This is a genomic window from Amycolatopsis sp., from assembly GCF_036008905.1.
Taxonomy (GTDB): Bacteria; Actinomycetota; Actinomycetes; order Mycobacteriales; family Pseudonocardiaceae; genus Amycolatopsis.
In genome coordinates, this window is the sequence record NZ_DASYMU010000041.1 from 1 (window position 1) to 47133 (window position 47133).

A 47133-nucleotide genomic window follows, 5' to 3' on the forward strand; every position below is an offset into this window, starting at 1 on the left:
GCGGTGACCTGGGGAGTTAGCTGGACCTCGACGCAGTCGCTGTGATCGCCAGTGCCGCTGTAGCTGCTCTTGGTCCAGGCCGTCATCGCGGTTACTCCTCCATGCGGTCGTACTCGTTCGCCAGCTGGGCGAGCCATTGCCTCGATTCTGCCTCATTCAGGGCACCTTGTTGCAGGCGTGCACTGAGGGAGTAGTAGGCCTCCACCGCCATTCTGTCGTCGATGAAGAGCCCGGCAGCGTAGGTATCGGTATAGACCACAGCGGGATGGTCGGTGAATTCCATGATTCGGAACGGGCTGTTGAGCAGCGGCAGAGTGACTGTTGATTCGGGGATGACCCGGATCGAGCAGTGCCGCAGATTGCTCGACAGGACCAGATGCAGAAGTTGCTCTTGCATCACCTGTTTGCCGCCAAGCAGCGACCGCAAGGCTCGCTCGTGAATGAAAAACGCGCAGTGTGGGGGAATTCGGCGATCGAGCAGCTTCTGGCGTTCGATTCGGGCTTTGATCAGCACATCGATCTGCGTTTGTGAGTGGTCGCGGCCATCGAGTTCGAAGGCGGCGCGCATGTAGGCCTCGGTTTGCTGGAGGCCGGGGATGAACGTGGACTCGAACGTGAGGATCGATTCGGCCAGGCTTTCCTGGATGATCAGGGACTTCAGCGGATCGGTCAGCGCGTCGAAGTAGGGGCGGACCCAGTAGCTGTCGTCGCCGGCTTCGGCGAGCTTGAGCAAGCGTTTGCGATCTGCGGCACTGGCACCGCACGTCCCCAGGAAAGTCGCCACATCCACCACCGGCAGCGGCCGCACGCCGGTTTCCAAGCGCGAGATGTTGCTGGGCGGCCATTCCAGCCGCCGTCCCAGTGCGTGCCCGCTCATCCGCTGTCGCTTGCGGATATTTCTCAGCTCGCTGCCCAGTTCGCGGCGCCGGGCCGTCGATTCTTCGGTCATTCGCCGACACTAAGATGACAACAGTGGCGAGTGGCATAAGCCACGCGCGGGTTCACCTCAAGGGAGGCACCGGTGCAAGCCCGCACGGTCCGCGTAGTCCTACACTCGCTGGGTGACCGTCCAGCCCGATGCCTCGACCGTGGCCAGCGCCGGCGACGCGCTGTTCCGGCCGGTGCGCTCGGGCAACGCGTTCGAGGAGACCGTCGAGCGGCTGTTGCAGTCGATCCGGCTGGGTGTCGTCGGCGCAGGTGAGCGGCTTCCGCCCGAACGCGAGCTGTCCGAGCGGCTGGGGATCAGCCGGGTGACACTGCGCGAGGCGATCCGCGCGCTCGCCGACGCGGGGTACGTCGAGTCGCGGCGCGGACGGTACGGCGGCACGTTCGTCAACGAGAGCCTCCCCGCGCCGCCCGAGCATGCCGGCGACGGTCGCCGGATGGACGCCGCGGCGCTCGAAGACGCGTTGTGCCTGCGCTATGTGCTGGAGACCGGCGCGGCTGAGATGGCTGCCGCACGCTCCTTGACGCCTGCTGACAGGCAGCACCTGACGAGCACGCTCGCCGAAACCTCGGCCACCGATCTCACCGACTACCGCCGCAAGGATTCCCGGCTGCACCTGGCGATCGCCGAGGTCACCGCATCCGGTTCGCTCACCACGGCGATGGCCGACGTCCGCATGCGCGTCAACCAGTTGCTCGACGAGATCCCGTTGCTGGAGCCGAACCTCGAGCACTCGAACGCCCAGCACGAAGCGATCGTCGACGCCATTCTCGCCGGGGATCCCGCGGCGGCCCGGCGCGCGATGGCCGAGCATATCGAGGGCACGGCGTCGCTGTTACGCGCCTTTTTGAGCTAGAAACTTTCCAACTTTCCCCCGATCGGGTCAACCTTTCTGATCGCTCGCGCGTCTGGGGAGCGTGGAGAAACCTGCGGAAGCCACGACGGACACCCGGAAGCAAAAGATCTGGCGTCGGGCCAGACGCACGTTGTACGTCCTGGTCACGGTGGCCATTGTCGGTCCGCTCACCGCGTTCGCCGTCGCGTACTTCACGCTCGACGTCCGCAGCCCGCAAGACGTACTCGCGGACCTCGACAAGACCGTGGTTTTCGAATACTCCGACGGTTCCGAGATGATGAAGGTCGTTCCGACCGACGGCGACCGCGTGTACGTGCGCTACGCCGACGTCCCGCAGAAGCTTCGCGACGCGATCATCGCCGTCGAGGATCCGACGTTCTGGGATAACGAGGGCTTCGACCCGATGGGCATCGCCCGCGCGGCGATCACCGGCGTCGGCGGCGGGTCCGGGCTCACGCAGCAGTACATCAAGAACTCCACGGGCGAGGACGACGCCAGCGTGTTCCGGAAGTTCAAGGAACTCGTGCTGTCGACGAAGATCACCCAGCAGCAGAGCAAAGAGCAGATCTTCGAGAGCTACGTCAACATCATCTCGTTCGGCCGCACCACTTCCGGCCCGGCGTCGGCGATGAACGCGTACTTCGGCAAGAAGCTCGACAACTCCATCACGTGGAGCGAAGCGGCTTTCCTGGCCGGGATGATCCAGTCGCCGTCGGTGCACGATCCGGCCGCGTCGAGCCCAGAGCACGCGGCGAAGCGCTGGAAGTACGTCGCCGACAAGCTGATCTCGCGCGGTTACGTCCCGCAGTCCGAAGTCGCCTCGCTCGCGTACCCAGGGCAGTCGATCCTCGCGCCTTCGGAGACCCGGGCCGGGCGTGTCACTTACGGCGAGTTCCACGTCAAGCAGCAGGTGCTGGGCGAGTTGGAGCGGCTCGGTTTTCCGCTGAGCCGGTTGCGACAAGGGGAGATGCGGGTCCAGACGACCATCGACCGTCCCGCGCAGGAAGCCGCCGAGAAAGCCGTGACCGAGCGACTGGCTCGCGAACCTGAGCACTTCCGCGCCGCGCTTGTGGCTGTCGAACCGGAAACCGGTGCCGTCCGCGCTTACCAAGGTGGCCGGTGGAGCGTCCACGACTATGCCGCGACGCAGTACGCGACCGGCTCGGCGTTCCATCCCTTCACGCTCGCGGCCGGTCTGCGGCAGGGAGTCAGCCTCGACGACGCTTACCCGGCGCCGTTCAAAGTCGACTACGGCGGCGAGACGTTCAAGAACCAGATCGACTGTGCCAGCGAAGTACGTTGCCCGCTGCGCGAAGCGATTCGTGGCCCGGTGGACTCGCCTTTCGTTGAACTGACCAAGAAGCTTGGGCCGGACAAGGTCAGCGAGGCCGCCCGCGATGCCGGGATCCCGGCCGCGATCGACGGCAAGGCGACCCTGCGCGAGCCTGACAGCATCACGATCGGCGCGGGCATCGCCATCGGCCGCTATCCCTTGCGCCCCATGGACATGGCCGGTGCCTACGCGACTTTCGCGGGCGATGGCCAGCGCGTCACGCCGTACTTCGTCTCGAAGATCCAGACCGAAAAGGGCGATGTCGTCTGGGAACATCCGCCGTCGCGCGTGCCAGCTTTTGATCGCAGCGTCACCGCGGCCGTGAGCGACGCCCTGATCACGAAACTCTCCGACGGGCGCCCGGCGTCACTGATGGAAGGTTCGTTCCGCTTCACCGAAACCGGCGACAACGCCAACGGCTGGAGCGTCGGCTACACCCCGCAGCTCTCCACGGCCGTCTGGGTCGGCGCCGACGAGGAACGGCGGATGCGTGACTCCGCCAACGAAAAGCTGTCCGGCAAAACCGTGCCCGCCGACATCTGGCGCACTTTCATGACCGCCGCGCACACCGGCGTCCCCGACCCCATCCGCCCGCCACCCCCGCCCGTCGCGATCAGCCCGGCCCAGCTCAGCCCACCCCGCTAACCCTTCCGCCAGCTGTCGACAGATGGCGATCTCTTAGGAACTGAGAGACCGCGTTCTGTCGACAGATGGCGACGTCTTAAAGCGGTTGTTGTGGGTGAGGGGCGGTGACAGGATCGCGGACTATGCCTACCTTTTCCGCACCGGACGGGACTGAACTCGCTTATCGTGAGCTCGGATCCGGCGCTCCCGTGATCTGCCTGCCCGGCGGCCCGATGATGGCCGGCGAGTATCTCGGTGACCTGGGAGGCCTGGACGCGCATCGGCAGCTGGTCCTGCTGGATCTGCGCGGCACCGGCGACTCGGCCGAGCCGAAGGACACCGCCTCCTACCGCTGCGACCAGCAGGTCGACGACGTCGAGGCGCTGCGCGAGCACCTGGGCCTGGACCAGATCGACCTGCTCGGACACTCGGCCGGAGCCAGTCTCGCGATCGGCTACGCGGTCCGATATCCAGCGCGGGTCGGCAAGCTCGTGCTGGTCACGCCGAGCACGAGGTCCATCGGCTTGGAGGTGCCGGGGGAGGTCCGGCGAGAGATTTTGGACCTGCGCAAGGACGAACCGTGGTTCGCGACCGCGTCCGCGGCCTACGAGTCGATCGCCGCCGGCACGGGTACCGGCGAAGACTGGGCCGCCGTGGCACCGATGGCTTACGGCCGCTGGGACGCCGCGGCCGAAGCGCACCAGGCGGCCGAGGACGGCCGGCGGAACGATGTCGGCGCCCCGATCTTCAACTCCGAAGGCGCCTTCGACCCGCCGCGCGTCCGCGCCGCGTTGGCCACATTCACCGCGCCGGTACTCCTGACCGCCGGGGAAATCGACTGGATCACCAGCCCGGGCGCGGCCGCCGAGTTCGCCGGGCTGTTCCCGAACGCCGAACTCTTCGTCCAGGTCGGCGTCAGCCATCACCCCTGGCTGGACGACCCCGCGAATTTCGTGGCGGCGGTGGCGAAGTTCCTGGCGTGACATGAACGGACCTTTCATCTCAAGAATCGAGATGAAAGGTCCGTTCATGTCACTTTTGCGGTGAGGCTAGACGACTAGGGCGATGGTGAGGCCGTCGTGGCCCTTCGCGCCGACGGTCTGCAGCGAGGTCGCGTCGACGCGCGGCTCGGCGGCGATGAGCTCGTTCAGCGCGCGCACCCCGATCACCGCGGGATCGGTGCTCGACGGGTCGACCACGGCACCCTCGCGGATCACGTTGTCGATCACGATCAGGCTGCCGGGCTTGGTCAGCCGCAACGCCCACTCGAAGTAACGCGGGATGTTGACCTTGTCCGCGTCGATGAACACCATTTCGAACGGCCCCTCGACCGACGGCAGCGTGTCCAGCGCGGCGCCGACCCGCACCTCGACGACGTCGCCGAGTCCGGCGGCCGCGATGTTTCCCCGGGCGACTTCGGCGTGCTTCGGGTCGAATTCCAGCGTGATCAGGCGGCCGTCGGCGGGCAGCGCGCGGGCGAGCCAGATCGTGCTGTAGCCGCCCAGGGTGCCGATTTCGAGAATCGAGCGCGCGCCGGCGAGCCGGGCCAGCAGGTTGAGCAGCTTGCCCTGGTTCGGCGCGACGGCGATTTCCGGCAGCCCCGCGGCCTGCGAAGCCTTCACTGCGGCGTCGAGCGCCGGGTCGGCCGGGACGAATACTTCCCCGAGGTAGTCGTCTACCTGGGACCAAAGTTCCTGTGTCATGGCACCTCCGAAGCCAACTTACCCAGGTCTCCGTCGGCCAGACGCCAAATACAGGTTGCTCGACGTACTCGACCCTCGTCATGAGTACGTCGTGGAGCCCGGCTCAGCAGGTGAGCCGTGCGTCCGCCCAGTCGGCGTGGTCGTAACTGCCGCCGTCACCACCGTCGGTGACTCGCAACTGGACCTTGGTCGCCCCGGTGAGGTCGACGTCGACGGGGCTCGCCGGATCGGTGCCGGTCAACAGAGGGCTCTGCCACACCTGGTGGCCGTCCGCCCAGACTTCGAAGACGACACTGCCGCGCTCACCGACCTCCGCGTCCACGCCGACGGCGGCGGTGAGCCTGGAGCATTGCTTGCCGAGGTGGAGCCCGACGTCGGAGGTGGCGTGCATGCCGAGCCCCTTGGCATATGCGGTGGTGCCGATCGTGAGGGGGCCGCCGTCTCCGGCGCCTTGCTCACCGTTGCTTCGGTCGGGTTCGACGGGGCCCCAGCCATTGCTCTGGGAGGTGAACGTCAGATCGCTCACCCACGCCTGACCGTTCGGCGGGGTGGGTGGGGTTGCCACCGACACCGTCACTGGGTTGGAGCGGACCTGTTCGCCACCGATCGTGGCCCTGGCGGTGATGACGGCCCGCCCCTTGCCGACCCCCGTCACCACACCGTTGCTGTCGACGGTGGCGACGGAGGGTGCCGAGCTGGTGTAGGTGACTGTCACGGGTGTGCTGGTGAGGTTGTCTGCGTTCAGGGCGAGATCGTCACGGGTGACGGTGACCTCCGAGGCGGGCATGTTGGCCGTGTTGACGCGCTGGTTGAATCCCTTGTCGTAGCGGTTGTCGGCGAGGGTGATGTCGTCGGCACCGTCGAACGTGAACAGCGGCGCGGTGCTGGTCGCGGGTGGCGCATCCGTGGCGAGATTCGCGGTGCCCCCGACGTACACCGGTTGATCCGGCCCGCTCAAGTGCAGGTCTGAGTAGTGCTGAACCCGGTTGTCGCGGAAGGTCAGGTCACCCACGCTGCGACCCGAGACCACCGTCCCGGAGGTGAGGTTGAAGTCGTTGTCCTCGATGAGGACGTTGCGGTGCACCGGCTGTCCGGCGACGACATCCTGGTTGGTGGGGTCGAAGGAGATCACCGGGCTGGACGGACGGTCGAAGACGTTGCCGCGGATGACGACGTCCTGGACGGGGCCGGACTCGTACCAGGAGCGGGCATCGGAGGAGATGTAGATGCTGGACATGGTCATTCCGTCGAAGTGGTTGTCCTCGATCCGCACGGGCTTGCGCGTGGTGACGAGGATGCCTCGGGTGGGGACCGCTTCGAAGGTGTTGCCCTTGATCACGACGGACGGCGTGTAAGTGGTGTTCTCCGCGGCATAGTCGCTCGGAGCGGCGACAACCGCATCGGGCAGCTGCCGGTCGACGACCACGGTCATGGTGCGCAGGTACGTCGCCGGATCAGCGCCGGCCGGCACACTCTGTCCGGTGGGCCCGTCCACCGACACCACAGTGGCCGTCGTGCCGGGCACCGTCAGCATGGTGCGCTTGCTGACGAGTTCGATCACGTTTCCGGGATAGAACTGCGGAAATCCCGACGTCTCGTTGTGCATGTACTGCAGTTGCAGCTGCTTGCGCTGCGTGTCCGCGCCGGTCACCTGGAGATAGGTGCCGTGGACGTTGATGGGGTCGTCTTGCGGGTTGTCGAAGACGCAGTTGGTGATGCGAACGGTGCCTTTCACGCCGGACATCTGGATGTGGTCGGCGAAGCTGGACGTGACACGCCCGGTCCCGCGATCGGTCTTGAACACGACCGAGTCGATGGTGATGTCCTCGCTGAACTGGCCGACCAGGCCGAAACCATGGAGATAGCCGAGCCGCAGATGGTCGACGGAGATCCTGGCCGACTCCCAGAAAAGGGCGGCCGGGGTGTCCCGTGTGGTCTCGCGCATCGCGTAGACGTAGCCGTCGTCCGTCGGCGGGACGCCATTCCGGTAGACGATCTCCAGTCGGCGGTCGCCCAGGTCGGTGATCTTGGCGACGTTCTCGAAGACCGGGTTCGAGGTACGCCAGGTCCTGTTGGACGAAGGGTCGTGAACCTGCGCGTAGTTGAAGGAGTTCGTCCCCGTCCAGTACGGCTGCCCGGTCACCGGGCTCCGCTCTCCGGACCAGCGCACCGAGGTGCCCTCCACGGTGTAGTGGTAGGTCTGGGGCACTGAGATGACGCGATAGGCGCGTCCGTCCCTGACACCGGTCTCGGCCACCGTGATGTCGACCGTCTTCGGGGCGACCCAGTCCTGCTTGAAGTTGGTGAACCGCACGTCGGTGGAGCGGATCGCGGCGAACACGGTCTGGAACCCGTGGTTGAGGATGGTCGCGCCGCCGCCGTCGACCACGACATCGTGCATGTCCTCGACCAGAATGCCGATGTTCTTCGTCTTCCACGCCTGGTCTGCGCCAAGGGTGTTGCTGACGTAGAGCTCCCGCTTGGGGGTGCGCTCCGGGTAGATCTGGTACGTGCCGGGGGCGAAGTGAAGGGTCGCGGGTCGGTTGACGCGCTTCGCGTGCGCTATGGCCGCTGCGATCCCGGCCGCCGAGTCCGACTTTCCGGTGCGGTCCGCACCGAAGTCCGTGACCTCCACGACCGTACGTCCGGTGTTGTCGACCGAGGCTTGGCTCGACATAGGTCCGATGACTGACGTCTGCTGAACCTGGCCTGCGTTGTGCTCAGTGGCGAGGGCGGCGGGCATGAAGCACAGCGCCGCAACGCTGCAACCTGCGAAAACAGAGGCAAGTGCCTTGATGTTGCGGGAGGTATGGGCGGACCGCGGATACTTGGATCTCATGGCGTCCCCTCTCAGAACCGAGCTCGCGATCCGATGAATGCGATGCCAAGGAAGATAGAGCAGAACTCATCAGAAGGGCAAGGGAAACAACAAAAGCAAACACGGCGGCGATAGCGCCGACTGACGCACTTTCGCGAGAAAGTGCGTCAGCCCATCACCAGCCGACAACGACCCGTGCACACATCGCCGCCACGCGTACGGGAACGGGGGACACGGCTACCGGAACGGGAAACACCACCACACCACCGTGTCCCCCGTTCCCGCAGCCGTGTCCCCCGCCTGCGTACCTGTGTTTCCCGTTTGTGCGGGTGTGTTTCCCATCCACGTATTCGTCTTACCCATCAGTGGAACAGTTGTCGCCACTCACGAGCCCAACCGGGAGAGTGCTTTCGTCACTTCTTTGGCGTCGAAGGCCGCGGGATCGAAGTCGGCGGGGTCGTCCAGGCCGATCCAGTCGAGCCGTTCCTGATGTTCGGGGTGACGGGGATCGGCCAAGGCCGCGAGATGTTCGGCATAGCCCCACACACCGCCGCAATCGTCCGGCGGAGCTGCCCGGCGGCCACCGGTGCACCGCGGGTAGGTCGCGGTTTTGTCCCGGTCGAGCACTTTCTCCACGAGGATGTCGTGTTCCCAGTCGTCGCCGAAGTCGTAGGTGTAGAAGAACTTCTCCCCGGCACCGGGCGCGACCTGTTCCAGCGTCACCGGCTTCTCCGCGCGATGGCCGAGTTCGGCGTCGGCGATCCCGAACTTGCCGTAGTCGGTGTCGAAAACGTGCAGGTGACTGTCCTGCCAAGCGAACGCGATCTGGACGATCCGGTGCAGCCGAGCCAAGTCGATATCGGCCGGAACCTCCAGCCGCCGCCAGATCGGTGGCTTCGCCCCGCGCAGGCTGATCTTGAGCTGGTACACCGGCGCGGGACCGTCGGCCTTCTTCCGTTTGGCCGGGAGTTCGCGTTGTGGCAGCAGCGGGAGGGCGTAGGTGAGGTCGTTCAGGTCCGAGTGCGGTGCCGGCGGCTTTCCCGACAGGGGAAGAAAACGCAGTCGAGCGCGGGTCAGCACGGCCATCGCCTGGAATTCGGTGTTCGGGGAGAAGTCCCCGGCATCGTGCGTGGCCCGGATGGCCAAGGCGTTCTCGAGTTGCCACCGGAACTCGGCTGTCTCCAGCTTCTCGTGAGTGACGCGCAGACCACTGGATTTCGCCGCCGCTCGTGCCTTCTTGAACACCCTTGGCAGCTCGGCCGCATCCGCCCACTGCAGGCCGGTGGCGGCACCGCAGTCGAGATGGTCCACGGTCACCAGCAGGGCGTGCGAGCGTTCGGCCCGATGGAAAGTGCAGGCCAGCATCGACATGATTCCCTGGTCGTCCGCCAGCCGGGTGCATCCGCTGACCGTCACCGGATCACGCAGCTCGGCCGCCCACGCGGGGAGGGGGACGCCGGATTCGATGAGCTTGCCGGCGGCGAGATAACAGGCATCGGCCAGCCCGCCCGCGGTGATCGCCGCGGTGCCCATGAGGATCAGCAGCGCTTCGGTCGTGCCACGGGAGGCGATCTCCGAAAGGACCACGTTCTCCAGGTCATTCTCGAAGCGCTCTCGGTCAGGCTCCCCGATCGACAGCAGCGTCGCGCCCAGCATCTCGGCGTCCAGCGGATCGGCCGTGTAGCGCAAATCCGCGGCGTCGCTCGTCAAGGCGTCGACGAGTTCGCGAAGGCCCTCGAACTCCGGTGCCTGCTCGCCGACCACGACACGCGTCTTGGGCGGTTCGCCCGGAAAGCTGAGAAGTCCGGGTATGACGTCGTCTTCGACCGGCTTGGCGCGCCTCCGGCCACGGTTCCGAGGGGTCATCGCCCCATTTTGCCCCAGCCGTCGACCGTCGCTCAGGTCAGGCGCGCAGTTTGCGTTGTTCGGTCTCCGCCTGGCGCGCTTTCGGGATCACCAAAGGGGTTCCGGTCTCCGGGCAGGGCATCACGCGGCACGGGAGCTCGAAGATCGCCTCGACGTTCTCCGCGGTGACGACCTCCTCCGGCGGGCCCGTCGCGATGATCTCGCCGTCGCGCATGGCGATCATGTGCGTGGCGTACCGGGCGGAGTGGTTGAGATCGTGCAGCACGGCGACCAGCGTGCGGCCTTGCTCGGCGTGCAGTTGCGCGCAGAGGTCCAGAATATCCATCTGATGCGCGATGTCCAGATAGGTCGTCGGCTCGTCGAGCAGCAGCAGATCGGTTTCCTGCGCGAGCGCCATGGCCATCCAGACGCGCTGACGCTGCCCGCCGGACAGTTCGTCGACGAGCCGCTCGGCCAGATCCGAGATCCCGGTGGCGCGCATGGACTCCGACACCACGGCGGCGTCCTCTTTGGACCACTGCCGCAGCAGCCGCTGATGCGGGTACCGGCCGCGGGAGACGAGGTCGGCGACCGTGATGCCGTCCGGCGCGATCGAGCTCTGCGGAAGCAGCCCGAGGCGCCGTGCGACCTCTTTGGCCGGGTAGCTCGTGATGACCTGGCCGTCCAGGTACACCGAACCCCGGCGCGGCTTGAGCATCCGCGCCAGCGCCCGCAGCAACGTGGTCTTGCCACAGGCGTTCGGCCCGACGATCACCGTGAACGACTGGTCCGGAATGGACACCGCGAGATCCTCGGCGACCGTCCGGCCGTCGTAAGCGAGCGTGAGTTCTTCGGCGTGCAGCCGGGTCTCGGTGCTCGTCACGGGCTCGGCGATCGACTGCAGCTTCATGCAGGTAAGGCTAACCTATTGACGGACTTGCTGACCGGCCTGCTCGAGCACCTTGTCCATGGTCTCCATGATGGAAATGGTCTCGTCGAGCGGCATCAGCGGGCTTTCGAGCAGGCCTTCCCGCAGGCAGCGCGCCACTTCGTCGGCCTCGTGCCGGATGCCGTGCCCAACGCGCGGCTCGGCGTAGCGCGTCGGTTCCCCGTCGCGCGGGATGAGCGTGAACGACGTCGGCGCGTAGAAGTCGCCGTCGATCTCGATGCGGGCGTCGGTGCCGACGATGGCCGCGCGTACCGGGCTCGCCGCCGAAGAAGTGCAGCTCAGGATGGCCTGTGCGCCGCCCGCGTAGCCGAACAGCATCGACGTCTGGCCGTCGACACCGGTGAACGCCGCGTCCGACAGCGTCAGCACACGGTCCGGCGTGCCGAGGATCATCGAGGCGAACGACACCGGATAGACGCCGAGGTCGAGCAGCGCGCCGCCGCCGAGGTCCGGGGCGAACAGCCGGAACTCCGGGTCCTTGGCGAACCACTGGCCGTGGTCGGCGCTGACGCTGACGATGTCGCCGAGAACACCCTCCGCGATCAGGCGACGGATCTGCGCGATATGCGGCAGGAACCGCGTCCACATCGCTTCCATCAGGAACAGCCCCGCGGCGCGCGCTTTGGTGACGAGGTCGCGGGCCTCGCCGGCGTTCATCGTGAACGCCTTCTCGACCAGTACCGGCTTGCCGGCTTCGAACGCGAGCAGGGTGTTGGCGTGGTGCATCGGATGCGGCGTGGCGACGTAGACGACGTCGACCTCCGGATCGGCCACCAGCGCGTCGTAGCTGCCGTGGCGGTTCGGGATGTCGAACCGGTCGGCGAACTTGTCGGCGCTCTCCCGCGAGCGCGAGCCGATCGCCACGATGGTGCCGGAATCGGTGAGTTCGAGGTCCCGGGCGAAGGTCTCCGCGATGAAGCCGGAGCCGATCACTCCCCAGCGCAAGGGTTCGGTCATGCCGTCAACGTACTGCTATCGGCGCAGCAGCGCGGCGAGCAGGGTGACCGCGGGGACCACGGCGTTGTCGGCCAGGTTTCCGTAGCCGATGACCAGCGTGCTGCCCTCGGACGGCGACACCTCGTAGACGGCCAGGTCGGTCAGCCGGAGCCCGGCGTCAGCGGCTCTTCGGACGAGGTTTTCGGTGACGCCGTCGAGATGCAGCAGGAGATGCAAACCCGCTGCGACGCCGGAGATCCGGGCGTCCGGGAGGTGTTCGGCGAGCGCGGCGACGAGCGCGTCGCGCCGGGCTCGGTAGCGCAGCCGGACCGCGCGCAGCTGGCGGTCGTAGCCGCCACTCTCGATGTACGACGCGAGCGCGAGCTGGTCGGCGACCGGCGGGGCGCTCCCGGCGCGGACGAGGTCTGTCCAAACGGGCGGGAGGAGGTACCAGCCGATGCCGAGCGCGGGGCTCAGCGTCTTGCTCACCGAACCGAACAGCGCGGTGTGCGCGCGGTCCATGCCTTGCAGGGTGCCGACCGGGCGCCGGTCGTAACGGAATTCGGCGTCGTAGTCGTCTTCCAGGATCAGGCCGTCGACGTCCCGGGCCCATTCGACGAGCGCGGCGCGGCGGGCCGGGGCGAGCACGGTGCCGGTGGGGAACTGGTGGGCCGGCGTCACGATGACCGCGCGGAACCCGCTGAGCTGGTCGACGCGCAGGCCGTCTTCGTCGACAGGGATGGGCTGTACGGCTAGCCCGGCCGACGCCGCGGCGTGCCGGGTCCGGCCCCAGCTCGGGTCTTCCGCGGCGATGGTGGTGATGCCCGCGGCCTTGAGCGCGCGGCTGACCTGGGTCATGCCTTCGGTGACGCCGGAGCAGATGGTGATGTCGTCGGCCGACGCCAGCGCGCCGCGGCAGCGCCGGAGGTACTCGGCCAGCACCGCGCGCAGCCGTGGATGGCCACCGCGCGCCGGGACGCCGAATTCGGTGTGCGGCATGGTGGCGAGCGTGTCGCGCAGCGCCTCGGCCCAGCGGCGGCGGGGGAACGCCCGCAGGTCGGGGAGGCCGGGGGTGAGGTCGTAGCGCGCGGCGGGAGTGGGCGGGCGCGACGCGGTCGGTCGACGTCCGTCGCGATCCGGCGACCAGGCCACGCGCGTGGCCGAGCCGGTCTGCGCGGCCAGGTAGCCCTCGGCGACGAGCTGCGCGTACGCCTGCGTCACCAGCCAGCGGGAGCACGACAGGTCCGCGGCGAGCTTGCGGCTAGGCGGCAGCGCGGTGCCGACCGGGAGGACTTCGTCGCGGATCGCCGAGCGCAGGGCCCGCGCGAGCTGTTCGTGCTGCGGGCCGGTGCCCTGGACGGCCAGGTCGAGTAGCACGTCCCAGGCGAGATTGGTCTGTGATTCCGGCACGGAAAAGGACCGTAGCACCGAGCCGATCCGGGCTTAACGTTGTCGTCGTGATGAAGAGAGTTGAACTGGGACGCACCGGGACCACCGTCAGTCAGGTGGCACTGGGCTGCATGGTGATGGGCACGAAGACCGACGAAGAGACCTCGTACCGGATGCTCGACGCGTTCGTCGAAGCCGGAGGCGACTCCCTCGACACCGCGAACTGCTACGCCTGGTGGCACAAGGGTTCTGCGGGCGGCGAGAGCGAAGAGCTGCTCGGCCGCTGGCTGGCCAAACGCGGCAACCGGGACGACGTCTTCCTGGCGACGAAATTCAGCGCCGGGATGACCGACGTGTCGGCGGTGTGGCTGGGGAACGAGCCGGACCATTCGCTGGTCCCGAAGTACTACGAAGGCGCGGGCGCGGACGTCGTGCGCGGCGCGATCGACCTGAGCCTGCGAAGGCTGGGCACCGACCACCTGGATCTGTACTACGTCCACATCGACGACCGGGCGACGCCGTTGGAGGAGACGCTCGAAGCGCTCGACGGGATCGTCCGTGCTGGCAAGGTCCGGTACCTCGGCTGGAGCAACGTGCGGACTTGGCGGCTGGAGCGGATCCGGCAGCTCGCCGCGGAGCATGGCTGGGCGGCGCCGGTCGCCGTCCAGCAGCAGCACACCTACCTGCGTCCGGTGCCGAGCATCGACCGCGCGGGCATCGTCGACTACGAGCAGCTCGACTACCTCGCCGAGCACGAAGATCTGTCGCTGGTGGCGTATTCGCCGATCCTGCAAGGGATGTACGAGCCGGACCGCCGCGTGGGCCACTGGATGTCGCCGGTTTACGCGAGCGCGGATTCGGAGGCGCGGCTGGCGGCGGTCGACAAGGTCGCCGGTGAACTGGGGGTCACCGGCAGCCAAGTCGCCCTGGCGTGGCTGCTGCACCAGCGGGCGCCTCGCGCGATCCCGATCGTCGGGACGCGGACCTGGGAGCAGTTCGAGTCGTTCCTGCCCGCACTCGACGTCGTCCTGACCGACGAGCACCTCACTTTCCTCGCCGAGGCCGGTGCCTGAGCTTCCGAATATGTCGACAAGTTCTGAAGTTTCGAGCCCCAGGGGTCACTGGAGTCCCAGGAGCCTCAAAAACTCGGAAAGTGTCGACATATTCCGGAGCGCTCAGGCGGGGTGGGCGCGGAGTTCGGAGAGCTGGGCGGCGGGCCAGCCGGTGTTCGCGGTGAAGGTCAGCCGGAGGTAGCGGGTGGAGGCCGTGGCCGGGAGCGTGATCGTCGCCTGGTTTCCGGAGGACGGGTTGAACGAGTAGGAAGCCGCGGCGGCGAGCGTCGTGAACGTCGAGCCGTTGGTGCTGCCTTGCACGGCGACGGTCTGGGAGCGGGCGGCCCAGGCCGTCGCCGGGGGCAGCGTGAGCACCAGCCGTTTGACGCCGGTCGCGGCGCCGAGGTCGACTTGGACCCATTGCGGGAACGCGTTGTTCGCGCTTTCCCAGTAGCTGTCGGCGTTTCCGTCGGTCACGTTGCCGCTGCCGTAGTTCTGCGTGTGGCTGCTCTCCGACGTCGGCTTGCCGAGCGCGAGGTTCGTGTTCCCCGATGGCGCGTTCGTGGTCACGTTCACCGTGTTCGACGCGCCCGAGCTGTTGCCCGCAGCGTCGAGCGCGGTGACGGTGAAGCTGTACGCGGTCGACGCCGTCAGGCCGGTGACGGTGTACGACGTTTCCGAAGTGGTGCCGCCGTTGCTCACGCGGTAGCCGGTGACGCCGATGTTGTCCGTGGAAGCGTTCCACGCCAGCGAAACCGTGGTGTCGGTCTGCCCGGTCACGCGGAGGTTGCCTGGCGCGCTCGGCGGTTGGGTGTCGCCGCCGCCGGTCAAGGTCGGCCGCGTCGGGCGGACGGCCGTCAGCGCGAGCTGTCCCTTCAGCATCCGGCCGCCGTCCGCGGTGAGCCGCAGGTAGTAGTCGGACGAACAGGGCGTGCCGTCCTCGTCGAGCGCCAGCATGCCCGAGCCGACGGGCACGGTCGCCAGCGTTTCGGCGGTCTTGGCGATCTGGTTGCCCTCGTTGTATTCGTCGAACATGGAAATGTAGATGCCCTGCGCCCCGGCGCGGATCACGTTGTAGAACTGCCGCCACATGAAATCGCCGTGCGCGCGATGACGTCCTTTGACATCACCCGGCATCACACACGGCTGATAGTCGACGCCGCGTGCAGTGCAATCGGCCTGATCCGGCACGGTGAGCCGGTTGTAGAAATCGTCGGAACCGCCGACCGTGCTGATTCGCCCGACCATCCACGGCGACACCATGTCGAACGCCCGGTAGACGTCCCCGAAGCCCGGGCGGGAATCCTCGACGCCGGTGCGCCAGTACGTCGGCACCCCGCCGATCACGTAGCAGCCCTGGGCCTTGAACCAGTTGATCACCTCGAGGCACGGCGGCGGGGTGAACGGGCGGCTCGGCTCACTGAAGCCGAAACCCCAGATGCAGACCACCGGTTTGCCGTTCTGCTTGGCGTACGCGGGCGACGCCGTCATCGCCTTCATCTTGTTCAGCCAGTCGGTCTTGATCTCCGGCTGGAAGTTCAGCCAGTCCGTGACGTCGTACATGATGTAGAACTTGCGGTCGTGCGACTCCGCCGCCGCGCGCACCTTGACGGCCATCGCGTCGCGTGTCGCGCCCTCGCCGCCGTTCGGGTTGAACCGCTGCAGCGCGGCGGTGTCACAGCCGTTCTGCTGCATCCACAGGAAATGCGTGTCGACGGTCTGCTGGTCGTACGACGAGAACAGCGTCGCGGGCTGGCCGTTGCCGAGGTTCTGGTACGCCGTCGGATACGTGTGGGTGTACTCGCGCATGTCCGGCCAGGCAACGATGTTGGTGTTGCTCGGGGACGGCGGCTGGCCCCAGTTCTGGCTCCAGTGCCACCAGCCGTTGATCGGCGCGCCGTCGCCGGGGGCGGCGAACCAGCCCTGGTAACCGACGGTGATCTTGCCGACGACGTCTCCGGGCGGACTGGCCGCGGAGGCACGTGTGAATTCCGGGAAGCCCAATACTCCGAGCGCGGTTCCGGCCATTGCCGTGGACAGAAAAGCACGACGTGAAACCGCCATGGGGGAATCCCTTCGATCAGCATTGACCAAGAGCATGGGGAATTGATTGCCCGAAGCGTAACCAGGCGGCGATAAACAAGCAATGAAACCGGACTCAGTAAGTTTTTGCGCCGTATTTTGCGTGAACCGGCAATCCTTTCCTCTTTTGTGACGGAAGCGACCGGCAGGCCCGCGGCGGTCAGTCGGCCTGCAGGACGAAGAACAGGAAGCTCGGGAAGGTGTCGAGGATGTGGAAGTCGTCGGGGAACAGCTCGCGGGCGGCCGGCACGGGGTGGGGTTCGTTGATGACGGAGATCCGGAAGCCGGCCGCGGTGAAGGCGTCGGTCATCGCGTGCAGTGGCCGGTTCCAGAAGCTCATTTGGGCGGTCTGGCCGCCCATGGTCCATTCTTCGGTCCAGTTGTGCGTCTCGAAATAGTCGGGCCTGGGCCCGGCTTGGCGATGGATGAGGTTGATCATGAAGGGATGGTCGACCGAGACGATGAGCCGGCCACCGGTCCTCAGCACGCGCCGCAGCTCGGTGAGCGTCGGTCCCCAGTCTTGCAGGTAGTGCAGTACCAGGGACGCTATGACGTCGTCGAACGAGTCGTCGGGGAAGGGCAGCGGGTCGGCCAGGTCGGCGACCCGCAGGTCCGCGTCGGCGCCGAGCCGCCGCCGGGCCTGCTCCAGTATCCCGGCGCTTTTGTCGAACCCGGTCACGATGGCGCCCCGGTCGCGCAACGCCGCGAACAGGGGTCCCGAGCCGCAGCCGGCGTCGAGGATCCGCCGGCCGGTGACGTCCCCGGCGAGGGCCAGGGTCGCGGGCCGTTCGTAGTAGGCGTTCATGAGGCTGGTCTCGTTCTCGGCCGTATATGCCCCGGCGAGGCTGTCGTAGTCGTTCGCTTGGGTCGGATCAGCGGGCACTGCACGGTTTTCTGGTGCCGGAGTCATACGACCGATCCTGGCACAACCACGATCACGAGAGTCTGGCTAACATACATCCTTGTTGGTATGTTCTTGCCCATGGCGAACAGGACGTATGTGGTCGGCGTCGGGATGACGAAGTTCGAGAAGCCCGGGCGCCGGGAAGACTGGGACTACCCGCAGATGGCGAAGGAGTCCGGCACCAAGGCGTTGGAAGACGCCGGAATTGCCTACGCAGAGGTCGAACAGGCCTACGTCGGTTACGTCTACGGCGAGTCCACCGCCGGGCAGCGGGCCGTCTACGAACTGGGCCTGACCGGCATCCCGATCGTGAACGTCAACAACAACTGTTCCACCGGCTCGACCGCGCTTTACCTTGCCGCACAAGCGGTGCGAAGCGGTACCGCCGACTGCGCGCTCGCACTGGGCTTCGAGAAGATGAAGCCGGGTTCGCTCGGATCGACCTTCGAGGACCGCGAGCAGCCGCTGCTCAAGCACATGCTGGCACTCGGCGAACTCTACGACTTCGCGATGCCGGCCGCGCCCTGGATGTTCGGTGCGGCGGGCCGCGAGCACATGGACAAGTACGGCACCACGCCCGAGCAGTTCGCGAAGATCGGCGAGAAGAATCACCGCCACTCGGTCAACAACTCGTACGCCCAGTTCCAGGACGTCTACACGCTCCAGGAGATCCTGGATTCGCGCCTGGTCTACGAGCCACTGACCAAGCTCCAGTGCTCGCCGACGTCGGACGGCTCGGGTGCGGCGATCATCGCGAGCGAGGCGTTCGTCGAGCGCCACGACCTCGCCGGCCAGGCGATCGAGATCGTCGGGCAGGCCATGACGACCGACTTCGCGAGCACCTTCGAGGCCAAGACCGCGGCCGCGCTGGTCGGCTGCGAGATGAGCAAGGCCGCCGCGCTCAAGGTGTACGAACAGTCGGGTCTCGGACCTGACGACGTGCAAGTCATCGAGTTGCACGACTGCTTCTCCGTCAACGAACTGCTGACCTACGAAGCGCTCGGCCTCTGCGCCGAGGGCGAAGGCGGCAAGCTCGTCGACGCCAACGACACCACGTACGGCGGCCGCTGGGTCGTCAACCCGTCCGGTGGCCTGATCTCCAAGGGCCACCCGCTCGGCGCGACCGGGCTCGCGCAGTGTGCCGAACTCACCTGGCAGCTGCGCGGCACCGCGGGCAACCGGCAGGTCGACAACGTCACCGCCGCCCTGCAGCACAACATCGGTCTCGGCGGCGCCGCCGTCGTCACCGCCTACCAGCGCGCCAACCGCTAAGGAGTTTTCATGGGCCGCATCACCGCGTCGGTCGACCTGCCCGCCGCACCGGACAAGGTGTGGGCGGAGTTCTCCGACCCCGGCAACTTCGAGAAGTGGCTGACCATCCACACCAAGTGGAAGGGCGACGTGCCGACGGAGTTCGCCCGTGGCGCCAAGGTGGCCGAAGTGGTCACCATGCTGGGCATGCCGAACACCATCGAATGGACCGTCGACGAGTTCGACGCACCCACCAAACTGGTGATCTCGGGCACCGGGATGGCCGGGGTGAAGGTCGGGTTCGCGCTGTCGGTGCAGGCGTCCGACAGTGGTTCCGTCGCGACCATCGACGCCGAGTTCAGCGGCCAGATGATCGTCGGCGCGCTGGGCAAGGCCGTCGAGAAGGACGGCAAGAAGAACCTCGACGCCTCGCTCGCGAAGTTCGCCGAGCTGGTCGGATGAGCGGGCTCGTCTTCGACCACGCCGGCCTCGGCCGATGGACCGACGAGAGCCGGTTCGAGGTGACGCGTGAGCGCATCGCCGAGTACGCGCGCGCCACGAACGACCCGATCGAGGAGCATCTCGCCGGGGACATCGCGCCGCCGGTGTTCGCGATCGTGCCGGTGTTCGACTCGCTGCTCGAACCGGCCATCGAGACCATGCCGGTCGAGCTGATCCGGCGGGTCGTCCACGGGGAACAGGACTTCGTGTTCCACCGGACGATCCGCGCGGGCGACAAACTGGTGTCGCGCGCCAAGATGATCGGCTGGGAGGGCCTGCCCAACGGCACCCGCTCGGCGACCTACCTCGAGTGCCGGACCGAGGACGGCGAGCTGGTCAACGAGCAGTACGTGATCACGTTCGTGCGGAGTTTCGACGTCGGCGAGACCGTCGGTGAGCTCTCGCCGGGGCACAAGTTCGACGAGTCGCTGCGCGCGCACGCGCCGGTCGCGAAGGTCGTCCAGCACGTCGACGACGACCAGACCTTCCGGTATTCACCCGCGTCCGGTGATCCGATGCCGATCCACCTCGACGAGGAGATCGCGAAGCTGGCCGGGCTGCCCGGGATCATCGCGCATGGCTTGTGCACCTTGGCTTTCACGTCCTGGGCAGTGCTCACCGAGGTCGCCGATTCGCGCACCGAGCGACTCAAGCGGCTCGCGGTGCGCTTCTCGAATCCGGTACTCCCTGGCCAGGACATGAGCACCTGGATCTGGCGCTCGGGCGCCGGAACCTATGGGTACGAAACCAATGTGGGCGACGCTGTCGTCGTCAAAGACGGCCTGGCCGTCATCGCGGACTGAGGAGCGGCAATGGGTGCACTGGACGGGCGGATCGCCGTGATCACCGGCGCCGGGCGTGGCATCGGGCGTGAGCACGCGTCGCTCTTCGCGCGGGAAGGCGCCAGCGTGGTGGTCAACGACCTGGGCGGCGGCAACGACGGCAGCGGCGCGGACGAGGGGCTCGCGCAGGAAGTCGTCGACGAGATCATGGCCGCCGGCGGCAAGGCCGTCGCCAACACCGACAACGTGGCCGATTGGAAGGGCGCGGAGTCGCTCGTCGATCAGGCCGTCAGCGAGTTCGGCGGGCTCGACGTCCTGATCAACAACGCGGGCATCCTGCGGGACGGGTTCATCGCGAGCCTCGACGAAGCGCAGTGGGACTCGGTGATCGCGGTGCATCTCAAGGGGCACATGGCGACCATGCGGCACGCCGCCGGGTACTGGAAGTCGCGGGTCAAGGCGGGCGAGCAGGTCAGCGGCGCGATCGTGAACACCGCGTCGGCGTCGGGCACGTTCATGCCGAACGCCGGGCAGGTCAACTACGGCGCCGCCAAGGCGGGGATCGCGGCGATGACTTTGGTCGCCGCACAAGAGCTTGAGCGCTACGGCGTCCGCGCCAACGCTATCGCGCCGATCGCCCGCACGCGGCTCACCCTGGCGACTCCGGGCATGGGCGCGATCTTCGCGCAGGAGGTCGAGGAAGGCGAGTTCGACGCGTTCAGCCCGGCCAACATCTCGCCGCTCGTCGCGTACCTGGCGAGCGAGAAATGCCCGCACAACGGGAAGATGTTCGCCGTGCAGGGTGGCGCGATCTCGCTGCTGGAGGGCTGGCACGAGGTCAAGACGACCGAGACCGAGGGGCCCTGGACCTTGGAAAACGTGGGAGACCGTCTCAACGGATGGGCGTGAGTGATGATGACCATCGCACTGGTCGGTGCCCTCGTCCTCGGCCAGTTCGCCGAAGCCGCCGCGCCGGGGTCAGCCTCGGGCTGGTCGCGTCGATCGGGGTGAGTATCGGGCTGACGGCGTCGACCATCCTCAGTAAGGGCACGCTGGAACAGAAACAGCGCTGGCTGCCGGGTTTGGCGACCTTCGAGAAGATCGGCGCGTGGGCGATCACCGAGCCGGACTCCGGTTCGGACGCGTTCGGCGGGATGAAGTCGTACGTCCGGCGCGACGGGGACGACTATGTCCTCAATGGACAGAAGACGTTCATCACGAACGGGCCGTGCGCGGACACGATCGTCGTCTACGCGAAACTCGACGAGGGCGACGGCGTGGATCGGCGTGAGCGCAAGGTCCTCACGTTCGTGCTCGATTCGGGGATGGCTGGGCTGACGCAGTCGAAGCCGGTCAAGAAGATGGGCATGAACTCGTCGCCGACCGGGGAGCTGTTCTTCGACAACGTCCGCCTCGGCCCGGACAGGTTGCTCGGTGAGCAGAGCGACGGCAAGGACAGTGCGCGCGAAAGCTTTTCGTACGAGCGCATGGGTGTCGCGGCGCTTTCCTTGGGAATTATCAACGAATGCCACCGGCTGTGTGTCGATTACGCGAAGAACCGGACTTTGTGGGGCCAGGAAATTGGGCGCTTCCAGCTGATCCAGCTCAAACTGGCCAAGATGGAGGTCGCACCGAGGTGGCGATGGAAGCCGTGCAGTTGTTCGGTGGCAACGGTTACCTGGCCGAATACCGCGTCGAGCAGCTGGCGCGGGACGCCAAGTCGCTGATGATCTACGCGGGCAGCAATGAAATCCAGGTCACGCAGATCGCGAAAGCACTATTGCGCAACTGAGAGTGCGTCTAAGAGGCTTGACCGTTCGGGGATCACGATGCACCATAGAGCACTCTATGTTGCGGCGCCCGAAAGGACCTGCCATGCCTGACACCGACGTCCGGTCGCTCGGAGACATTCTCGACCGCTGGGCGGGTGAGAAGCCGGACCTCAACGCGATGACCTACCAGGACAGCGCGTGGACCTGGCTGGAGCTGCGGGACCACATCGCGAAACTGGCGGGCGCGCTGGCGGCGGACGGGATCGGCAAGGGCGACCGGGTCGCGTTCGTGGACAAGAACCACGCGGCCTGCCTGCAGACGACGTTCGCGGCGGCCGCCGTCGGTGCGGCGAACGCCGTGGTGAACTGGCGGCTGTCGCCCGAAGAGCTGATCTACGTCGTGAACGACAGTGGAGCGCGAATCCTGTTCGTCGGCCCGGAAGTACTGTCCACCATCGAAACCATCCGCGGTGAACTGTCCACTGTGGAGAAGGTGATCGTGGTCGCCGACGAGTTCGACGCCTGGGTGGCCGCCGCCGAACCGTTCGTGGGCACGTCCGAAGTCGATTCACGCGACGGCGTGCTGATCTTGTACACCTCAGGCACCACCGGGTTCCCCAAAGGCGCGGTGCTGACCCATCACGCGCTGCTCGCGCACAGCGAGGCCGCGCTGTCGGCGTTCCCGCACACGGACCGGTCGCGGCTGCTCGTCGCCATGCCGCTGTTCCATGTCGGCGGAAGTTGTTACGCCATCTCGGGTCTCTTCGGCGGGATCCCCATGACGATGACCCGGGAGCCGGACCCGGCGTCGCTGTTCGGCGCGCTGGCGGCCGGGGCGACCCACGCGTTCGTGGTGCCCGCGGTGGTGGCGGGCATCCTGCAGGGCGGCGAGAAGGCGATCAAGGCGTTCTCGGGGTTGCATTACATGGGTTACGGCGCTTCGCCGATGCCGCTGCCGGTGCTGCGGCGCGCGCTCGAAGTGTGGCCGGACACGAACTTCGTGCAGGTGTACGGCATGACGGAGATGTCGGGCATGGTCACCGCGCTGTCCCCGGAAGCGCATCTCGACGCCGAACACCCGGAGCGTCTGGCGTCGGCCGGTGTTCCGTTGCGGGGGATCGACATGCGGGTGGTCGACCCGGTGACCGGCGAAGACGTCGAGCCGGGCGTAGCGGGCGAACTCTGGTTCCGTACCGAGCAGCGGATGTCGGGCTACCTCGGCAAACCCGAGGCGACCGCGGAGACCATCACTCCTGGGGGCTGGCTGCGGACCGGTGACATCGGCCGGGTCGACGACGGCGGGTTCATCTTCATCGAAGACCGGTTGAAGGACATGATCATCACCGGCGGCGAGAACGTCTACGGGCCCGAGGTGGAACGCGTCATCGCCGAGTACCCGGGCCTGGCCGAGGTCGCCGTCATCGGGATACCGGACGAGAAGTGGGGCGAAACGGTGAAGGCCGTCGTGTCCCCGGCGCCGGGCGAGACCATCGACGCGGAGAAGCTGATCGAGTACTGCCGCGCGCGGCTCGCGCACTATAAGTGCCCGCAGACCGTCGACGTCGTCGATGCGTTGCCGCGCAACGCGACCGGCAAGATCCTGAAGCGTAGCCTGCGCAAGGAATACTGGCAGGACAAGAGCCGCAACGTGTGAGGATTCCGGTGCCGACGATCGTCAGCAGGGAGCAGTACTTTGACGCGGCGCTCGACGTGCTCGCCGAGTCCGGGTTCAAAGGGCTCAACATCGGCCGGATGTGCAAGCGCCTCGGTGTGACTAGCGGGTCGTTCTACCACTACTTCGGCAGCTGGCCGGCGTTCGTCGGTGCGCTGCTGGAGTTCTGGGAGAACCGGCAGGTGGTGCTCCTGCGTGAGCTGGACTGGGGTACTTCGGGGCCGGAAGCGGACTTCGAGGCGCTGATGAAGCTCACCCTGGGCCTGCGCCACGGCGCCGAAGCCGCGATCCGCGCGTGGGGCATGAACGACGAAACCGTGCGCTTCGCGCAAAAACGCGTCGACGCCGCGCGGACGAAAACGGTCGGCAAAGCGGTCCTCGGCATCATCGGGGACCGCTCCACCGCGAAAGTCGTCACTTCGCTGGGCCTCGCCATGCTCATCGGCTACCAGCAACTCGCCGCCTCCGGCGACCCCGTCGACCTCGCCGATCTCCTGGCCCAGTTCACCCGCCTCGTCCACTCCCACCCCTGACGCTCCCGGCTTCCGCATGTCCGAGTGCAGGCTGTGCACACTCGCGGGCAAGTTGTGCACAGGTGTGGGCAAGTGTGGGCAGTCCGAACTTCGCTGCTAGCCCCGGCGCCGCCACGCGAGTCGGGTGACTGCCGCGGCGACGGAGGCCAGTGGGGCTTGGCGGGGGAGCCCGCGTGCTTCCGGCGCGGACTCCGGCATCGCGCGGTAAGCCAGGTGCGCGACGAACCGGGCCAGGCGTGGCGCGGTGAGGGAGGCGAGTTCGGCGGCCGTGCCTTCGGGGAGGTTGAGGATCTCGGGCCGCTTTTCGAGCGCCTTGATGACCAACGCGGCCGCGCGTTCGGGGCTGCTGGACGGGATCGCCTCATAGGACGCGGCGGCGGGCGCGATCATGTCCGTGCGCACCAGCGGCATCCGAAGCGAGGTGAAGGTGATGCCGTCGGACAGCGTTTCGCGCCCCGCGGTGCGGCCGAACTCCTCAAGTGCGGCCTTCGACGCGAGGTACGCGGTGAAGCGCGGGGTGTCGGTCTGCAGGCCTTGCGTGGTGACGTTGACGATGTGGCCGAAGCGCCGCTCGGTCATCGACGGCAGCAGGCCGAGGATCAGCCGGACCGGGCCGAAATAGTTGACGGCCATCGTGCGCTCGTAGTCGTGGAACCGTTCCGTCGAAAGCTGGACGGACCGCCGGATCGAGCGGCCGGCGTTGTTGACCAGCATGTCGACCGCGCCGTGCTCGGCGAGGACGTCCTTGACCAGCGCGTCGATCGCGTCGCCGTCGGTCAGGTCGCAGGGGTACGAGTGGGCCTTGCCGCCGCCGTCGGCGATCTCCTGGCGGACCTGCTCGAGCTGGTCGGCGCGCCGGGCCACGAGGAGGACCTCGGCGCCGCGTCGGGCGGCGGCCAGCGCGGACGCCTTGCCGATGCCCGAGGACGCGCCAGTGATGAGAACAACCTTGCCGTGCAACGGTCCGCGTGGGTCCTGCCGCCGGCCGCGGTCGACGTCGAGGTGCTCCAGCCAGTAGCGGTAGATCGGGCCCGCGTACTCGCGCAGCGCGGGGAGTTCGATGTCGCTCCCGGCCAGCGCGGCCGTGGTGACGGCGGTGTCGAAGTCCACCGGCATGCTCAGATGCGGCAGGACTTCCAGCGGGACACCGAGTTCTGCCAACACACTTGCCCGGGCGGACCGGCCGCCGGGGATGCGGTCGACTCCGGCGGCGGCGAGTTTCGCGACCCGGCTACCGGCGTTTTTGATGATCGCGGACACGCCTGCGGGCAGTGTCGCGCCGATGCGCGGGGCCCCGGCGGCGCGGGCGAAGGCGTTGTAGACCTCGTTCAGCGGCTGCGGCCGCGGCGAAGCGAGGTGGTACGTGCTGCCCGACGGCGCTTCGGCGTGCATGAGATGTTCCATCGCCTCGACGACGTAGTCCACCGGGACGAGGTTCGTCGCGCCGAGATCCGGTCCGGCGAGCGGAAGCCGGGCGGGCAGCGCGGCGAGGCGGGAGATCGCGGGCAGGAAGTAGTACGGGCCGTCGATCTTGTCCATCTCGCCGGTCCGCGAGTCGCCGACCACCGCGGAGGGGCGATACACCCTGTACGGCACGGCAGTCTGCTCGCGCACGAGCTTCTCGGCTTGGAACTTCGTTGCGTGGTAAGGCGAAGCGAAGCTCTGGCCGAGGTCGAAGTCGGCTTCGGTGAACTTCCCGGCGTAGGTCCCGGCGACGGCGATGGACGACACGTGGTGCAGCCAGCCCGCTCCGGCCGCGGCGGCGAACGCGATCGTGTTGCGGGTGCCGTCGACGTTGGCGGCGCGGTTCGCGGCATCGCCGGCTGTCAGGTCGTAGATGGCGGCCAGGTGGACGACGTGGTCGACGCGTCCGAGGGCGGTGATGTCGACGCCCAGCGCGTCTTCGGTGAGGTCGCCGATGACGGGGACCAGTCGCTCGGAGTTCGGCCAGTGCTCGGCGAGCGCGGCCAGCTTGCCGCGGGAGGTCTCCCGGGCGAGTGTGTAGACGGTTTCCGTGTCGCGCCGGTTCAGTAGGCGCGCGACCAGGCGTTTTCCGAGGAAACCGGTTGCGCCTGTCACGAAATATGTCTTTTTCATGTCTTGATGATGCCACTACCTACCCGTCAGTAGGAAGGGGTGTCGGCTTCGTTCTCCGGAGTTCGTGCCACGACGACCACCGCGTCCCGCAAGGCCGCGCGCAGGCGCCCGACGTCGAGAGGACCCAGAACGGCGGCCTCTCCGGGGGGTACGACGAGCACGACCTTGTCACTGCTGACGAACACGGTCACGTCTCTGCGCCTGCCTGCCAGGTCGCGGCAAGAGATCGACCATTCGTCCCGAGTCGACACGGCCTTCGCCCTCCTTGATTCGTCCAGTTTTTCCGGTTCTTCTATGGCTGTGACGGGTGGGCCACGCGGTCGTGACGCGGAACTCCGTAAATTACTACCGACGGGTTCAGTGGGCTGCTCGAAGACGCCGACAGCGGTAGCGTCCGGGTGAAAACGCTTGCAATACCCGGGAGGTTCGATGTCTGACCCCAAGAGAATCGTGATCGTCGGCGCTGGTCTGGCGGGTGCGTCCGCCGCGGCGGGGCTGCGGGACCGTGGTTTCGCGGGCGAAATACTCCTTCTGGGCACCGAAAAACATCGCCCGTACGAGCTACCTCCGCTGTCCAAAGGTGTACTTCTCGGCGACAAGGACGAACCCGATTGGGTGCGCGACGAATCGTTCTACGAAGAGCACGCCATTACCCATCGGCAAGGCGTCACCGCGACGCGGGTCGAACTCGGCGCGCGGCTGGTGCTCGACGACACGGGCGGCGAACACAGCTTCGACAGGCTGCTGTTCGCGACCGGCTCGCGGCCGCGCTCGGTGCCGGTGCCCGGCGCGGACCTCCCCGGGCTGAAGACGTTGCGCACCATCGAGGACTCGCTCTCGCTGCGCTCGGCGTTCATCGACGCCGAACGGGTGGTGATCGTCGGCTCGGGCTGGATCGGCTCAGAAGCCGCCGCCGCTGCGCGTAAGCACGGTGCCGAAGTCACCGTCGTCAGCCGGAGTTCGGCGCCGCTCGTTTCGGTTCTCGGTGACGAGGTGGCCGCGGTCTTCCACGGTCTGCACACCGAACACGGTGTCAACTGGCGGTTCGGTGCGAAGGTCGCGGAGTTCACCGGCGGCCCGGACGGTGTCCGCGGTGTCCGGCTGGGCGACGGCGAAGAGCTCACCGCCGACGTCGTGCTGGTCGCCGTCGGCGCCGCGCCGCGGGTCGAACTCGCGCATGCGGCCGGGCTGGAGATCGCCGATGACGGCGGCGTTTGTGTCGACGCGGGTTTGCGCACGGCCGCGCCGGATGTCTACGCCGCCGGGGATATCGCGGCGCATTTCCATCCGCGGTACGGAAAGCGGGTCCGGGTGGAGCACTGGGCCAACGCGAAGAACCAGGGCACGCACGTGGCGGGGAACCTGATCGGCGAGAACGAGCCGTACCTGAACTCGCCTTATTTCTTCTCGGACCAATACGACCTTGGCTGCGAATACCGGGGCCTGGCGGATCTCGACACCGACGAGCTCGTTGTCCGCGGCGATCTGGCGTCCCGCGAATTCACCGCGTTCTGGGTGCGTGGCGGTGAGGTGAGCGCGGCGATGAACGTCAATATGTGGGACGACGGCGATGCGCTCAAGTCCCTTGTGGACGGTCGCATGAAGGTGACCGCGGCCCAACTCCGAGACGACGATCTCGCGAAACTCGCCGAGACGTCGTAAGCGAGTTACGTATCGCCATCTGTCGACAGATGGCGATACGTGCGCCTAGGCGGTGAGGGGGACGTCGGCGACGGGCAGGGGAGTCTTGGCGCGGGCGAGGGTGAAGAAGACGAGCAGGGCCAGGGTGGCGAACCCGGCCATGACGAGGGCCATCGGCACCGCGGTGTCCGGGCCGCCGAGGCTGACCAGCGGCGTCGCGAGGCCGCCGATGACGAACTGCAGCACCCCCAGCAGCGCGGACGCCGAGCCCGCGTTCCCGGCCTGGTCGGCCAGCGCCAGCGAACTCGCGTTCGGCATGACCAGCCCGATACTGGACACGAGCACGAACAGCGGCACCAGCAGCGCGACGAGCCCGAGGTGCAACGACGTCGCGAGCAGGACACCGACACCGCCCGCGAACGACGCCAGCAGGCCCGCGATCAGCAGGGTTCGTTCCGGGAGCCGCCCGACGATCAGGCCGTTGAGCTGCCCGACGAGGACGATCCCGATGCCGTTGAGGCCGAACGCCAGGCTGTATCCCTGGGGGCTGAGACCGTAGATGTCCTGAAGTACGAACGAAGACCCGGAGATGTAGGCGAACAGCCCGGCGAACATCAACCCGGACGCCAATGCGTAACCGACGAACGACTTGTCGCGCAGGATCCGCGCGTAGGTGCGCAGGATGCTCATCGGCCTGGCTGGTTTGCGCAGCTCGACGGGCAGCGGCTCGGGGAGCGAGACGGCGACCACCGCCAGCAGCAGCGTGCCGAACACGGTCAGCACGACGAACACCCCGCGCCACGACGTGAGCGTCAGGATCTGGCCGCCGACGATCGGGGCGAGGATCGGCGCGAGGCCGTTGACCAGCATCAGCGTCGAGAAGAATTTCGTCATCGCGGTACCCGAGAACAGGTCGCGGACGGTGGCCCTGGCGATCACGATGCCCGCCGACGCGCCGAGCGCCTGGATCACGCGGGCGACGATCAGCAGCTCCGCGCTCGGGCTGACCACACACAGGATCGAGCCGACGACGTAGAGCGCGAGCCCGGCCAGCAGCGGCTTGCGGCGGCCCATCGCGTCGGACAGCGGGCCGACCACGAGCTGGCCCAGCGCGATCCCGATGATGAACGCGGTCAGCGTCAGCTGCAGGACCGTGTCGGAGCTGTGAAGATCGTCGGTCATGGTCGGCAGCGCCGGCAGATACATGTCGATGGACAGCGGCCCGAACGCCGACAGTCCGCCGAGGATCAGCGCGTAGCGCGCCTTGCTGTGCTTCCTGATGCTTTGGTCCCGGACACGCTCAGCAGTACCCGCGCTCATCAATCTCCCGCCAGTGTCGAGTCAACCCCTGGACAGGAACTTGCTTCGGGTTGGTAAATATTCCGTGAGCGGACAACCATCCGATGAATATATGATACATAACCGGCATTGCTCTAGCCGTGATCACGACAGATGCGGTATACATCCGATGTCTGATCGTCCCGTTGTAAGGATCGAGTTGTTGGAAGGAACGCCCGTGCAGTTGCTGCGTCTCGGGGAACCGGGAAGTGAACGTCCCTTCGTGCGTGCCAGCGACGGTACGCTCCATGACCTCACTTCGCTGACCTCTGACATCGATGGCGGCTTCCTTGCCGCCGACGGGATCGCCAGAACCGCCGCCGCGCTCGAAAACGGCGCGTTGCCCGTGGTGGAGGAGTCATCCGATGTCCGCGTCGGGTCGCCGATCGCGCAGCCAGGCAAGGTCGTCTGCATCGGGCTGAACTACCGCCGCCACGCCGAGGAGACCGGCGCCGCCATCCCGGGCGAGCCCGTGGTCTTCATGAAGGCGCCGGACGTCGTCGTCGGCCCGGCCGACCCGCTGTTCATCCCGCGCACCTCGACGGCCACCGACTGGGAGGTGGAGCTCGGCGTGGTCATCGGCCGCACCGCGCGCTACCTCGACAGCCCGGCCGACGCGCTCGACCATGTCGCCGGGTACGTGCTGTCCCACGACGTCTCCGAGCGCGACTTCCAGATCGGCCGCGTCGGCGGCCAGTGGGACAAGGGCAAGTCGTGTGAGAACTTCAACCCGCTCGGCCCGTGGCTGCTCCCGGCGAGCCAGGTCGCCGATCCGCAGGACCTGGGCCTGCGGCTGTGGGTCAACGGCAAGCAGTGGCAGAACTCGTCGACGAGCGACATGATCTTCACCGTGGCCGAGATCATCCACCACCTCAGCCAGTTCATGGTGCTGCGCCCGGGTGACCTCATCAACACCGGCACGCCCGAGGGTGTCGCGCTCGGCCAGCCCGAGCCCAAGCCGTATCTGCGCGACGGCGACGTCGTCGAGCTGGAGATCGACGGGCTCGGCCGGCAGAAGCAGACGGCGAGGCAAGCCTGACATGGCGAGGATCACCGGGATGGAGGTCCTCGACGTCCGGTTCCCCACTTCGCGAGAGCTGGACGGCTCGGACGCGATGAACCCGGACCCCGACTACTCGGCGGCGTACGTCGTCCTGCACACCGACGGCGGCCCGGACGGCTACGGCCTCACCTTCACCATCGGGCGCGGCAACGACGTGCAGGCCGCCGCGATCAAGGCGCTCGAGCACCACGTGATCGGCAAAGAGGTGCCGGAGGACGCGGCCGCGCTGGCCAAGTTGTCCGCCGAACTGGTCGGTGACTCGCAGTTCCGCTGGCTGGGCCCGGAAAAGGGCGTGGCGCACATGGCGATCGGGGCCGTGGTCAACGCGGCCTGGGATCTCGCCGCGCGCCGGGCCGACCGTCCACTGTGGAAGTTCCTGTCCGAGATGACGCCCGAGGAGCTCGTCGGGCTCGTCGACTTCCGCTACCTCAGTGACGCGCTCACCGAACAGGAAGCGCTGGACATCCTGCGCGCGGCCGTGCCGGGCCGTCAGGAGCGCACGGAAAAGCTGCTGCGCAACGGTTATCGCGCGTACAGCACGTCACCGGGCTGGCTCGGTTACTCCGACGCGAAGCTTGTGCGGCTAGCCGAACAGGCCGTCGCGGACGGCTTCGACATGATCAAGCTGAAGGTCGGCGGTGACCTCGACGACGACATCCGCCGGATGAAACTCGCCAGGGAGACCGTCGGTTCCGGCATCCGCATCGCGGTGGACGCCAACCAGCGCTGGGACGTCGCCCCGGCCATCGCGTGGATGGAGGCGCTCGCGCCGTACGACCCGTACTGGATCGAGGAGCCGACCTCACCCGACGACGTCCTCGGGCACGCGGCCATCGCCAAGGCGGTCAGCCCGATCAAGGTCGCCACCGGTGAGCACGTCCAGAACCGCGTGATCTTCAAGCAGCTCTTGCAGGCCGACGCGCTGTCGGTGTTGCAGCTGGACGCCTGCCGCGTCGGCGGGATCAACGAGAACGTGGCGATCCTGTTGCTGGCGGCCAAGTTCGGCGTCCCGGTGTGCCCGCACGCCGGCGGGGTCGGGCTGTGCGAGATGGTGCGGCACCTGTCGATGTTCGACTTCGTGGCGGTGTCCGGGACCGATACCGACCGCTCCATCGAATGGGTCGACAACCTGCACGAACACTTCACCGACCCGGCGGTCGTGCGCGACGGGCGTTACCTCGCCCCGACCGTCCCCGGGTTCTCCGCCCGTATGCACGACGCCACCCTGCGGCGGTTCCTGTTCCCCGACGGTCCTGAATGGACGGAGAGTGCCTCGTGACTGACTTCGAAGGCCTGGTCGCCGTGGTGACCGGTGGCGCGTCCGGAATCGGCCTCGCCACCGCCGAACTGCTCGCCTCCCGCGGCGCGACGGTGGCCGTGCTCGACCTGAAGCCCGACAACCTGCCGGGCGAGCTCACCGGGTTCCGCGCCGACGTCAGCTCGAACGACGAGGTCGTGGCGGCCATTGATACTGTCGTAAATCGGTTCGGCCGGATCGACGTCGTCGTGAACAACGCCGGAATCGGTGCGCAGGGCGACGTTTCGGCCAACGACGACGACGAATGGCACCGCGTGCTGGACATCAACGTCGTCGGCATGGCGCGGGTGAGCCGGGCGGCGCTGCCGCATCTGCGGAAGTCGCCGTCGGCGGCGATCATCAACACCTGTTCGATCGCGGCCTGGGCCGGATTGCAGGCGCGGGCGCTGTATTCGGCCAGCAAGGGCGCGGTGCTCTCGCTGACTCTCGCGATGGCCACCGATCACCTCGCCGACCACATCCGGGTCAACTGCGTGTGCCCGGGAACGGCCGACACCCCGTGGGTCGGCAGACTGCTCGACACCGCTTCCGACCCGGAGGCCGAGCGGGCCGCGCTCGCCGCGCGTCAGCCGATGGGCAGGCTGGTCTCGGCGGACGAGGTCGCGAACGCGATCGTCTACTTGGCGAGCCCGCTGTCAGCTTCCACCACCGGCACAGCGTTGGCTGTGGATGGTGGGATGTACGGTCTTCGTCCTCGTGGGCCCGTTCAAAAGTAGTTCCGGTAATTCAAGCTTCGCCTGTCATCAAGGAGGATGCGGTGCGTAATTCGCTGATCAAGGTGGCCGCCGCGACGGCCGTGCTCGGGCTCGCCCTGAGTGCCTGTGGATCCACAAAGGACGCGGGCCCCGCCCCGGGCGGCCAGGCGGAGGGTGGCAAGGTCGGCGCGACCGTGCCGCTGCTGACCTCGCCGTTCTGGCAGGCCTACAACAACTATGTGCCCACCATGGCGAAGCAGTTCGGCGTCGAGACGCTGCCGACGGTCAACGCCGACAGCGACCCGACCAAGCTCATCACCGATATCAACAACCTGCTCAACCAGGGCATCCGCGGCCTGGTCGTCACCCCGCTCGACTCCGCCGCGATCGTCGCCGGGCTGAAGCAGGCGGAGAACAAGGGCGTCCCGGTGGTCGCAGTGGACGTCGCGCCGGAGAGCGGCAAGGTGGCGATGGTCGTCCGCGCCGACAACAAGGCGTACGGCACCAAGGCTTGCGAGGCCATCGGCGCGCGCGTGCCGCAGGGCAAGGTCGTGCAGATCATGGGTGACCTGGCCTCGGTCAACGGCCGTGAGCGCTCGGAAGCGTTCCGCGCGTGCGTGCAGACCAAGTTCCCGGCGCTGCAGGTGCTGGAAATCCCCGCGGAGTGGAAGGCCGACAAGGCCGCGTCCGGCCTCGAAGGCCTGCTCACCGCGAACCCGGACATCAAGGCCGTCTACATGCAGGCCGGTGGCGTCTACCTCGCACCGACGCTGGCGGCGTTGAAGCGCAAGAACATGTCCTTCCCGGTCGGCGACCCGAAGCACGTCGTGCTGGTCAGCAACGACGGCATCCCGCAGGAGCTCGACGCGATCCGCAAGGGTGAGCTCGACGCGACGGTCTCGCAGCCTGCGGACGACTACGCGAAGTACGGCATGTACTGGATCAAGAAGGCCATGGCGGGTGAGACCTTCAAGCCCGGCCCGACCGACCACGGCAGCACCATCGTCGAGACCCATCCGGGAATCCTCGAGGACCAGCTGCCCGCGCCGGTCGTGACCAAGGACAACGTCGATGACAAGGCCTTGTGGGGCAACAACCTATGACGGAGCTGCCCACCGGGGCCACCGCTTCGGTGGTCAGCGCGAAAGGGGTCGGCAGGCGCTACGGGCCGACCGTGGCCCTGCACGACGTCAGTTTGACCGTCCGGCCCGGCGAGTCGCACGCACTCGTCGGCCGGAACGGCGCCGGGAAGTCGACGCTGGTCTCGCTGATCACCGGACTGTCCAAACCGGACACCGGGACGATCGAGTTCGGCGGTGAGCCCGCGCCGCCGATCAGTCAGCGCGAGGCCTGGCGAAGCCGGGTCGCCTGCGTTTACCAGTACTCCACGGTGATCCCGCATCTCACGGTCGCGGAGAACCTGTTCCTCAACCGGCAGTCCGGTGGCAAGTTCGCCATCAGCTGGAAGAAGCTGCGCAGCCAGTCGCGTGAGCTGCTGGACTCCTGGGGGGTCGAGGTCGACGTCGACACCCCGGCCGGTGAGCTTTCGGTGGAGGACCGGCAGTTCGTCGAGATCGCGCGTGCGTTGTCCTATGGGGCCAGGTTCATCGTGCTCGACGAGCCGACGGCCCAGCTGGACCGGCAGGCGATCGAGCGGCTGTTCGTGCGGATGCGGGACCTGCAGGCCGCCGGGGTCACCTTCCTGTTCATTTCCCATCACCTGCACGAGGTTTACGACGTCTGCCAGGCCGTGACCGTGCTGCGCGACGCGCGGCACGTCGTCACCGCGCCGGTTTCCGAGCTGAGCCGGGCCGAGCTGGTGGACGCCATGACCGGCGAACAGGGCGGCTTGATCGTGGCCGACGCTGCTTCGCGGGAGAAACTCGCCGAGGATTCCGCGGCCGCGGTGACCGTGGATTCGCTGTCGGGCGATTCGTTCGAGAACGTGTCGTTCCAGCTGCGCCGCGGTGAGGTGCTCGGGTTCGCGGGCAGCAACGCCAGCGGCAAGCACCAGCTGGCCGAAACGGTGTACGGACTGCGAAAGCCGTCCGCGGGCACTGTTTCCGTCGGCGGCAAGACGCTCGAACCGGGTGACGTGCTCGCCGCGATGCGGGCCGGGATCGGTTGTGTGCCAAGGGACCGGCATCACCAAGGGCTCGTTTTAGGACTGTCCATCGCGGACAACGCGACCATGTCGATCCTCGATCGGCTGGGCCCGGGCGGGATCGCGTCCCCCGCCGCGCGGACGAAGGTGGCCACCAAAGCCGTCGCGGACTACGGCATCGTGACCGCCGGGCCGAACGAGCCGGTTTCCTCGCTCTCGGGCGGAAACCAGCAGAAGGTCGTGCTCGCGCGGTCGCTGGCCAGTGATCCGAACGTGCTGGTGCTGATCAACCCGACCGCGGGCGTGGACGTCAAGTCGAAGCAGGCGCTGCTCGCCGTCGTCGATCGCGTGCGGGCCGAAGGCAAAGCGGTAGTGATCGTCAGTGACGAGCTGGACGACTTGCGCCTCAGTGACCGGGTCCTGGTCATGCGGGCGGGCGAAGTCGTCGCGGAACATCAGGCCGGATGGTCGGACGGCGACCTCGTGGCCGACATCGAAGGGGTAGAGCTCCATGACTGACGTGCTCGTGGCTTCGCCTGTCCGGGCGAAGCGGACCGGGTGGCTGCGGGAGCTCGCGCTGCTGCCCGCCCTCGTCGTGCTGATCCTGATCGGCGGGCTGGTCAACGACAGCTTCCTGAGCTTCGACAACCTCATCAGCGTGCTCGGCGCGTCCGCCGCGCTGGCGCTGGTCGTGCTCGGCGAGTCGCTCGTGCTGATCACCGGCAAGTTCGACCTGTCGCTGGAATCGACAGTGGGCATCGCGCCGGCGCTCGGGGCGATGCTGGTGATCCCGGCGCTGTCGGCGGGCTTCGGCACCGAACTGCCGACTTTCGCGGGCCTGGTCGCGATTCTGGTCGTCGGCGCGCTCGTCGGGGTGGTCAACGCGTTCCTGATCATCAAGCTGCAGTTGAACGCGTTCATCGTCACGCTGGCGATGCAGATCGTGCTGCGCGGGCTGCTTGTCGGCGCTACCAACGGGAAGACGCTGTTCGACCTGCCCGAGTCGTTCACGAACCTCAGCACCACGACGTTCCTGTCGCTGCCGATGTCGGTGTGGCTGGCCGCGATCGCGTTCGCCATCGCCGGGTGGATCCTGCGCTACCACCGGATCGGCCGCGCGCTGTACGCGATCGGCGGGAACCGGGAAGCCGCCAGGGCCGCCGGTATCCGCGTCGACCGGATCTCGATGATGGTGTTCGTCGTCGCCGGTGTGCTCGCCGCGCTCGGTGGTCTGGTGCTGACCGGTTACGTCGGCGCGCTCAACGCCGGGCAGGGCAGCGGGATGGTCTTCACCGTCTTCGCCGCCGCGGTCATCGGCGGGATCTCGCTCGACGGCGGGCGCGGCACGATGTTCGGCGCGCTCACCGGCGTCCTGCTCATCGGCGTGGTGCAGAACCTGCTGACGCTCTCGCAGGTTCCGGCGTTCTGGATCCAGTCGGTCTACGGCGGCATCATCCTGGTGGCGTTGATCATCTCCCGCTTCGCCAGCGGCAAGTCGCAGCTTTAAGAGGGGGTGACCGTGGTGTCGGGCTCATCAGCCGAACCGAGGGCGTTGCGCAGCCACTGCTCGACGCCGTTGACGTGCACCGTCGCCCAGGAACGCGCCAGCTCGGGCTCGCGCGCGGCGATCGCTTCGTAAATGGCGGTGTGCTGCTCACGGGTCTTCGCCACGGCGCCTTCCTGGGTGAGGCCACGCCAGATCCTGGCGCGCGCCGTCGGCCCGGAAAGGCTGTCCAGCAACGAACACAGCACGGGATTGCCGGAACCGTCGGCGATCTTGCGGTGGAACTCGAGGTCGTTGGCGACCAGCGCTTCAACGGTCGGGGTGTCGTCCAGGGTGTCGAGATGCTCGCGCAGCTCGGCGATGTCCGCGTCGCTCATGTGCATCGCGGCGAGCGCTGTCGCGGCGGGCTCGAGAATCCGGCGCACCGCGAGGAAGTCGAGCACGGTGTCGTCGCGGTGGAAGTCGATGACGAAGGTCATCGCGTCGAGCAGCAGATGCGGTTCGAGGCTGGTCACGTACGTGCCGTCGCCCTGGCGGACGTCGAGCACCCGGATCAGGCACAGCGCTTTGACGGCCTCGCGCAGGGAACTGCGCGACAGCCCGAGGCGCTGGGCGAGCTCGGCTTCCTTGGGCAGCCTGTCTCCCGGGGCGAGCTCGCCGGTGATGATCATGTTTTTGATCTTGTCGATCGCGACGTCGGTGACCGGCATGGTGACCGCCCTCCCCGAAGACCTCGGATGTTTACCTGGTTCTGGACAGAGTGCCATGTCTTGGCAGAAGGAGGAGCGGTGACCCAGCGTGTCGCGTTACACACTCGCTTGAAGCCGGGCAAGGAATCCGCGTACGACACCATCCACGCGACGATCCCGCCCGAGCTCGACGTCGCCATGCGGGAGGCGGGAGTCAAGGCGTGGCGGATCTGGCGGGACGGGTTGGACCTGTTCCACGTTGTCGAGGTGGACGACTACGCGGCCATGCGCGCCGCGCTGCGTGACCACTCGGCCAATATTCCTTGGCAGGCCAGGATGGCCGAGCTGCTGGACGTCGAGGACGACTACTCGGGCAACGACTCGGGACTCGCACAGGTTTGGGAGCTGCCTTGAACATCGACGTCACCCCGCTCGGCCTCGGCTGCGCGCCGCTCGGGAACCTGTACCAGGCGATCTCCGACGAGACGGCCACCGAGACCGTCGAGGCCGCCTGGGCCGACGGCATCCGGTACTTCGACACCGCGCCGCACTACGGCCTCGGCCTGTCCGAACGGCGGCTCGGCGCCGCGCTCGCCGGGCATCCGCGCGACGAATACGTGCTGTCCACGAAGGTCGGGCGGATTCTGGAGCCCAATCCCGCGGGTGCGTCCGAGCTCGACGACCAGGCTTTCGAGGTCCCCGCGGCCTACAAACGGCGTTGGGACTTCAGCCGCGACGGCGTTTTGCGTTCGCTCGAGGACAGTTTGGAACGCCTCGGGCTCGATCGCATCGACATCGCGTACGTGCACGACCCGGACGACCACTTCGAGGAAGCCGTCCTCGGCGCGCTGCCCGCGTTGGTCGAACTGCGTCGCCAAGGCGTGCTCAAGGCCATCGGCGTCGGCATGAACCAGACGCCGATGCTGGCCGAGTTCATCCGCAAGTGTGACGTCGACGTGATCATGGTGGCCGGGCGCTACACGCTGCTCGACCAGCCGGCGCTCGACGAGCTGCTGCCGCTGTGCCAGGAACGCGGGGTGTCGGTGATCGCGGCCGGGGTGTTCAACGGCGGCATCCTCGCGACGGCCACCCCCGGCACCAAGTACGACTACTCCGACGCGCCCGCCGAGCTGATCACCAAGGCGAGCCGCATCGCCGAGGTGTGCGAACAGCACGGCGTCGAGCTGCCGGACGCGGCGATGGCGCTGCCCGCCGCGCACCCGGCCGTCGCGAGCGTGGTCGTCGGGGCGCACAACGCGGAGCAGATCCGCGCGAACGTCGCCCGTTCCCGGGTGGAGGTCCCGGCGGCGCTATGGGCCGACCTGATCGCCGAAGGCTTGCTGCGACCGGACGCCGTGGTGGAGGCTGCTGCCTCATGATCGACGCGCACCACCACCTCTGGGATCCGGGCCGCCGCGAGTACCCGTGGATGACCGGCGAGGCACTCGACCCGATCCGGCGGCCGTACACAGTGGACGATCTCCGCGCGGTGACGGACGCGGCCGGGGTGCGCGCCACGGTCCTCGTACAGACGGTGTCCTCGCGTGAGGAGACCGAGGAATTCCTCGACACCGCGGCCGCCGAGCCGGTGATCGCCGGAGTTGTCGGCTGGGTCGATCTCACCGCGGAAGATGTCGCGGACCAGCTCGCCGCGTTGGCCGGACGCGGTCCGCTGGTGGGGATCCGGCACCAGGTCGAGGACGAAGAGGACCCCGGCTGGCTCGCCCGCCCGGAGGTCTTGCGCGGACTCGCCGCCGTCGGCGCCGCGGGCCTGACCTACGACCTGCTCATCCGGCTCGACCAGTTCGACGCGGCGCGGGCCGCGGTGGACTCGCTGCCGGAGGTTTCGTTCGTCCTCGACCACGCGGGCAAGCCGCCGATCGCGCACGGCCCGTGGGAGCCGTGGGCGTCCGAGCTGGCTTCGCTGTCGGAGCGGGCGAACGTCTACTGCAAGCTCTCGGGCCTGGTGACCGTGGCCGACTGGACGGAATGGCGGGTCGGGCACCTGCGTCGTCACGCCGAACACGTGCTCGACAGCTTCGGCGCCGAGCGGCTGATGTTCGGCTCGGACTGGCCGGTCTGTGAGCTGGCCGCGTCCTACCAGGTGGTCCGCGACGCCGCGATGTCGCTGACCGGGCCGCTCTCCGACGCCGAACGCCTCGAGGTCTTCCAGCGCACCGCCGCCCGCGTGTACCCGCTCGACATCACCTGATTGAGACTTCCCCCGGTCGGGTAGCCCGGGATCATGACGAGTTCCTTCGAAGATCCTGTCGGTCTCGAACAGCCCGCCGACGACGTGTTCGAGCAGCGGCTCGAGGTGGAGCCGGCGCCGATCGACCCCGCTCAGCTGGCGCTGCCGCTGGAGGCGAACGCGGTCGACGCCGTCGAACAGCGAGAAGAAGTTCCCGAGGACGTGTAGAGAACGACGAAACGGGGTACCAGAGGCTCGTCGGAACGAACGGCGGGGAGATCCACTATGTCGGACACATCGAAGTTGCCCAGTCCTGTGGTCGAGGCTTGGGACTGGCAGGTCGAGGGCAATTGCCGCAATCTCGACAGCGGGGTGTTCTTTCACCCGGACGGCGAACGGGGGTTCGCCAGGGCCGATCGCATCGCCAACGCCAAGCGGATCTGCCAGTCGTGCCCGGTGATCGTCCAGTGCCGCCATCACGCGCTGACGGTCGAGGAGCCGTTCGGGGTGTGGGGCGGCCTCGACGAGACCGAACGGCGTGAGGCCATCGCGCACCGCCGGACGACCAGCGACGCGGCCTAGGTGTGTGTCTGGCAAATCAAGTTCACCAGACACAGCACTAGCGCGTCGGGTCGGTGCCGTTCGGCTGCCGCGGACCAGGGCCGGGTGACCACCAGCCCGGCACGGTCTTCGTGCCGTGCCGCACGGTCGGCTTGCTGCCCTCCGCGAACGGCTCGACCTGCAGCAACTTGCCCCAGGACTGCGCGGGCTGCCCGATGAGATAGCTCGGTACCTCGGGCTGGTCGGCGATCTCCTCCAGCCAGCCGATCGGGCCACCGGTCGAGCTGGCGGCCCATTTCGCCTCGGCCGCGAGACCGCCCGCGGTGATCCGATACTCCGGCATCTTCGCGATCCCGTCGTGCGAGGTCATCGGGCGCGCGCACGGGTAGACGAACGAAGCGGGCCAGTCCAGGTACACCGGCTTCGTGCCGATCTTCTCCGTCAGCGTGGTGAACGTCGGCACGCGTGGTGCGGTGGCGGCGATCCAGCCGTCCTCGGTGAGGTCGTCGTCGCGCGCGGTCACGCGGACGGCCGTCGTCTCGGGCGGCAGGTCACGCAGGTTCAGCCGCACGTCGTTCCACTGGCCGTTCCCGACCCCGGCGGGCAGCACGAGCTGGCTCCGCAGCACTTTCACCCCTTCGGGTGTTAGTTGCCCGTACTCGATGCTGACCGACGTCGCCTTGTGCCCGGCGCCCGCCGCCGCGACGACGACCTGCCCGTTCTCCGGCTTCTCCGGCAGGTCGAACCAGACGCTGCGCAGCTGGCCGACGCGGGTCTCGCGCTCGGCGTAGCTGCTCCACATCGGCACCTTCTCGGTGGTGAAACCGTGCGGTGGCTCGGCGATCGGGTCCTTGTCGTCGTCCCCGGCGACGGTGTGGAAACCGACCCCGGTCAGGCCATTCTCCTCGTCGGGCCGCGGCAGTGGCGAGGCCTCTTCTTCGGGGGGTTTGGCGTCGTCGACGGTTTCCTGCGAGTTCGCCGGGAGCGGCCGCAGCATGCTCGTGATCGGGTCCCGCTCGACCATCACGTGGTCGGAGAGGTTGCAGCTCTTGCCGAGCACGTGCTCGATGTTCGCCGCGCCGAGGCTGTAGCTGCCGGACTGCTGGTGGATCGCCATCGCCATGCTGACGAACTCGCCGCCCGCGACCAGGCCGCAGACCGTGACCAGCGAGACCGAGCCCAGTTTCAGCGCCCGCCCACGACGTTCCTGGGTGCCGTTCTCCTGCCCGGGCCGCTGCGCGCGGACGTTCTCCACGAACGCGACGATCGTCGAGATCCCCGCCCCGATCAGCAGGATCGTCGACAGCGAAACAGGTCCGATCTTCGGCGCTTCGTCGGCCCACGGGACACCGAGCTTCGACACGAACCAGTAGGCGTTCGGGCCGGTCGCGGCGAGCGCGGCGACCACCAGCAGCCCGGCGAGGAAGGCCGCGCGGTTGCGTTTGGACCGCAGCACCGATGAGCTCGTGGCGAGCGCCGTCAGCGCCGCCATCGACGACCCGACCGCCGCGAACGCGCCGAAGTGATGGGTCCACTTCGTCGGCGTCAGGGCCAGTAGCAGGAAGAACAACGCCGTCGTGCCGATCAGGCGCCGGCTCGGGCCGAGTGCCGCGCCGGGGATGCGCCCACGTCGCAGCAGCACGACCAGGCAGGTCCCGGTGCAGAGCAGGATCAGCAACACGGGGAAGCGACGCGTCGCCGAGCCGTCCGGTGAGCTTTCGAAAAGCAGCTGGTACCGCGCGAGTTCCTCGAACCACGACAGGCTCGGCCCGACCTCCGTGCGGATGCGGGTCGCTTCCTGCACGGTCGCGAAAGTCTGGTCGGCGAAGATCACGACCAGCACGAGCACGCCCGCGGCGAGGATCGGCGAAAGCACCGGCAACCAGCCGGTCTTCGCGCGAGCCTGCAGCAGTTTGGCCAGCGGCCGGGCGGCGACGAGGAAGGGCGCGACGGCGATCAGCCCGGTCGGCGTCGCGGCCAGCGTCAGCGCCGCGGCGAGCAGGCCGAGACACAGCGGGAGCAGCCGTCGCGTCACCAGCGCCCGCTCGACCGCGCAGATGGCCAGCAGGGAGCCCAGCGCGGCGACCGGTTCCGGGCGGACGCCGTTGTTGAACGGCAGCCACCAGACCAGGAACACCGCCGCCGCCGCCCAGCCCGCCGCCGGGCTCGTGCGGACCTGCGTGCCGAGGCGTGGCATCACCTCACGGCTGATCAGCAGCCAGCTCAGCGCGCCGAGCAGGAACGACGGCAGCCGGATCCACGGCGGCACCGTGCTGACCTGCGCCATGAGCTCGTAGACGTGGTAAACCCAGCCGAACGGCGCCTCGGCGACACCGAACCAGCGGTGGTAGTTCGTCAGGAAACCGGTGTCCTCGGTGACTCTCGCCATGGTGAGGATGTAGCCGTCGTCCGAGGTGACCGGGCCGATGAACACCCACGCGCCGAGCGCCAGGAACACCGTCGCGTCACGCGGGGTCAGCCGCCACCAGCCGACCGGCGCCCAGCGTGGCGCGCGGCGGGCCGTGCCGGAGTCCAGCCGGTACACCGCGATCAGGCAGCCGATGAGCGAGAGCAGCGCCAGTATCCCGACGGCGATCTTCCAGCCCGTCGGCGACGACTGGTAGCGCGTGTCGGGGACGATCGAGACCTTGAGCCCGGTTGTCGGATCTTTCCCGCCGCTGATCTCCGAATAGATGCCGACGACCCGCGGCCGGACGTCGCCGCTCTGGTCGAAGATCGTCGTGCCGCCGACGCTCAGCGTGGTGCGGGTGGCGTCGGAGGCGAGCCGGACGTCACAGTTCTCGGCGGGGAGCGGCTGGCGGGCGATCTGCTGGCCACGCATCGACGCGTCGAGCAGGCCGTTGTCGATCCGCAGCTGCACCCCAGCGCCGTTCTCCGAGCGGGCGTCCGGGATCGTCGCGTACAGCAGGGCCGGGCCTTGGGTGCGCTCGTCCGTGGCGTGGACTGTCGAGCAAGGCAGCTCGACATGCATGTCCTGCGCCCAATAACCGGTCAGTGGCGCGTTGACGGCGCCGGTGTCGGTGCCATTCGGCCAGACGATCTCGGCGGTGTCCTGCACCACCGGCAGGAACGGGAAAGCCAACGCACACAAGGCGGAGAGCAACCCGAGCGTGACGGCGAGCAGACGCATCGGCGCAACGCTAACGGTTCGGCGGCTCGCGCCTCAGGCAGGGTCGGGCCTGAACCGTTCTTCGTGGATCGCGGCGGCGAGCGGACGCCGTTGCCGCCAGCCGTGCCGTTCCAGATCGGGCACCTCCGCCAGCTCGCTGACCGCGCCGACGCAGAGCCACGCGACCGGGCGGACGCCGTCGGGAATGCCGACGAGATCGGCGAGGAACTGTTCGCGGTAGAAGCTCACCCAGCCGACGCCGAGACCTTCGGCCGTCACCGCCAGCCACAGGTTCTGGATCGCGAGACACACTGAATAGAGCCCGGCGTCGGCGATCGCGTGCCGGCCGAGGACGTCCGGCGAACCGCGTTTCGGGTCGTAGGTGACCACGATGCCCAGGCCGGACTCCATGATCCCCTCGATCTTGATCCGCGAGAACGTGTCGGACCGCTTGCCCCGCAAGGAATCCGCGAACACCGCGCGTTCACTGTGGACATGTTCGGCGAATGTGCCGCGTGTCACCGGGTCACGGACGAGCACGAAATCCCACGGCTGCGTCAACCCGACACTCGGCGCGGCGTGCGCGGCGGCGAGCACCCGGTGGAGGACTTCGGGGTCGAGCGGTTCGCCGGTGAACTCGCCGCGGACATCGCGCCGCCGGTTCAGTACTTCGTAGAACTCGCTGATCACTGGGCGAACACCCATGCTGCTGCTGCCTCCACGGTGTCGACGGTCGGGGATTCCGGCCGTGTCGGGCGCCGCACGACCACCACGGGCAGGCCGAGGGCGCGGGCCGCGCCGAGTTTGGCGGAGGTCATCGTGCCCCCACTGTCCTTTGTGACCAGTACCTCGACGCGGTGGGTGCGCATGAGCGCGGTTTCGGCGTCGAGGAGGTACGGGCCGCGGTCGAGGAGCACTTCGAACTTGGCGGGCAGCGGCGGGGCCGGCGGGTCGACGCAGCGGATCAGGAACCAGAGGTCGTCGAGTGGTGCGAAAGCGGACAGGCCTTGGCGGCCGCTGGTCAGGAAAACGCGTTCGCCGAGCGAGGGGAGTATTTCGGCGGCCTGGTCCAGTGAATCCACCCAATGCCAGTCGTCCTCGGGTCCGGGCTGCCAGCCGGGCCTTTGTAGACGGAGCATCGGGACACCGGCGAGTTTCGCGCCCGTCACCGCCGAGTTGCCGATGAACTTGGCGAACGGATGGGTGGCGTCGACCACGGCCGAGACCTGGTTTTCGGTCAGCCAGGCGGCGAGGCCTTCCGGGCCGCCGAAGCCGCCGATCCGCACGTCGCCGACGGGGAGCTTCGGGTTGGCGACGCGGCCGGCCAGCGAGGAAACCACCGGCACCCCGCGTTCGACCAGTGCGGCGGCGAGCGCGCGGGCTTCCGACGTGCCACCGAGGACCAATACGACGCTCACTCCGTCATCCTGCCTGTGCTGTCGAGTGAGATGCGACAGGGGGCTTGCCAGCGGGAAGGTTCAAGTAGCACGATCATGCTTTGGCGGCCGGTAGCGAGGAGCCATCGTGGATGTTGTCGAGTTCAGTCCCCGGCCGGAGCAGTACGCGTGGACGTTCGGCGGCGCGGAACCGATCCGGCGGGTCACGCCCGGCACGCTGATGAAGCTCTGGACCGAGGACGCCTTCGGTGGCCGTCTGCAGAGCGCGTCGGACAAACCGAGCGAAAAGCTCGATATGCGCGAGGTGAACCCGCAGACGGGCCCGTTCTACGTCGAGGGCGCGGAACCCGGCGACACGCTGGCGATCCACTTCGTCGACCTGCAACCCGCGCGCGACTGGGCGGCGTCGGCGACCATCCCGTTCTTCGGCGGTCTCACCGGGACGGACCGCACGGCGATGTTGCACGAGCCGTTGCCGGAGCTCACCTGGATCTACCAGCTCGACCGCGAACGGCAGGTCGTGGTGTTCGAGGCGCAGCGCAGCGACATGCGGCTGGAGCTGCCCGTCGAGCCGATGCTCGGCACTGTCGGCGTCGCCCCGGCGGGCCGCGAGGTGCGCACTTCGCTGGTGCCGGACATGTTCGGCGGCAACATGGACACGCCGGAGATGCGTGCCGGCGCGACGTGTTATCTCGGCGTGAACGTCGAAGGCGCGTTGTTCTCCGTCGGCGACGGGCATTACCGGCAGGGCGAGGGCGAATCCTGCGGCACGGCCGTGGAAGGCGCCATGAACGTGACTTTGATCGTCGAGCTGATCAAGGGGCACGCTCCCGTCTGGCCGCGGATCGAACAGGACGGCCACTACGCCGTCGTCGGCTCGTCGCGGCCGCTGGAAGACGCGTGGCGGGCGAGCCAGGTCGGCATGATCACCTGGCTCGGCGAGCTGTACGGGCTCGACCGGCTGGACGCCTACCAGCTGCTCACGCAGATCAGCGAGTCCCCGCTGGCGAACGTCGTCGACGCCAACTACAGCGCCGTCACCAAGGTGGCCAAGAAGCTGCTGCCGGCTCGCGACGCCTACGACGGCATGCACCGCTACCTGCGTCAGCAGGCCGCGCACGCTTTGACCTATTGAGGAGAACGGCCATGGATCTTCAGCTCGCGGGGCTTCGGGCCCTGGTCACCGGCGGTACCAAGGGCATCGGCCGCGCGATCGTCGAAGGCCTGCTGGCCGAGGGCGTCGACGTGGCCTTCTGCGCGCGGACGGAATCCGACGTGAAGGCGACCGTCGAAGCGCTGGCCGATTCGGGCCCGCGTGTGCTCGGCGAGACACTGAACGTCGCCGACGGTCCCGCGCTGACCAGCTGGGTCGGCCGGGTCGCCGAGGAGTTCGGCGGGCTGGACATCGTGGTGTGCAACGTCAGCGCCATCGCCATCGGGCACGACGAAGCCACCTGGCAGACGAACTACGACGTCGACCTGATGCACACCGTCCGGGTCGTCAACGCCGCGCTCCCGCACCTGGAACGCAGCGACTCGGGGAACGTGGTCGTCGTGTCGAGCGTGTCGGCCCGCGAGATCGACTTCGCGTCCGCCGCGTACGGCGCGACGAAAGCCGCACTGGTCCACTACACGCAAGGCCTCGCGTTCGAGTTCGCGCCGAAGGGAATCCGCGCGAACTGCGTGTCGCCGGGGAACACGTCGTTCCCGGGCGGGGTCTGGGACCAGCTCAGCCAGAACGACCCGGCTTTTTACGAAACCGCGCTCGCGCTGAACCCGAGCGGGCGGATGGGCAAGCCGGAGGAGATGGCCTACGCCGTCACCATGCTGGCGAGCCCCCGCGCCTCCTTCATCTCCGGCACCAACGTCGTCGTCGACGGCGCCCTGACCCGAGGCGTCCAGCTCTAACCCCCACGCCATCTGTCGACAGCAATGCCACTGACTTAAGCTCGACTCAAGATCATCATTACCCTGGATGACTGGCATGCCACGCTCCGTGGCGACTCGGGTGTGGGTGCCAGGTGTGGCCAGTGCAGCCGCTTCTGGCATTTTTGATCATTTCTTTCTTGTCGGCGTGTCGATGTCTCCCATTTTGCTCATGGTGCTTGAATTTACACATGGGTGTGTTGTGGGATATGTTGCAGGAATCGGATGACCGATTAACTGATCATATTGGCCTCGGTGTTATGACCAGGGTAGTTTCACGTGATCTGGTTGACGAGGTTCTGAATTACACGGAGAAGAACGAGAAGCGGTCACGACTGCTACCGGCACGAGTTGTCGTGTACTATGTATTGGCGTTGACATTGTTTTACGGTGACGCCTACGAAGAGGTTCTGCGCAAGCTGGTCAATGGCCTTCAATTCTTGCGTGCCTGGCGAGCCGAGTGGGTGGTCCCCACCACAGGGGCGATTTCGAAGGCCCGGGTCCGTCTAGGTGTGGAACCGCTTAAAGAACTGTTCAGTCGGATCGCTGTTCCGATTGCCACGCCGGGAACACGCGGAGCGTGGTACCACGGCCACCGGGTCATGGCCATCGACGGCGTGATCCTGGACGCCCCGGATACGGAAGAGAACGTCGAGCGGTTCGAGAAGAATAAACACAGCAACGGCGAGAGCGCGTACCCGCAGGTGCGCATCGTCGGCTTGGCCGAATGCGGAACACATGCCATGGTGGCGGCGGAAATAGACTCCTGGCGCATCTACGAACGCGAGCTCACTGAGCGCCTGCTGGACCAGTTCGAGCCGAACATGCTGGTCCTGGCCGACCGCGGGTTCTACAGCTACGACCTATGGAAGCAGGCCGGCGAAACCGGAGCCGCACTCGTGTGGCGAGTCATGAAATCGATACGACTTCCCGTATTGGAAGAGTATTCCGACGGCTCGTACCTCTCGGAACTACTACCCAAACAACTGAAGGCCGACCTGAATAAGGGAATGAAACGACGCGTCCCGGAAGGAGTTCGCATACCGGTACGCGTCATCGAGTACAGGATCGGAAACCGAAAATCACCCGAAATCATCCGTCTCATCACCACCCTCCTCGACCACAAGGAAGCTCCCGCCGCAGAACTGGCCGCGCTCTACGCGGAACGCTGGGAATTCGAGATCGGCCTCGACGAAATCGAAACCCACCAGATCGCGAACTACCGAATCCTGCGATCCAAAAGGCCAGACCTAGTCGAGCAAGAGATCTGGGGACTGCTCATCACTCACTACATCATACGACATCTCATGCACCAAGCCGCCGACGACATCGACATCGACGAAGACCGACTCTCCTTCATTCGCAGCCTCCGTGTCGTCCGGCGAAGCATCACCAATGACGCGGATTTTCCCCCCTCAACACGCTGACAAACTCTTCGCCGAAGCGCTAGCTGAAATTGCTGAGCGACCCAACCCAAAACGACGACTACGCGCATACCCACGCGTCGTCAAACGACGGCAAGTCGGAGCGA

Annotated in this window: 44 protein-coding genes; 27 read left to right on the plus strand and 17 right to left on the minus strand. The window is 67.4% G+C overall.

Translation table 11 applies throughout. From position 1 onward, the window contains the following. Both VGP60_RS41665 and VGP60_RS07940 read right to left on the minus strand, forming a co-directional pair. On the minus strand, positions 1-137 hold a 137-nt coding region (locus VGP60_RS41665; protein ID WP_414640308.1), incomplete at its 3' end, for a DUF397 domain-containing protein. Further along, positions 92-949 (minus strand): helix-turn-helix transcriptional regulator, encoded by an 858-nt coding sequence (locus tag VGP60_RS07940; protein WP_327547233.1) that lies wholly within the window; start codon positions 947-949, stop codon positions 92-94. The genes VGP60_RS41665 and VGP60_RS07940, both read right to left, overlap by 46 nt. A gap of 139 nt (positions 950-1088) precedes the next feature. Between VGP60_RS07940 and VGP60_RS07945 the strand changes: the two genes are divergently transcribed. The 3 genes from VGP60_RS07945 to VGP60_RS07955 all read left to right on the plus strand — a co-directional run bounded on the left by VGP60_RS07945 (position 1089) and on the right by VGP60_RS07955 (position 4742). Continuing rightward, positions 1089-1802: a FadR/GntR family transcriptional regulator gene (locus tag VGP60_RS07945; protein WP_327547273.1), complete on the plus strand. Its 714-nt coding sequence runs from the start codon at positions 1089-1091 to the stop codon at positions 1800-1802. A gap of 61 nt (positions 1803-1863) precedes the next feature. Continuing rightward, positions 1864-3780: a transglycosylase domain-containing protein gene (locus VGP60_RS07950; RefSeq protein ID WP_327547234.1), complete on the plus strand. Its 1917-nt coding sequence runs from the start codon at positions 1864-1866 to the stop codon at positions 3778-3780. 122 nt (positions 3781-3902) lie between these two features. Beyond that, positions 3903-4742, plus strand: a complete 840-nt coding sequence (locus tag VGP60_RS07955) for an alpha/beta hydrolase (RefSeq protein WP_327547235.1) — start codon at positions 3903-3905, stop codon at positions 4740-4742. 66 nt (positions 4743-4808) lie between these two features. On the opposite strand, the gene VGP60_RS07960 is transcribed toward VGP60_RS07955, so the two are convergent. The 6 genes from VGP60_RS07960 to VGP60_RS07985 all read right to left on the minus strand — a co-directional run bounded on the left by VGP60_RS07960 (position 4809) and on the right by VGP60_RS07985 (position 13420). Then, complete coding sequence (locus VGP60_RS07960; protein WP_327547236.1) at positions 4809-5462, minus strand: O-methyltransferase; 654 nt, start codon at positions 5460-5462, stop codon at positions 4809-4811. A gap of 103 nt (positions 5463-5565) precedes the next feature. Beyond that, complete coding sequence (locus VGP60_RS07965; RefSeq protein ID WP_327547237.1) at positions 5566-8139, minus strand: NPCBM/NEW2 domain-containing protein; 2574 nt, start codon at positions 8137-8139, stop codon at positions 5566-5568. Between the two features lie 525 nt (positions 8140-8664). Continuing rightward, the gene (locus tag VGP60_RS07970) at positions 8665-10146 is read right to left on the minus strand and encodes a plasmid pRiA4b ORF-3 family protein (protein ID WP_327547238.1); all 1482 of its coding nucleotides are present in this window, start codon (positions 10144-10146) and stop codon (positions 8665-8667) included. 37 nt (positions 10147-10183) lie between these two features. Then, positions 10184-11035: an ABC transporter ATP-binding protein gene (locus VGP60_RS07975; RefSeq protein WP_327547239.1), complete on the minus strand. Its 852-nt coding sequence runs from the start codon at positions 11033-11035 to the stop codon at positions 10184-10186. 15 nt (positions 11036-11050) lie between these two features. After that, positions 11051-12031, minus strand: coding sequence for a Gfo/Idh/MocA family oxidoreductase (locus VGP60_RS07980; protein ID WP_327547240.1), 981 nt, complete (start codon positions 12029-12031; stop codon positions 11051-11053). A gap of 15 nt (positions 12032-12046) precedes the next feature. Then, on the minus strand, positions 12047-13420 hold the full coding sequence (locus VGP60_RS07985) for a PLP-dependent aminotransferase family protein (RefSeq protein ID WP_327547241.1): 1374 nt from the start codon (positions 13418-13420) through the stop codon (positions 12047-12049). Between the two features lie 50 nt (positions 13421-13470). Here VGP60_RS07985 and VGP60_RS07990 point away from each other — a divergent pair, with 50 nt between their 5' ends. Beyond that, a complete protein-coding gene (locus VGP60_RS07990) occupies positions 13471-14472 on the plus strand; it encodes an aldo/keto reductase (RefSeq protein ID WP_327547274.1) in 1002 nt (333 codons plus the stop codon). Between the two features lie 102 nt (positions 14473-14574). Here the strand turns inward: VGP60_RS07990 and VGP60_RS07995 are convergent, their stop codons facing one another. Then, complete coding sequence (locus tag VGP60_RS07995) at positions 14575-16515, minus strand: discoidin domain-containing protein (RefSeq protein ID WP_327547242.1); 1941 nt, start codon at positions 16513-16515, stop codon at positions 14575-14577. Positions 16516-16693: 178 nt separating this feature from the next. Continuing rightward, positions 16694-17443: a class I SAM-dependent methyltransferase gene (locus VGP60_RS08000; RefSeq protein WP_327547243.1), complete on the minus strand. Its 750-nt coding sequence runs from the start codon at positions 17441-17443 to the stop codon at positions 16694-16696. A gap of 72 nt (positions 17444-17515) precedes the next feature. Between VGP60_RS08000 and VGP60_RS08005 the strand changes: the two genes are divergently transcribed. The 8 genes from VGP60_RS08005 to VGP60_RS08040 all read left to right on the plus strand — a co-directional run bounded on the left by VGP60_RS08005 (position 17516) and on the right by VGP60_RS08040 (position 23948). Continuing rightward, positions 17516-18709, plus strand: coding sequence for a lipid-transfer protein (locus tag VGP60_RS08005; protein ID WP_327547244.1), 1194 nt, complete (start codon positions 17516-17518; stop codon positions 18707-18709). Positions 18710-18718: 9 nt separating this feature from the next. Continuing rightward, positions 18719-19150: a type II toxin-antitoxin system Rv0910 family toxin gene (locus VGP60_RS08010; RefSeq protein ID WP_327547245.1), complete on the plus strand. Its 432-nt coding sequence runs from the start codon at positions 18719-18721 to the stop codon at positions 19148-19150. Continuing rightward, a complete protein-coding gene (locus VGP60_RS08015; RefSeq protein WP_327547246.1) occupies positions 19147-19992 on the plus strand; it encodes a MaoC/PaaZ C-terminal domain-containing protein in 846 nt (281 codons plus the stop codon). Before VGP60_RS08010 ends, VGP60_RS08015 begins: the two co-directional genes overlap by 4 nt. Positions 19993-20001: 9 nt before the next feature. Then, a complete protein-coding gene (locus tag VGP60_RS08020; protein ID WP_327547247.1) occupies positions 20002-20880 on the plus strand; it encodes an SDR family oxidoreductase in 879 nt (292 codons plus the stop codon). Positions 20881-20978: 98 nt separating this feature from the next. Continuing rightward, positions 20979-21698, plus strand: a complete 720-nt coding sequence (locus VGP60_RS08025; protein WP_327547248.1) for an acyl-CoA dehydrogenase family protein — start codon at positions 20979-20981, stop codon at positions 21696-21698. Next, positions 21650-21763 (plus strand): acyl-CoA dehydrogenase family protein, encoded by a 114-nt coding sequence (locus VGP60_RS08030; RefSeq protein ID WP_327547275.1) that lies wholly within the window; start codon positions 21650-21652, stop codon positions 21761-21763. Before VGP60_RS08025 ends, VGP60_RS08030 begins: the two co-directional genes overlap by 49 nt. An 83-nt stretch (positions 21764-21846) precedes the next feature. After that, positions 21847-23397 carry a long-chain-fatty-acid--CoA ligase gene (locus tag VGP60_RS08035; RefSeq protein WP_327547249.1) on the plus strand — a complete coding sequence of 517 codons (1551 nt, stop codon included), beginning with the start codon at positions 21847-21849 and terminating at the stop codon, positions 23395-23397. Positions 23398-23405: 8 nt separating this feature from the next. Then, the gene (locus VGP60_RS08040) at positions 23406-23948 is read left to right on the plus strand and encodes a TetR/AcrR family transcriptional regulator (RefSeq protein ID WP_327547250.1); all 543 of its coding nucleotides are present in this window, start codon (positions 23406-23408) and stop codon (positions 23946-23948) included. A 96-nt stretch (positions 23949-24044) separates the two neighbouring features. Here the strand turns inward: VGP60_RS08040 and VGP60_RS08045 are convergent, their stop codons facing one another. Both VGP60_RS08045 and VGP60_RS08050 read right to left on the minus strand, forming a co-directional pair. Continuing rightward, entirely contained in the window at positions 24045-26045 is a 2001-nt protein-coding gene (locus VGP60_RS08045) for an SDR family oxidoreductase (RefSeq protein ID WP_327547251.1), read from the minus strand. Positions 26046-26071: 26 nt separating this feature from the next. Continuing rightward, positions 26072-26296, minus strand: coding sequence for a hypothetical protein (locus tag VGP60_RS08050; RefSeq protein WP_327547252.1), 225 nt, complete (start codon positions 26294-26296; stop codon positions 26072-26074). Between the two features lie 178 nt (positions 26297-26474). Between VGP60_RS08050 and VGP60_RS08055 the strand changes: the two genes are divergently transcribed. Beyond that, on the plus strand, positions 26475-27707 hold the full coding sequence (locus VGP60_RS08055) for an NAD(P)/FAD-dependent oxidoreductase (protein ID WP_327547253.1): 1233 nt from the start codon (positions 26475-26477) through the stop codon (positions 27705-27707). A 45-nt stretch (positions 27708-27752) separates the two neighbouring features. Here the strand turns inward: VGP60_RS08055 and VGP60_RS08060 are convergent, their stop codons facing one another. Then, complete coding sequence (locus VGP60_RS08060; protein WP_327547254.1) at positions 27753-29006, minus strand: multidrug effflux MFS transporter; 1254 nt, start codon at positions 29004-29006, stop codon at positions 27753-27755. A 196-nt stretch (positions 29007-29202) separates the two neighbouring features. On the opposite strand from VGP60_RS08060, the gene VGP60_RS08065 reads away from it, so the two are divergent. From VGP60_RS08065 to VGP60_RS08090, 6 genes are read left to right on the plus strand one after another with little or no spacing between them, the layout of a single operon-like run. After that, complete coding sequence (locus VGP60_RS08065) at positions 29203-30063, plus strand: fumarylacetoacetate hydrolase family protein (protein ID WP_327547255.1); 861 nt, start codon at positions 29203-29205, stop codon at positions 30061-30063. A gap of 1 nt (position 30064) precedes the next feature. Beyond that, complete coding sequence (locus tag VGP60_RS08070; protein WP_327547256.1) at positions 30065-31366, plus strand: enolase C-terminal domain-like protein; 1302 nt, start codon at positions 30065-30067, stop codon at positions 31364-31366. Then, on the plus strand, positions 31363-32121 hold the full coding sequence (locus tag VGP60_RS08075) for an SDR family oxidoreductase (protein ID WP_327547257.1): 759 nt from the start codon (positions 31363-31365) through the stop codon (positions 32119-32121). The genes VGP60_RS08070 and VGP60_RS08075 overlap by 4 nt, the downstream gene beginning before the upstream one ends. Before the next feature lie 41 nt (positions 32122-32162). Further along, a complete protein-coding gene (locus VGP60_RS08080) occupies positions 32163-33203 on the plus strand; it encodes a sugar ABC transporter substrate-binding protein (protein ID WP_327547258.1) in 1041 nt (346 codons plus the stop codon). Beyond that, entirely contained in the window at positions 33200-34723 is a 1524-nt protein-coding gene (locus tag VGP60_RS08085) for a sugar ABC transporter ATP-binding protein (RefSeq protein WP_327547259.1), read from the plus strand. Before VGP60_RS08080 ends, VGP60_RS08085 begins: the two co-directional genes overlap by 4 nt. Further along, a complete protein-coding gene (locus tag VGP60_RS08090) occupies positions 34716-35711 on the plus strand; it encodes an ABC transporter permease (protein ID WP_327547260.1) in 996 nt (331 codons plus the stop codon). The genes VGP60_RS08085 and VGP60_RS08090 overlap by 8 nt, the downstream gene beginning before the upstream one ends. Here the strand turns inward: VGP60_RS08090 and VGP60_RS08095 are convergent. Next, complete coding sequence (locus VGP60_RS08095; RefSeq protein ID WP_327547261.1) at positions 35708-36418, minus strand: FadR/GntR family transcriptional regulator; 711 nt, start codon at positions 36416-36418, stop codon at positions 35708-35710. The two genes, VGP60_RS08090 and VGP60_RS08095, sit on opposite strands and share 4 nt — an antisense overlap. Before the next feature lie 27 nt (positions 36419-36445). Here VGP60_RS08095 and VGP60_RS08100 point away from each other — a divergent pair, with 27 nt between their 5' ends. Genes VGP60_RS08100 through VGP60_RS08120 form a run of 5 tightly spaced genes read left to right on the plus strand, consistent with a single transcriptional unit; the run spans position 36446 to position 39170 of the window. Continuing rightward, complete coding sequence (locus VGP60_RS08100) at positions 36446-36811, plus strand: L-rhamnose mutarotase (protein WP_327547262.1); 366 nt, start codon at positions 36446-36448, stop codon at positions 36809-36811. Further along, the gene (locus VGP60_RS08105) at positions 36808-37776 is read left to right on the plus strand and encodes an aldo/keto reductase (protein ID WP_327547263.1); all 969 of its coding nucleotides are present in this window, start codon (positions 36808-36810) and stop codon (positions 37774-37776) included. Before VGP60_RS08100 ends, VGP60_RS08105 begins: the two co-directional genes overlap by 4 nt. Continuing rightward, positions 37773-38609 carry an amidohydrolase family protein gene (locus tag VGP60_RS08110; RefSeq protein ID WP_327547264.1) on the plus strand — a complete coding sequence of 279 codons (837 nt, stop codon included), beginning with the start codon at positions 37773-37775 and terminating at the stop codon, positions 38607-38609. The genes VGP60_RS08105 and VGP60_RS08110 overlap by 4 nt, the downstream gene beginning before the upstream one ends. 33 nt (positions 38610-38642) lie before the next feature. Continuing rightward, a complete protein-coding gene (locus VGP60_RS08115; protein WP_327547265.1) occupies positions 38643-38816 on the plus strand; it encodes a hypothetical protein in 174 nt (57 codons plus the stop codon). A 57-nt stretch (positions 38817-38873) separates the two neighbouring features. Next, positions 38874-39170 (plus strand): WhiB family transcriptional regulator, encoded by a 297-nt coding sequence (locus VGP60_RS08120; RefSeq protein WP_327547266.1) that lies wholly within the window; start codon positions 38874-38876, stop codon positions 39168-39170. Between the two features lie 37 nt (positions 39171-39207). Here VGP60_RS08120 and VGP60_RS08125 read toward each other — a convergent pair whose 3' ends face one another. From VGP60_RS08125 to VGP60_RS08135, 3 genes are read right to left on the minus strand one after another with little or no spacing between them, the layout of a single operon-like run. After that, positions 39208-42300, minus strand: a complete 3093-nt coding sequence (locus VGP60_RS08125) for an arabinosyltransferase domain-containing protein (RefSeq protein WP_327547267.1) — start codon at positions 42298-42300, stop codon at positions 39208-39210. 33 nt (positions 42301-42333) lie between these two features. Next, a complete protein-coding gene (gene bluB, locus VGP60_RS08130; protein WP_327547268.1) occupies positions 42334-42984 on the minus strand; it encodes a 5,6-dimethylbenzimidazole synthase in 651 nt (216 codons plus the stop codon). After that, entirely contained in the window at positions 42966-43697 is a 732-nt protein-coding gene (locus tag VGP60_RS08135) for a cobalt-precorrin-6A reductase (protein WP_327547269.1), read from the minus strand. The genes bluB and VGP60_RS08135 overlap by 19 nt, the downstream gene beginning before the upstream one ends. Before the next feature lie 106 nt (positions 43698-43803). Between VGP60_RS08135 and VGP60_RS08140 the strand changes: the two genes are divergently transcribed. The 3 genes from VGP60_RS08140 (at position 43804) to VGP60_RS08150 (ending at position 47029) form a co-directional block, all read left to right on the plus strand. After that, positions 43804-44811, plus strand: coding sequence for an acetamidase/formamidase family protein (locus VGP60_RS08140; protein WP_327547270.1), 1008 nt, complete (start codon positions 43804-43806; stop codon positions 44809-44811). A gap of 11 nt (positions 44812-44822) precedes the next feature. Then, the gene (locus VGP60_RS08145) at positions 44823-45584 is read left to right on the plus strand and encodes an SDR family NAD(P)-dependent oxidoreductase (protein ID WP_327547271.1); all 762 of its coding nucleotides are present in this window, start codon (positions 44823-44825) and stop codon (positions 45582-45584) included. 209 nt (positions 45585-45793) lie between these two features. Then, on the plus strand, positions 45794-47029 hold the full coding sequence (locus VGP60_RS08150) for an IS4 family transposase (RefSeq protein ID WP_327547272.1): 1236 nt from the start codon (positions 45794-45796) through the stop codon (positions 47027-47029). Positions 47030-47133: the final 104 nt, after the last annotated feature.

What these genes read in the sequence shown, in the direction of transcription:
- VGP60_RS07940 (WP_327547233.1), bottom strand. Translation starts at nt 949, where the DNA reads ATGACCGAAGAATCGACGGCCCGGCGCCGCGAACTGGGCAGCGAGCTG.
- VGP60_RS07955 (WP_327547235.1), top strand. Translation starts at nt 3,903, where the DNA reads ATGCCTACCTTTTCCGCACCGGACGGGACTGAACTCGCTTATCGTGAG.
- VGP60_RS07960 (WP_327547236.1), bottom strand. Translation starts at nt 5,462, where the DNA reads ATGACACAGGAACTTTGGTCCCAGGTAGACGACTACCTCGGGGAAGTA.
- VGP60_RS07965 (WP_327547237.1), bottom strand. Translation starts at nt 8,139, where the DNA reads ATGTCGAGCCAAGCCTCGGTCGACAACACCGGACGTACGGTCGTGGAG.
- VGP60_RS07970 (WP_327547238.1), bottom strand. Translation starts at nt 10,146, where the DNA reads ATGACCCCTCGGAACCGTGGCCGGAGGCGCGCCAAGCCGGTCGAAGAC.
- VGP60_RS07975 (WP_327547239.1), bottom strand. Translation starts at nt 11,035, where the DNA reads ATGAAGCTGCAGTCGATCGCCGAGCCCGTGACGAGCACCGAGACCCGG.
- VGP60_RS07980 (WP_327547240.1), bottom strand. Translation starts at nt 12,031, where the DNA reads ATGACCGAACCCTTGCGCTGGGGAGTGATCGGCTCCGGCTTCATCGCG.
- VGP60_RS07990 (WP_327547274.1), top strand. Translation starts at nt 13,471, where the DNA reads ATGAAGAGAGTTGAACTGGGACGCACCGGGACCACCGTCAGTCAGGTG.
- VGP60_RS07995 (WP_327547242.1), bottom strand. Translation starts at nt 16,515, where the DNA reads ATGGCGGTTTCACGTCGTGCTTTTCTGTCCACGGCAATGGCCGGAACC.
- VGP60_RS08000 (WP_327547243.1), bottom strand. Translation starts at nt 17,443, where the DNA reads ATGACTCCGGCACCAGAAAACCGTGCAGTGCCCGCTGATCCGACCCAA.
- VGP60_RS08005 (WP_327547244.1), top strand. Translation starts at nt 17,516, where the DNA reads ATGGCGAACAGGACGTATGTGGTCGGCGTCGGGATGACGAAGTTCGAG.
- VGP60_RS08010 (WP_327547245.1), top strand. Translation starts at nt 18,719, where the DNA reads ATGGGCCGCATCACCGCGTCGGTCGACCTGCCCGCCGCACCGGACAAG.
- VGP60_RS08015 (WP_327547246.1), top strand. Translation starts at nt 19,147, where the DNA reads ATGAGCGGGCTCGTCTTCGACCACGCCGGCCTCGGCCGATGGACCGAC.
- VGP60_RS08020 (WP_327547247.1), top strand. Translation starts at nt 20,002, where the DNA reads ATGGGTGCACTGGACGGGCGGATCGCCGTGATCACCGGCGCCGGGCGT.
- VGP60_RS08035 (WP_327547249.1), top strand. Translation starts at nt 21,847, where the DNA reads ATGCCTGACACCGACGTCCGGTCGCTCGGAGACATTCTCGACCGCTGG.
- VGP60_RS08045 (WP_327547251.1), bottom strand. Translation starts at nt 26,045, where the DNA reads ATGAAAAAGACATATTTCGTGACAGGCGCAACCGGTTTCCTCGGAAAA.
- VGP60_RS08055 (WP_327547253.1), top strand. Translation starts at nt 26,475, where the DNA reads ATGTCTGACCCCAAGAGAATCGTGATCGTCGGCGCTGGTCTGGCGGGT.
- VGP60_RS08060 (WP_327547254.1), bottom strand. Translation starts at nt 29,006, where the DNA reads ATGAGCGCGGGTACTGCTGAGCGTGTCCGGGACCAAAGCATCAGGAAG.
- VGP60_RS08070 (WP_327547256.1), top strand. Translation starts at nt 30,065, where the DNA reads ATGGCGAGGATCACCGGGATGGAGGTCCTCGACGTCCGGTTCCCCACT.
- VGP60_RS08085 (WP_327547259.1), top strand. Translation starts at nt 33,200, where the DNA reads ATGACGGAGCTGCCCACCGGGGCCACCGCTTCGGTGGTCAGCGCGAAA.
- VGP60_RS08090 (WP_327547260.1), top strand. Translation starts at nt 34,716, where the DNA reads ATGACTGACGTGCTCGTGGCTTCGCCTGTCCGGGCGAAGCGGACCGGG.
- VGP60_RS08095 (WP_327547261.1), bottom strand. Translation starts at nt 36,418, where the DNA reads ATGCCGGTCACCGACGTCGCGATCGACAAGATCAAAAACATGATCATC.
- VGP60_RS08100 (WP_327547262.1), top strand. Translation starts at nt 36,446, where the DNA reads ATGTTTACCTGGTTCTGGACAGAGTGCCATGTCTTGGCAGAAGGAGGA.
- VGP60_RS08110 (WP_327547264.1), top strand. Translation starts at nt 37,773, where the DNA reads ATGATCGACGCGCACCACCACCTCTGGGATCCGGGCCGCCGCGAGTAC.
- VGP60_RS08115 (WP_327547265.1), top strand. Translation starts at nt 38,643, where the DNA reads ATGACGAGTTCCTTCGAAGATCCTGTCGGTCTCGAACAGCCCGCCGAC.
- VGP60_RS08120 (WP_327547266.1), top strand. Translation starts at nt 38,874, where the DNA reads ATGTCGGACACATCGAAGTTGCCCAGTCCTGTGGTCGAGGCTTGGGAC.
- VGP60_RS08125 (WP_327547267.1), bottom strand. Translation starts at nt 42,300, where the DNA reads ATGCGTCTGCTCGCCGTCACGCTCGGGTTGCTCTCCGCCTTGTGTGCG.
- bluB (WP_327547268.1), bottom strand. Translation starts at nt 42,984, where the DNA reads ATGGGTGTTCGCCCAGTGATCAGCGAGTTCTACGAAGTACTGAACCGG.
- VGP60_RS08145 (WP_327547271.1), top strand. Translation starts at nt 44,823, where the DNA reads ATGGATCTTCAGCTCGCGGGGCTTCGGGCCCTGGTCACCGGCGGTACC.
- VGP60_RS08150 (WP_327547272.1), top strand. Translation starts at nt 45,794, where the DNA reads ATGGGTGTGTTGTGGGATATGTTGCAGGAATCGGATGACCGATTAACT.